This is a genomic window from Caproicibacterium argilliputei (assembly GCF_029211325.2).
Classification (GTDB): Bacteria; Bacillota; Clostridia; order Oscillospirales; family Acutalibacteraceae; genus Caproicibacterium; species Caproicibacterium argilliputei.
The window spans coordinates 1,318,024-1,373,898 of record NZ_CP135996.1 but is presented as its reverse complement, the minus strand read 5'-3'; the positions used below and the strand labels follow the sequence as shown (position 1 = coordinate 1,373,898).

Genomic DNA, 55,875 nt, shown 5'->3' with positions numbered 1-55,875 from the left:
ATCCGAGTTTCAAAAGCTTTTCCAAACCTTTTTCCAGCAGTTCCGGATACAAGCACGCAGTCGAAATGCCAACCTTCATCAGAGATTCCTCCTATGGTTGTTGCTTATGGCAGTGTTATACGTCCTGCAGCAGTCTAACCCCACAGGATGTCATGGTTGATTGTTGTGTAAAACAGTTTTCGTACGCGCTGCGGCTCATGCGTCTGTGCCAAAGCCCACATCAATTTGGTGACGGTGGATTCCAATGTCATATCATAGGTTTCCAGCAGACCGAAGCGCTCTTTTGCCCGATGCCCCACCTGATAAACAGCCATGTCGCTTCCTTCATGCGGCACTTGTGTGGCTACAACAATCGTTTTGCCCGCTTCAGAAAGCTGCGCAAGCGCCTCTCCGTACAGGTCAGGAACACCGCCAACCCCGTAGCTTTCAATAATGAATCCATCGCAGAGCTGCCCCACTGCGGAGAAAGCCGCCGCCGGCAAACCGGGCGTCAGCTTCAAGGCGGAAACACGTGTGTCAAGCGAATCTGAAAATTCCGGTTTGCCTTCCGCAGGGAAATGCATATACTTCACAATGCGCCCATCGCGGATAACTGCCAGCTCCGGAAAGTTAATGCTGGAAAACGCATTGTAGCTTTTCGAGCGGATTTTGCGCGCCCGGGTACCGGCAATTACACGTCCGCCAAACACAATGCATACGCCCGGCTCCCCTGCGCTGGCCCAGCGCAGACTGTCTTCCAGATTGGTTTTGGCATCGGTGACGTCCATATCAATCGGTTTCTGCGAGCCGGTGACCACAATCGGCTTGGCGGAACCGCGAATCAGATAGGAAAGCGCTGCAGCTGTGTACGCCATGGTGTCGGTTCCATGGCAGATGACAAAACCATCATAAGTGTCATAACACGTACGCACCGTATCCGCAATCAAAAGCCAGTGCTGCGGCTGAATATTCGTACTATCCAAGTTGAGCACCTGCCGGGTATCTATTTGGCAAAACGCCTGGGCTTCCGGTACATAAGAAAGCAGTTCTTCCGGTGACAGCTGCGGAACCAGACCGTCGTTCGTTTTTCGCGACGCGATGGTTCCCCCTGTCGCAATTAGCAAAATTCGTTTCATAAAGACCCTTTCGTCTGATATTCGTACCTGAAAATTTTTCAATTCCATTTTATTATAACACAGAAAAAGAAAGCCTGCACGGTTATCCGTCTGCCTGACAGGGCACACTAAGCGCAAAGGGGGATGTGCGATGCACGGCGAAAATACGGAAATTTTAACAGAAGTCTATAAAGCAAGCGAAATGGGCCTTGCGGCGACGGAAATCCTGCTGCCAAAGGTGCAGGATGCCAAAATGCGCAGGCAGATTCAAAGTCAGCGGCAAACCTATGTGTCCACTGCCGGAAAAGCCGCGCGGATGCTGCAAAAGAAAGGCGCGGCACCGGATGCCGGAAAGCGGCCGGTGCAAAAGGCCATGCTTTGGGGCAGCATTCAGATGAACACTCTGGCAGACAGTTCTTCCCAGCATATTGCGGAAATGATGATTCAAGGCACCACCATGGGCATTGTTGACCTGCAGAAGCGGCTCAACGAACTGCCAAAAGCTGACAGTGACTCCCGCCGGATTGCAGAGAATTTTTTAAAAGACCAGCAGCAAACCATCGATGAACTCAAGCATTTGCTGTAAACTTGCTTTTGCCGCTGGGTTTCAGTATAATAAAAAGACAGGTCCGCAGGGTCCTCCCTAAATTCAGAAAATCTGGCGGCAGATTTACATATTGGAGACGAAACGAATGGCATTACTCAGCACCAGCAACTTGGAAAAAAGCTTCGGCACGGATGTGATTTTTCACGGTGTGTCCTTTGAAGTGCAGCAAAACGATCGGATTGGTCTGGTCGGCGTCAACGGTTCCGGTAAAACCACGCTTTTTAAAACACTGACCGGTGAGTACACGCCGGATGCCGGAAATCTTTATCAGGCTAAAAACACCGTTTTGGGATATATGGAACAGCACGTTTGCCGGGACTTAGACCGCACCGCCTATGCGGAGGTTCTCACGGTTTTCACCGATCTGCTCAACATGGAAAAAGAACTGAACGAACTTAACAATGCTGTCACCGCCCAGCCTACCGACGCTTTGATTGAGCGGCAAACCCTGCTGAATGAGCAGTTTGTACAGAGCGGCGGGCTGACGTTTCGTTCCCGTGCGCGTAGTGCGCTGCTCGGCCTTGGCTTCACAGACGAACAGATGGGACAGGTTGTCGGCGTGCTCAGCGGTGGGCAAAAGGCGAAGCTGCAGCTTGCAAAGATGCTGCTTTCCGGCGCCAATCTGCTGCTGCTGGACGAACCAACCAACCACCTGGACATTCAAAGCGTGGAATGGCTTGAGGACTTTCTGCGCGGTTGGAGCGGTGCATTTCTGGTCATTTCCCATGACCGTTACTTTCTGGACCGGCTCTGCAGCCGAATCTTTGAACTGGAAAATGGGCATCTGACAACCTACAAAGGCAGCTATACCGCATTTCAGGAGCAGAAAGAGCTGAACGAACTTTCCGTACAAAGGCAGTATGACAACACCCAGCGCGAAATTAAGCGCATGGAGGATATGGTTACACAGTTTCGCCGCTGGAACCGCGAAAAAAGTATTCGTAAGGCTGAAAGCAAAGAAAAAGCCATTGCCAAGTTGGAAAGCACGTTGGTCACGCCGGAAGCAAAGCAGGCTTCCCTTTCCTTTCAATTTCCAGTGGCGCAGCGCAGCGGCAACGATGTGCTGCAGGCAGAGGGGCTTTCACTTGCGTTTGAAGGACGCACCCTGTTTCACAATGTAGAGATTTCCCTGCACCGCAGTGAGCGCGTTTTCCTACTGGGTCCGAACGGCTGCGGAAAAACCTCACTGTTTAAAACACTACTCGAACAGTACCAGCCTGCTGCGGGAAAAGTACGCTTTGGCGCCAATGTCGACATCGGCTATTACGACCAGCTGCAGACCGGCCTGCATATGGAAAAGCGTGTGATTGATGAAATTTGGGACACATACCCCAAAATGACGGAAACCGAGGTGCGCTCTGCCCTTGCTATTTTTCTGTTCCGCGGGGATGATGTCTTTAAACCGGTTTCAGCGCTTTCCGGCGGAGAGCGTGCCCGTGTGCTGCTGCTCCGTCTGATGCTCAGTCAGGCAAACTTCCTGCTTTTGGACGAGCCGACCAACCATCTGGACATTGCCTCTAGCGAAGCACTGGAAAATGCCCTGCAGAACTATGAGGGAACCCTGTTTATCGTTTCGCATGACCGCTATCTTATCAATAAGCTGGCCGACCGCATTTACTGGCTGACGCCAAACGGCGCGGTTCCTTATGTGGGCAGTTACGATGCATTTCTGGAGCAGCGAAAAGCACAGCAGGCTCTGGCCGAAGCACAAAAGCAGGCAGCAGCGCCAAAAGAAAATGCCTATCAGCAGCGGAAAGCACAGCAGGCTGCTCTGCGAAAACAAAAAGCGCGCCTGCGCCATGTGGAAGACCGGATTGAAGAGCTGGAACAGCAGGCAGAAACCTTGAACACGCAGCTTTCTGACACAGCGGTCGCCAGTGACTATGAAAAAGCATTGGAACTGACACAGCAGCTGGACGATGTACGCCAAGAAAGCGACGCCCTGATGGAAGAGTGGGAAACGCTTTCGCAGCAAACAGTGGAAAATGCCTAGTTGTAAGGAAGCGGGCATCAAAAAAGAGCCTTGCGGCTCTTTCCTTCTTGCTTATTCCTCAGTTTTCGGCTGGAACGCCTTGAGCTTTTCCAGGAAAGCCCCCGCTTTGTCCGCTTCCACCTCAACGGTGACCGGCTGACTCAAATCCAAGCTGAAAACTCCCATAATGGACTTTGCGTCAATCTTGTACTTCGAATTTGTCAGGTTGACTTCAAAATCACATTGGTTGGTCAGGTTGACAAAGTTGCGAACGTCTTCAATGCTTGACAGCATAATTTGAGTAGTATACATTTCCTTTCCCTCCAGATAAATTACTTTTGTTCCGCAAGTTTTCCGCAAAAATGCACTGATTGCGAATGAACGAGAATATCATACAGCAGTTTGACAATGTTTTCAAGTGTCCATTTATGAATAATTTACAAACTTCATCCTGTTTCTTCACATTTGCCAAAGAAAGAAGGATCCCCCATGAAAGTTTCAGCCATAACGCTCGGCTGTAAGGTCAATCAATACGAAACACAAGCCATGCTCAGCCAACTGGAGCACACCGGCTTCACAGTATGCGATGGACCTGCTGATGTGGTTCTCATCAATTCCTGCACGGTTACCGCGCAGAGTGACCACAAAGTCCGCCAGACGCTGCACCGCGCTCGCCGCGATAACCCAACCGCGGTTCTGGTACTGACCGGCTGTATGCCGCAGGCGTTTCCGGAGCAAGCCGCGGCGCTTGCGGACGCAGACATTGTGCTGGGCAACTCCAACCGTGCCGCTTTGACAGAACAGATCCTCCACTATCTTTCCACGCATCAGCGTATTATAGACATTGAACCGCACAGTCAAAAATTTGAATCCATGCAGGTAACAAATTTTCACGAACGTACACGTGCTTTTGTGAAAATTGAGGACGGCTGCAACCGCTTTTGCTCCTACTGCATTATTCCCTACGCACGGGGGCGTGTTCGCTCAAAACCCTTGGCAGACGTGCGCACAGAACTGCAGGCGCTAGGGAAAAACGGGTATCGGGAAATTGTGTTAACCGGCATTAACCTGCCAGCCTATGGGCAGGATCTTGGCTTGACCCTCTGTGACGCCGTGGAGGTCGCCTGCAAAATTCCGGAAATTGCCCGTGTGCGGCTTGGCTCTCTGGAGCCGGAGCAGCTTTCTCCGCCGGTCATTGCCCGCCTTGCGGCTCAAAAAAAACTATGCCCACAGTTTCATCTATCCCTGCAAAGCGGCTGCACCGCCACGCTCAAGCGCATGAACCGTCACTACACGGCAGATGAATACCGCATGATTATTCAGAACTTGTGCGCCGCATTTGACAATGCCGCCATGACAACGGATATTATGGTCGGCTTCGCAGGGGAAACCGAACAGGAGTTTCAGGAAAGCCTGCAGTTTGCCAGAGAGATTGCCTTTGCAAAAGTCCATGTCTTCCCCTATTCCCGCCGCCCCGGAACTCGTGCCGCAGAACTGCCCGGTCAAGTTTCTAAAGCCGAAAAAGAACGCCGCAGCCATTTGATGACTGCGGCAGTAGAAGAAACGCGCGCCCGCTTCCTGCAGCAACAGGTCGGGCGAACGGAACCGGTTCTGTTTGAACGCCGCCGTACATCCGGCGGATTTGAGGGGTATACGCCCAATTATACGCCGGTGCTGACAGAATCCGCAGAAGATCTGTCCGGTCAAATTCTTCCGGTCAAAATCACCGAGGCATCTGCTGATTTCTGCAAAGGCGTTCTTGCAAATTTCTAGTTACTGGAACAATTTCATTACGTTCTGTACTTCCTCCTTTCGATTCTGCGAAATCAAATCATCATAGGCATAAAACATAAAGCCATCGCATTTCTGGGCACGTCCGGTTTGAATCTGCCTGGAAATGATATCGACACTGTTTTTCCAGGAGCCGCTGTCCACATCAGTATCTGTCTTGTAAAGCCCAAGGCCAAAGTACAGCTTGACATTCTTTGCGGTCACAAGGTTTTTCCAAGTCTGCACAGCAGTTTCATAGGGCAGAATGGGGTTGTCATAATTATAATAAAGCTGGGGGCACACATAGTCCACGTATCCCTGTGCCTGGCACCATGCCGCCGCATCCGCGCCGATTTTTCGGTCGTTGCTCAAATTTCCCTGCGGCGAAACCCCGAAAACCGCTTTCGGGCGGTTTTCTTTTACAGCACGGTAGGTGCGCGAGATTAAATCATTGATATTGGCGCAACGCCAGTCTGCAAGGGAAAGCGCTTCCCCTTCTTTTTTGCCGGTGCAGTACGCTTGATAAGAGGCTTTGTCAAACGCTTCCCCTTCGTCCGGATAAAAGTAATCATCAAACTGCACGCCGTCCACTGCGTAATTTTTAACGATTTCCGCAACACCGTCCACAATGTACTGCCGCACGCCCTCCCAGCCAGGGTCTAAATATTTTCCGTCCTTATAGGAAACCGCCCAGTCCTTTTTCGCGGTATCGCTGTGAAAAAGATTCCAGGGATTTTTCTGTGCAAGAATGGACGGCACGCCATTTAGTTGAATCCGCAGGGGATTGACCCATGCATGAAACTGCAGCCCTGCCTTGTGCGTAATTTCCACCATATCTTTCAGCGGATCGTAACCGGGATTGACTCCCTGCGTGTTACCCGTCAGACTGGACCACGGAAAGTATTTGGACGGATACATCGCATCGCCGAATGCACGCACATGCACAATCAGGGCATTCATTCCCTTAGCCTTTGCATTCTGCACGATTTGCGTGTATTTTTTGATAAATGCCGCTTCACTTTTATCTGTTTCTCCGCGCATATCCAGTGTGAGGTACGGCACCCAGACCGCGCGCATCTCATTGGCTGACGCAGTAGTGGGCACGGTCTGTGACGCCGCAGTCTTTGCTGCTGCAGATGTGGATGCAGACGCGTCGGCTGTACCGGAAACCTGGCTGGAAATCGCAGCAGCCGGTTTTTCACCGCTGTCCAGCCGATTCACCGCCATGGTAAGCAATACGACGGCAGCCAGCATCAGCACTGCAAAACTCTGTCGGTGTCTGTGGAAAAATGTAATGACCATGTTTTCATCCCCTGTCCATTGTCTTCCTGTATTTTTAGCTCTACGTTCATTATAGAAAACAAGGAAGGAGAAAAAGCGCAAAATGTCATTTTTCTGGAAAATTTCAGTGTGCTATTTTGCCGGAATCAGCCTGCTTTCGGTTTGGCTAACGGTACATGACAAACGCGCGGCTGTCTGCAGGCGGCGACGAACACCCGAACGCACCCTGCTTCTGTTTGCGGCACTCGGTGGCAGTGTGGCCATGTACCTCACCATGCGGTGCATTCGTCACAAAACCAAGCACGCCAAGTTCATGGTGGGGATTCCCGCTCTTATATTTTTACAGATTTTACTTGCCGCGGCTGTTTGGTACTTGAGAAACAGCACATAAAAAGAACCGGTTCCCTAGCAGAAGCAGAGAACCAGTTCTTTTTTAGTTTCATCCCTTCACGACCAGATTGACTAGTTTTCCGGGAACGTAAATTTCTTTTACAAGAGTTTTGTCTGCGATTTCCGCAGCAATTTTTTCATTCGCCTTCGCAGCAGAAAGCACTACCGCCTTCTCACTCTGCGCAGGCAGCGAAATACGCGCACGGACCTTTCCATTTACCTGCACCACAATCTGCGCCGTCGCATCGACACACTTTGCTTCCTCATAAGCAGGCCATGTTTGCTGACACGCCATGCCGCTGCCAAACTGCTGCAGCGCCCATACCTCTTCTGTCACGTGCGGAGCAAATGGGTTCAGCAGCAGCGTAAAGATCCGCAGTTCCTCTTTTGTGACAGCACCGGTGGCGGCAACCTCGTTGAGCAGGGACATCAAGGCGGCAATCGCTGTATTAAACTTCAGATTTTCAATATCCTCGCTGACTTTTTTAATGGTTTTATGGAACGCACTTTCCAGCTCCGGGCGAATCTGCTCTTTTGCTGTCAGAATATCCTGCAGGGCAAAGTAACGCTCAATAAAGCGACGGCAGCCGCGCATACTGGACGTATTCCACGGAGCAGCTTTCTCAAAGTCGCCGATAAACATTTCATACAGACGAAGCGTGTCGGCGCCGTACTCCCGAACCACATCATCCGGATTCACCACATTGCCGCGAGATTTGCTCATTTTTTCGCCGTTTTCGCCAAGAATCATACCATGGCTTGTCCGCTTGGCGTAAGGTTCCGGTGTCGGCACCTCACCGATATCGTACAGGAATTTGTGCCAGAAACGGCTGTACAGCAAATGCAGGGTCGTATGCTCCATGCCGCCGTTGTACCAATCCACCGGCAGCCAGTAGTCCAGTGCTTCTTTGCTTGCAAATGCCTTGTCGTTGTGCGGATCGGTGTAGCGCAGGAAGTACCAGGAGGAGCCTGCCCACTGCGGCATGGTGTCTGTTTCCCGTTTCGCAGGGCCGCCGCAGTGCGGGCAGATGGTATTTACCCAGTCTGTCATTTTTGCAAGCGGAGACTCGCCGTCGTCTGTAGGCTCATAGCTTTTTACTTCAGGCAGGCGCAGCGGCAGCTGGTCCTCCGGCAGCGGCACATAGCCGCATTTTTCACAGTGCACGATTGGAATCGGTTCGCCCCAGTAACGCTGGCGGGCAAAGACCCAGTCACGCAGTTTATAGTTTATTTTTTTATGACCAAAGTCTTTCTCCTCTATATATGCTTTGATTTTCACCTTGGCTTCTTCCACGGTCAAGCCGTCTAAAAAGCCGGAGTTCACCATCACACCGGACGCGCAGTCGGTAAAGGCTTCTTTTTCCACATTGCCGCCCTTGACGACTTCAATCACCGGCAATTGGAATTTGTGTGCAAACTCCCAGTCGCGTGTGTCGTGTGCCGGTACTGCCATAATGGCGCCGGTACCGTACGTCATCAGCACATAGTCAGAAATAAAAATCGGAATCTGTTTGCCATTTACCGGATTTACCGCACAGACACCGTCCAGACGGACACCGGTTTTTTCCTTGGCAACTTCGGCACGCTCAAATTCGCTTTTGCGCGCGGCCTTTGCCTGATAATCGCGAACTTCCGCCAAATTGGAAAGCTGGTCTGCCCAGCGCTCAATGTAAGGATGCTCCGGGGCGATTACCATATAGGTAGCGCCAAAAAGGGTGTCGGGGCGCGTGGTGTAAACGGTCAGCGCATCCCCCGCCGTTGTCTGAAAGTCCACCTCAGCGCCCTCACTGCGTCCAATCCAGTTTTTCTGCTGTGCTTTTACTCGTTCGGGATAGTCGACTTCATCCAAACCGTCAATCAGCTTCTGTGCATAGTCCGTAATCTTCAGCATCCACTGGCTTTTCTCTTTGTGAATGACCGGGCTGCCGCAGCGCTCGCAGACACCCTCCACCACTTCTTCATTTGCCAGCACGCATTTGCAGCCGGTGCACCAGTTAACGTTCATTTCCTTTTTGTAGGCAAGGCCTTTTTTGAAAAGCTGCAGAAAAATCCACTGTGTCCATTTGTAGTAATCCGGATCAGTGGTGTTGATTTCGCGGCTCCAGTCAAAGGAAATTCCCAAGCTCTGAATCTGCTCTTTAAAATGTGCGATGTTTTTCTTTGTCACCTGTGCCGGGTGCACGTGGTTCTTAATAGCATAGTTTTCCGTTGGCAGACCAAAGGCATCCCAACCGATTGGGTACAGAACATTATACCCCTGCAGGCGGCGTTTGCGAGCCACAATATCCAGCGCAGTATACGGGCGCGGATGGCCCACATGCAGCCCCTGACCCGATGGATACGGAAACTCCACCAAAGCAAAGTACTTCGGTTTTTTACTGTTGTTTTCCGCGTGAAAGACGCCGGCCTTTTCCCAGGCATTCTGCCACTTTTTTTCGATTGCATTATGGTCGTATTTCATGCTCTAACCCTCTATTCCTAAAAACTTCCCGAATATTTATTCCTCTGTCAGCAGCGCAGAGATATCTATGGCTTCCCCATCCTGCCACATACGGTCTAAATCGTAAAATTCGCGTGCCTCTTTGGTAAAGACATGAACAATCACGGTGCCGTAGTCCAGCAGAATCCAGGAATTGCTGCGGTAGCCCTCCGTATGGTTCGGGGCGGTACCTGCTTCTTTCAGCTGAAATTCCACCTCATCTGCCAGCGCCTTCACATGGGTGCTGCTGGTGCCGGTGGCCAGGACGAAATAATCCGCCAAACTGGAAACCTGCGTGATGCCAATTAACTTCAGAGCCTTTGCTTTTTTTTGATCAAGAATTTTCACGGCCTTTACAGCCAGTTCTTTCGGTTCCATGCAATCAGCCTTTCTTCGTTGTAATCATTTCCAGGGAACATTCATTGTATGCCGCCAGAGTATCCGGATGAATCGGCACACCATCTTTCGCCAGACTTTCAATGGTATAGGCAAGCTCTGCGTGCATGACTTTTTCCAAGCTTTCCTTTGCCATTTTGCGGAACTGCTTTACGCCGCTGTATGTGCGGTCTGCCGAAATGAAGTCAGCGGTAAAAATAATTTTATCCATCAGCGTCATGTGCGCACGCCCGGTTGTGTGGTACCGAACCGCATCCAGCACCTCAGGGTCGCTGATTCCCAGCACGCGGTGCAGATAAGCCGCACCCAGCATGGCGTGCCATAACTTTGGCGCGTGCAGTTCCACTTCTGTGAGCGTCACGCCATATTCACGCATCCGGCCAAGCTGCTCATCATGCGGAATATCTTTCATGATATCATGCAGGATGCCCGCAAGCTGCGCTTTGTCTTCATCCGCACCATACTGCCGGGCCAACTCACAGGCAGCTTCACTCACACATACGGAATGGTGAAAACGGTAATCCCCCAGTAAAGGGCGAATAATTCTTCTGTACTCTGTAATATCCATCAATCAGGCTCCCCATACAAAGAATGCTGTGCGATGTAAGACTCCACCGCAGGCGGTACCAGTGTGTGCACCGTCTGCTTTTCCCGCACTGCCCGGCGCACCTGTGTGGAAGACACCGGCAGGTAGGAAACATCCCGCACCAATGCTTCTCCGCCTGCCTGCCGGATTTTCACAGCATAAGCAAGCATCTGCGCAAGACCGGATGTGCTGCGCGGCGCGGCACAGATGGTCGCCGAACGCAAAATGCGGATGGGGTCATACCATGACAAAAGCGTCATAAACATATCCTCGCCCGTCAAAAAGTAAAGCCTTGCCTTCGGGTAAAGCGCTGACAGCTGTTCCAGTGTGTCTGCAGTGTAGCTGGGAGACTCTCGGCGTATTTCTAAATCACTGACACGCCAGCCAAACGGTTTGACCGCCAGCCGGCACATTGCAAGCCTGTCCTCTTCGCAGGCAAGCTCTTTTGCCTGCTTATGCGGGGGAACGCGAGTGGGAACCAACAGAACACGCTGCGCCCCGGTGATTTTTTCAAAAGAGGCAGCCAAATGCAGGTGTCCGTTGTGAATCGGATTGAACGTACCGCCATACACCAATATTTTATCCATTGCGTCCCTCCCGTTTCCCGAAATTTTAAGACAAACTGCTATACAAATTCTATTGTATTACTTTTTTGACGCTTTGGGAAGAGTGATTTTCGGTTCTTTTTGGTTTTTTCTGTATAAAACAAAGCGGGAACCAATGACCTGCACCACTTCAGAACAAGTTTCTTGCGCCAAAGTTTCAGCCGCTTCGCGGGAGGAAACCGGGCAGGTCTCCGGCAGAACACGGCCTTTTATCAGCTCCCGCTTTTCTAAAGCGGTGTCTGCCTGATGTGCGATGTCAGAAGAAAGGCCACCCTTGCCCACCATCAAAATGGTATCCAGAGAGTTGGAAAGGCTGCGCAGATAAGCGCGCTGTTTGCTTGTAAGCATAAAAATCTCCTTCTTTTCTGTATTCTTTGTTTTTAGGGCTGCAGCAGCACCTCAAAGTCAGCTTCCGTAAGGACGGGAACCCCCAGCTTCTGTGCCTTGTCCAGTTTACTGCCAGCTGCCTCGCCGGCAAGCACATAGCTAGTCTTCTTGCTGACGCTGCCGGTCACTTTGCCGCCAAACTGTTCAATCAGAGCCGTAGCTTCTGTGCGTGTTCGGTGTGAAAGTGTTCCGGTCAGCACAAATGTTTTTCCGGCAAAGCGGCTGTCCGTCACCTGCAGGCTGCTTTCCATATTGACACCGGCATCACGTAGTTGTGCCACCAGTTCTGCGGTTGCTGTCAAGCTGAAAAATTCCTGCACGCTTTCCGCCATAATGCTTCCGTAACCGTCGATCGCGGCAATATCCGCAGCAGTGGCTTCAAAAATATTTGTCATGTTCCCGAAGCGTGCCGCCAGCAGTTTGGCTGCCTTTTGCCCGATATGGGGAATTCCCATGGCAAAAAGCAAGCGCGAAAGGTCATTCTGCCTGCTGCGCGCAATGCCGTCCAGCAGGTTCTGCGCCGACTTTTCACCCATGCGCTCCATCCGGGTCAACTGCGGCAGGGTCAAATGATACAGGTCAGCCGGAGAATGCACCAACCCCTGCGCAATAAGCTGTTCCAAAACAGCCGGCCCGCAGTTGTCGATGTCCATGGCATCGCGGCTGACAAAATGAATCAGATGGCGGGCAAGCTGTGCCGGACACGCCGCGTTGGTACAGCGCACGGCGGACTCGCCCTCTTCCCGTATGACCGGGCCGCCGCAGGACGGGCACGTTTCCGGCAAACGGTACGGCTCCGCATGGTCTGCGTGCGAAACCACGCAAACTACTTCGGGAATAATCTCGCCGGCTTTTCGCAACTTCACCACGTCACCGACGCGAATATCTTTTTCCGAAATGAAGTCCTGATTGTGCAGAGTCGCGCGGCTGACCGTTGTGCCCGCCAGAGTGACCGGTTCAAAAACGCCGGTCGGTGTCAAGACACCGGTCCTGCCGACATTCACCTCAATGCGCAGCAGCTTTGTTTCCTTTTCTTCCGGCGGATATTTAAACGCTTCCGCCCATTTAGGGAATTTTGCGGTGCTGCCCAATTCCTGCCGCTGCGAAAAGCGATTCACCTTGATGACTGCACCGTCGATAGAATACCCCAGACTACCGCGCATTTCACCAATGCGCTCCACTTCCCGAATTGCTTCATCGATTGTGCGGCAAGCGGTATAAAACGGCGAAACCGTGAAGCCCAGGCGCTTCAGATAGTCCAGCGCTTCTTCATGGCTGCTTAGGACGTCGCCGCTAATCTGCTGCACATTAAAAACAAAAATATCCAGGACGCGGGAAGCTGTAACGCGACTGTCCTTTTGCCGCAGGGAGCCTGCAGCGGCATTCCGCGGATTCTTAAATGGCTTCTCTCCTGCCAGCTCCTGTTGCGCACACAGCTTAAAAAAGCTTTCATGTGACATATATACTTCGCCGCGCACTTCCAAAAACGGAACCGGCTCTTTCAGCTTTTTGGGAATGGTGCGAATGGTGCGCAGGTTTTCTGTAACATCCTCCCCGACGGTACCGTCACCGCGGGTGGAGCCGCGTGTAAAGACACCGTCACGATACTCCAGAGAAACCGACAGACCATCAAACTTCGGTTCTACCACATAGGTGACATCCCCGACCGCTTCCCGTACACGCCGGTCAAATTCCCGCAGTTCCTCATGGGAAAAGGAATCGTGCAGGCTTTCCATCACAACCTCATGCCGTACCTTGCTGAACTGCGCCAGAGGTGCGCCGCCAACTTTCTGGGTTGGCGAATTCGGCACCACAAACTGCGGAAATGCCGCCTCCAGATTCTGCAGTTCGCGGTACAGCATATCATACTCGAAATCATCGATTTCCGGCGCGTCTTCCACATAGTATTTTTGGTTATGATACTGAATTTGTTTGCGCAGCTCCAAAATGCGCTTTTTTGCTTCTTCCTGCTGCATATCGTTCCTCTCGTTCCGTACTTTTCAAGTACCGAATTTTTCTAATCAGCTGGTGGTCTGACCGGTATACTTGGACAGCGCAATGCTGGGAACCTCCCCGACAATCACCGTTTCCGCCACCGGGACTTCCACCGCCACCTGTTGGCTCACATCTTTCCCGATCATATACGTATACAGGGAAACCGTCACCTGCAAAAACAAGCGATGCCGGGTTTGGTTGACGCCGGCACTATCAAAGGTACTTTTCAGCTGTGTCTGCACCGCACCGGACAGTGTAATTTTCAGGGGTAGGCCGGGTCCGCGCCCGTGCAGGAGCGAACTGCCGGTCAGCGTGCCGGCAGGAATCCACACAGTTGTATGCGACTGACTGCGAATTGCTTTTTGCACCGTCTGCGTCAGCTGCGTCTGCAGGGTATTCTGCGCTTCCACATCGCTGCTGATCGACTGCACAGCACCGTCGCTGCTGCGAGTGATGTTTACCAGATGTTCGTAGCTTACGCTTTTTGCAGCGAGTTCATTCTGCACAGCTGCATACACAGTCTGTACCGCATAATTTTTCGCTTCGTAAGCCGCAACGGTATTCATGTAGGGCTTGATGGAAATGTCCAAGCCCAAAAATCCCAATAACAGCGCCGCAACCAGCACAAGCGGTCCCCACGCAACCGGACGGCCGCGGTAGTGTCTGCGCATACGTTCACCCCATTTTCCTCTGAAGAGATTCACTGCCTGACACCAGTATAGCAGAAAATGAGAAAATGGTTCCCAAAAGGCATCATAGAAAAGCGCGCAAAGAAACCGAGGGTCTCTTTGCGCGCTTGAATGTTCTCAAAATTATTCAGCAGACTCGTCGGCTGTTTCGGACAGTTCGCCGCTTTCCAGCAGCTGACGGATTGACAGGCTGACACGGTGACGGTCAAAGTCGATATCCGTAATGACTGCTTTCACAGTCTGCCCCATCTGCAGCTCATCCTGCGGCTTTTCAATGCGGTGATCCGCAATCTGTGAAATATGGATCAAGCCGTCGATACCGGGAATAATGCGTGCAAATGCGCCAAAAGTGGTCATACCCACAACGGTTGCTTCCACAACTGTGCCAACCGGATAGTCCCGCTTCAGAACTTCCCACGGGCTGTCTTCCGGACGCTTGTAGCCCAAGGAGATTTTGCCCTTTTCGTGATCCAAACCCTTAATGTACACATGCACCTTGTCCCCGACATTCACGATTTCACTCGGATGCTTAATGCGCGTCCAGGAAAGCTCACTGATATGGATCATGCCGTCAATACCGCCCAAATCAACAAATGCGCCGTAAGAAGTCAGAGACTTGACAACACCGTCGTACTCCTTGCCTTCTTCCGCAGTTTCCCAGAATTTTTCAGCCAGTTTCTTCTGCTCGTCCTTCAGTACGGAACGGATGGAGCCTACTGCGCGCCGACGGCCGCGGTTCACTTCGATAATGCGGAACTTGACTTCTTTTTTCAGCAAAGCATCCAGAGGATCGCTGCGGGAAGCAGTTGCCTGAGAAGCCGGGATGAAAACGCGGACGCCCTTGGTAACCGCAATGACGCCACCCTTTACGACTTCGACAACTGTGCCGGTGAGAATCTCCTGATTTTCTTCGGCCGCAACGACCTCATCCCAGCCCTTGGCTGCATCCAGACGGCGCTTGGAAAGCATAATGGTGCCTTCCTGATCGTTTGTGCGCATGATGAGCAAATCCATCTCATCGCCGATTTTCACCAAATCCTCTGTCTTGGCACCGGGGTCTGCGGTCAACTCGGAAAGCGGGACGAAGCCGGACTGCTTACGGCCGACATCCACCAGAACTTCGGTCGGGGTGATGCCAACAACAACGCCGTGAACCTTTTCGTCTGTATTTAAACTTTTCAGAGATTCCTCGAGCATCTCTGCAAAGTTGTCACCGCTGTCTGCGGTCTCCGGGCTGCGCACGCCCTCATTGATTTCTGCCATGGTAACTAGTACCTCCTTTATTATGCTTGCCGGTGTGGAGGCACCGGCAGTAATACCTAAATGATGCACACCCGCGACATCTTCGCGGGAAATTTCGGCCGCAGACTGTGCAAAAATGGTCCGCGTGTGCCTACTGCACACTTCATAAAGCTTGGCCGTATTGGAACTCTGCCGACCGCCGAGAACAACCATGGCATCACAAGCCAAAGCTAGAGACTCTGCCTCTGATTGTCGACTCGCAGTCGCATTACATATTGTATCAAAAATTTTGACGTTTGTATATACCCTTTTCAGGATTTGTAGACAATTTCGCCATTCTGCAACACTAAATGTGGTTTGTGCAACAACGGATATAGCAGTTTTCTGTGGAAAATTCCACATGGCAATCGAATTTTGCAGTTCCTCTGCCGAAGAAAACACATAGGCTGGCCCTGCGCAGTGCCCCAAAATTCCCTGTACCTCCGGATGCGCTGGATTTCCGGCAATCAGAATCGTGCTGCCTGTCTGCCCTTCTTGTGCAACAATCCGATGGATTTTTTCCACGAACGGGCAGGTGGCATCCGCGCACACCACAGGCAGACGGCGGATGCGGTCTTCCACACTGCGGGAAACCCCGTGGCTGCGGATCACCAGTGTGCTACCCGCAGGGGCCTGCTCCGGCTGTTCTACCACCTGTGCGCCGAGCGCTTCCAAGTGCGCGAGCGTCTGCGGATTGTGAATAATCGGGCCGAGGGTGCAAACCTGCTTTCCGTCTTTCAGCAGATTTTTAACCAGAGTAACCGCACGGTTAACACCAAAGCAGAATCCAGCGGACTTTGCGACTTTAATTTTCAAGATGCGTGCCCCTTTTCCAGTTGGTGATTGATTTGGTCCGCCAGCAATGCGGCACAACGGCGCAATAAACGACGATCCTTGTCCGCCCCCGAAAAAGTCTTGGCAGGCAGCAGTGACCCTATGCGCACCGTGACCCGTTTGCCAAATTTCCATGGACCCTCGCACCAAATGGAAACCGGCAGAATCGGCATCCCTGTACGGGCAGCAAGCAAAACCGCCCCCGACTTCGGGCGAAACGGCGTGTTGTCAAACACAACCCGACCCTGCGGAAAGATGCCAAGCGAATCTCCGCGCTTCAAAATCGCCTCTGCCGTATGCAGGCTCTGCAAATCCGCGCTGTCCCGATGCACAGGAAACGCCCCAACCGCTCGCAGCAGCGCTGCTGCCACTGAGCCGTGGTTCGTAAAAAGTTCGCTTTTCGCCATATAGTACAAATGCTGCGGGATTCCCATGGCGATGGTAAACGGATCCAGAACGCAGCGATGATTGCTGCACAGAATATATGGCCCCTTTTTCGGAACATTTGCAAGGCCGCGGAAACGAACACGCAAAAGCAGCAGCCCAATTGGCGTAGCCAGACGCAGTACAAACTGATACAGAAATCGCAGCAGGGCGCAAGGTCGTTTCATGAGTGGAACTCCTGCAGATCTGCTTCCCGGATTTCCTTGATTTTATCCATAATCAGTCGGCTCGCACTGCGGAATTCACTGCTTTTGCCGCTTTGCAGCCCCAAATCTGCCGGTGAAATCGGCTTGCCGTAGGTTATGCGGCACTTTTCAAACACTTTGGGAAGTCTGCCGTCTTTTGCTGTGATGCAGCACGGAATCACCGGTACCTGGTAGCGCCACGCCAGCATCGCCGCACCGGCTTTTGGCTGACCGAAGCTGCCATCTTTACTGCGTGTTCCCTCGATGAAAACGCCGAGCAAGTCCCCCTGCTCCAAATGCTGCCCTGCAACACTGATGGCGCCGACATCCCCGTGACCGCGCTGCACCGGAATGACGCCGACATTCCGCAGCACCCATCCCAAAAACGGATTCTCAAACAGTTCCGACTTGCCCAGAAAGAAAATCTGACGGTGGCAGGAAAAAAACATTCGGACAGCGTCTGAGTTCCGCATATGGTTAACGCAAATAATCGCCGCGCTGCGTTTCGGAAGGTTTTCTCGCCCCTCTACATGATTCGGCAGAATCGGCCGCACAAACCATTGCGGCACAACTTTTGCCAGCCGATACATGGGTGTCATTTTCATAAAAGCTTTCGTCCTTTCTCCGCTGTTTACAGACCGAGCTTTTCACGGATAATCCCGCGCAGAAGCGCAATGCTCTGTTCCAGCGTATTGCCGGACGTGTCCACTTTCACGGCATCCTCCGCCTGTTTGAGGGGCGCGGTTTTTCGGCGAATATCTTGCTCGTCTCGGCGGCGGATATCCGCAAGCACCTGTGCATAATCTGCTTTCTGACCCTTTGCACACAGTTCTTCAAAGCGACGGTGCGCGCGATCCTCAGCGGAAGCGGTCAGAAAAAGCTTAAGCTGCGCGTCTGGCAGCACCACTGTGCCGATATCGCGTCCATCCATAATCACGTTGTTTTCCTGCGCAATTTTCTGCTGCAAACCAAACAAAAACTCCCTGACCGCAGGGATTGCAGAAACGCCGGATGCCGCCATGCTGACCTCCGGCGTGCGGATTGCCTCCGAAACATCCTCCCCATTCAGACAAACTTTCTGCACCCCATTTTGGAACCGCAGGGAAAGTTCGATCTGCGGCAGCAATGCAGTCACCGCTGGTGCATCCTCCGGACGAACACCGGCACACAGCACATATCGCGCAACTGCGCGGTACAGCGCGCCGGTGTCCACGTAAATAAAGCCAATCTGCGCCGCGATTCGGCGTGCGATGGTGCTCTTTCCGGCCCCGGCCGGACCGTCAATCGCAATGTGGATCATGAACAAGCCTCCGATACAACGAATTGCGTGCGCCTTTTTCACAGAAGCCGGCACGCCGCATATACAATTTAGTATACTACAACCGCGCAAAAAAAGAAATGGTTTTTGCAGGTTTCACTGCGCTTTTCGCCGTATCATTCCAAAGGCTGCACACTTTCTCCTGCCAGTCTGCCGGTAGAAAACGCAATCTGCAGGTTATAACCGCCTGTATAGGCATCTACATCCAGCAATTCTCCAGCAAAATACAGCCCCGACACCTTTTTGGACTGCATAGTTTTGGGATCCACCTCTTTTACAGAAACACCGCCGCTTGTTACAATTGCCTCTTCCAAAGGGCGGAAGCCTGTTATAGAAAAGGAAAAGTTTTTCAGCAGTTCTCCGAAAGCGCGGCGCTGCACGCGCGTAATCTCGCTGCACTTGGTCTGCGGAACGATGCCGGATCGCCGCACGGCAACTGGAATCAGCTTGTGCGGCAGCAGCGCCGTCAGGGAATTGGAAAAGGAGCGGCTGGCACGTTCACTCCAGTCGCGAACCAGACGTGCATCCAGCTTTTCAGGACTCAACGCCGGTTTCAGGTCGATTTCCATGCGGTACCGCCCCTGCTTCATTCCGCGCAGGTGGGCACTCGCACTGAGAATAATCGGCCCGGAAACGCCAAAATGTGTAAACAGCATTTCCCCGAATTCCTCATGCACATATTTCTTCTTTTCACAATCATAAAATCTGCAGGCAACATTGCGCAGGGAAAGCCCCATCAGTTCCCGACACGTGTCCCCCTCACAAGTTAGTGGCACCAAAGACGGATAGAGCGGCGTCACGGTGTGACCCACTTCTGCTGCCAGCTTGTAACCTGCTCCGGTGGAACCGGTTGCCGGATAAGACGCACCGCCGCAGCAAAGAATTACCTGACCGGCTTCAACTTCTCTGCCGTCCGAAAGGCGAACGCCTGCAGCCTTTCCTGCACGCAGCAGCAGCTTGGCGGCACTGCCGCGCAGAACGCTAACGCCTCCGTTTTGCACCCAGCCGGTCAGCGCCTGCACAATGTCATCTGCCTTATCAGACTGCGGAAACACCCTGCGGCCACGTTCGGTTTTGAGCGGAACACCCAGACTTTCAAAAAACGCCATGGTGTCTTCCGGCGAAAACCGGCTGAGCGCGCCATATAAAAAGCGTGGATTGGTTGGCACATTTTCCAAAAACGTCTGTATTGAGCAGGCATTGGTCACATTGCAGCGCCCTTTACCGGTAATCTCCAGTTTCTTGCCTGCCTGTGCATTTTTTTCGATGAGCCAGACACTTAGCCCGCGGTGAGCCGCCGTACCGGCTGCCAGCAGCCCCGCTGCGCCGGCACCAACCACGATTACGTCAGGTTTCTGCATAGGCTATATCATCCTCTGCTTTCGCGTCTACTTTTTCGTAAACATGATATTCATCCCAAATCTGCTCAAGACGGTCAAAGGTCTGATCCATGCTTGCCTGCTTTTTAAGTGAAAGCGTCACAATGAGCGCGTCAATCAGGCTCAGCGGCGCCACAAGTGAATCGACAATGGCGGCAATATCACTGCGGGCAAGCAACGCATAGTCCGCATACTGTGCGAGCGGCGAAACCGATGTATCGGTAATCGCCACCACCTTTGCACCACAGTCGTGTGCAAACTGCATGGCTTTTGCCGCTTTTCGGGAATACCGCGGAAAGCTGATGCCAATCACTACGTCCTGTGCGTTGAGATGAATCAGCTGCTGAAAAATCTCCGCTTCGCTGGTTGCCTGCAGCAGCATCACGTCTTCCAGCAGCAGCCCGCAGTAATATGCCAGAAAGGAAGCCAGCGCCTGGCAGCTGCGCGCTCCCAAAATGTAAACTTTGCGAGAGGAAAGAATGGCATCCACCGCCATGTAAAAGTCCTTATGAGAGGTATACTCCATGGTGCGGCGAATGATGTCGCTGTCCTGCCCCAGCACAGCATCCAAAATATCGCTGGAGCCGATGCGCTCGCGCGTAACTTCCATGCGCTGCACAATGGTCAACTTACTGCGAATCATTTCCTGCATGGCGCGCTGCAGTTCCGGATAACCGGCATAACCGATTTCAGTAGCGAAGCGCACCACTGTCGACTCGCTGACACCAACCGTAGTGCCCAGGCGCGACGCTGTCATAAACGCCACTTTGTCGTAATGCTCCATAATATAATTGGCTATCAGACGCTGTCCTTTTGAGAAAGAACCCATTTTTTCCTGAATCCGCGTCGTTAGAAAATCATTCATTGTATCAACTCCCGCTAACCAGTTTAAGGCTTCAATGCCCAAAAAGCAAGCAAAAACTGCGAATCCTGCATTTTACTTTGAAAAGGCCGTTTCTAAAAAAAAATTTCAGGAAATATGCCCGATTTTCTCTATTTGTTTTTCCCGCTTATGCAGGAATCAAAGCAGGCTTTTACCTGCAAAATCAGCGTTTTTCTTTATTTTTTTACGGCATCAATGGAATGCATTAAAGGGAAGAAGCAAAAGCAGGAGCCGCCGCAAAACGATAAAAATGGCTTGCGGCAGCTCCTGTTATGCAAAAAATCCGTTTTTCAGTTTTTAGAACCCGGAAAATAACCATTTGTGAATCAACCCGTGCAAGCGGTGAAAATAGAATAGCACCACACCGTTTACTGCGTAATCATAAACCAGAAAAACAACGTTGCCAAGCAACAGCAAAACTCCCGGCAGCGAAACCCCCGCAATTGAAAAAGCCGTCAGTGGAACCGCCAAGAGATATACACTGACGGCAAAGGCAGCTGCCATCGCCGCATTGAACAAAAGCAGCTTTACCAGAAGCTGCACGCTGCGGCGGTGCAGATGCCGCTCAATCACAGCCTTGACAATCGGGTAATAACCGAAAAACAAAATATAAATTGCCGCCGCGTCTTTATCCGGGCCCAGCAGCGCCCCCAACAGCGCAGAAGCTGCAAAAACTGGCCAAGCCCAGGAAACCCCCAGTTCCGCAACCACCGGAATCAGCATGACCCCTGCCAGCGCAGGCATGGCATACGTCATCACCGGTATCAGACCGCCAAGGCAGATAAACAGCAATGCCAGCGCGGTAGTGATGCCGCAAAAAGCAAGTTTTAAGGTATGATTCTGCTTCAATCCGTTCCCTCCTCGCTGTCAGCGGCAGCCGATACAGGGAATTAGGTTGCCACCGAAGCACTCGCAGCAGGCATCCGCGCAAATTAGATTGCCGCAACAGTCGCAAGCCTGGTTCATGCTGTCGTTGCCGTTTCGCATCATGGGATCATAGCCGCCGTAGTAGCCGCTGCGCTGGCTGCCTATCTGGTTAAACGCCGCGCGGTACTCCATGTTGCCAGGCTCCATTTGACAAGCTCTGCCGAGGTAAGAGGCTGCCTGCTCCAAACGTCCCTGCCGATACAGAATTGTTCCTTTCAGGAAGTACCACTCCCCATTGCGGCTTTCCCCCGGAACGCCGTCCAGAATCTGTTCCGCATCGGCAATCCGACCGTTTAAAATATAGGAACGCACGTCAGCAAAGCCGGATGCCGCATTGCGCTGCGGGCCAGCGTAACCGCCCTGATATGGATTGCCTGTAAACGGGTTGCCGCCAAAGGGATTTCCCTGTGTGCGGTTTTTCCGCTGGCTCATAATAGTGTCATAAGCCTCGTTGACTTCCTTCATTTTCTCGCCAGCCAAATCCGCCAATGGACTGTCCGCGTAATTATCGGGATGATACTTCTTTGCGAGGTTGCGATAGGCTGTTTTGACTTCATCATCGGTTGCATTCGGGGATACACCCAAAACCTGATACGGATCTGCCATTTATTTTGTCTCCTTCTTAAAAAGCAGCTGTTTTTGTATGTCTGGAAGCCCCTGTTCTACGATGTTGCGCAGAACTGGAGCAAAGTTTTTCATCTCCAATAATTCAAAGGCGGCACCCAAGCGCGACATAGTCAGGTTTAAACAACCATTTGCTTTGCCGCGTGCCTCGGAAAGCGCTTCCTCTGTGCTGTCCGCCGTAACGCCGTACTGCCGGACAAACCAGTTGAAGTCCCCGCTTGCGGCGTCCTTCTGCAGGTCATCCGCCGCATCTATCAGGTAAATCCAGCGTCCGAGAAAATATCCCGTTTCCCACAGGATTCTGTGCTGTGCGGAGTCTTCCCCTGCTTCGTGCGCAAAAATTTTTGCAAGCATTTCCGCGCTGGGTGCCGCGCAGGTGTCCAAATCCGACTCCGGTGTTTCCGCCTTAGCCTGTGCTGCTATACACGCACCGGCCTCTTGCGCCATCCAGGGGTAGTCTGCCGCCGCCTTGCGGTAGGCACGGTGCGTAAGCGGAAGCAGCAGCCGCGCCCGCAAACGGGACCACCGCCCCTTGTCCTGGCGGTCATCACGAAGCTTTTGCACAGTGAGCAACACGCACAATGCCGCCGCCTGCTGCAGATCTGGCTCCACACCCACGCAGAATGTACACTTTTTCAGCGGATTTGCCACACAGCGCTTTCGCTGAAAATTCGGACAGACATCGTGCAAGGAAAGCAGCAGCATCGCGTAAAAGGTGCTGTCATAGCTCAATGCCAGCCGGGAAACCACGCCATAGCGCCTGCCCAGCGTTTTGCAGACACCGCAGTAAACGCTTCGGTAAGCTTCATATTCGCGTACCAGCAGTTCCGGCTTTTTCGGCCTGATGTACCCAAACAACTAAATCCGTCCTTTTTGTACCTATATTTTGACCTTTTCATTTTACTATATTTCCTGTATTGATTTAATTAACAATTCATGAATATTGGGTTGCTATTCTTAAAACGTTGGAAAGCGAAAGCCCTCTCCATCAAAATTCTGGTTTCAAATTCTATATTTTCCCGATTCACTTCCACACATGGCTGTACGCGAAAGAGGAAAAAAATCAAAAAGCCTTTTCGCCACAGAAAAAATTCTGCAGTCGAAAAGGCTTTTTTGCTGAGTAACATCTAAAACGGGTTTCTCTGCTTACGAATGCTTTTTGCGCCGTCTGAGCAGAAGAACCACCACCGCCTCTGCGGAAACAAAGACGGCCAAAGCAGCTGCAATCGGTGCATCATCGCCGGTTTTAAAAAAGGTCTGAAGCGGATTGTTTCCACCGCTGCCCGGCGTGTTATCTGAACCGCCTGTGTGCGAACCGGTCGGCAAACTGCCGCTCGGCGAAGAGCCTGCCGACTGGTCGGATGAAACGCCGCCTCCGTTTCCATGGCTGGTGTCAACGCTGGACTCCGGCTCCGGACCATCAGGAGAAGCAGGTGTGGAACCGCTCCCCGACGAACCCGAAGACGTATCCGAAGTGGTGCCGGGAGAACCGCCGGGAACGCTGCCGGTGCCATTACTTGCCGGTGTGGAGGGAGCTGGGGTTGGCGACGAATCCGGCCGCGATGGGTTCGAAGAAGTTTTAGACGAATCGTTCGCTTCCGCATAAAAGACCCAGCGAATGCTGCCTGTCGTATTCTGATAGCGATTGTCCAGCGAGCCGGGCAGGCGAAACCGCGCTTTCAGCGTATGCGAACTGCCGCGAATTATCGTGCCTAAATTTAAATACGTACCTGCCTGCACAGCGCCCTGCGGGCGCAGCATAGTTCGGCCTCGGCTGTCCTTGGCACCGTCTGCCGTACCGTTGTAAACTTCTTTTCCGTCCAAGGTCAGTGTCAGCGTCATGCGATGGATTAGATCCTGCGCCTGCGCACCGCTTCCGGAGGGGGATTCCGCGTACAGATACAACTGATACGCATCGTGACTGGAAGTGTTCTGAATTTTGTAAACGCCCTGAATCGTATCGCCGGGCACCAGTTTGTTCTGGCTGGCAAAGCAGCCGGGCTTTTCGTCCGTAATGATCAAACCGGTCACGTCGCTGTTGGCGTCAATAATCTGCGGCTGAATGGGCGAAAAGTAGCTTTCTGCAAATACCGCAGAAGTACTGCCCAACAGAACCGCGCAGGAAACAAGTCCTGCCATCAGTTTTTTCCAGATTATTCTCCCCTCCTTTCCTGCGAGATGCTATCGAAATGACAAACAACCGTGTTTATTTGTCAGTAGTTGCTTTTACAGATTCGGTATTTGTTTGCTGCGCATTGTTGTTATCTGCAGCTGCATTTTTGTCTGCAGCTGCTGTATCTTGCGCATCCTGTACCGCTGCGGATTGATCGTTCTTGTCTTCTGCTTTTGTATCCGTTTGCGCGGAAGCGTCTGCATTCTGATTGTCAGCAACCTGATTGGTATTTTCCTGTGTCGGTGCTACAGCTTGATTGGCAGCCTTATCTTCATTGGCAGTTGCTTGTGCGTAAGTAACTGTGCCGTCGGTATTAAAGGTCGGTGCAACTTTGAAAATATCCTTTACAGCTTCTTCGTTTGCCTGGGTGACTTCCAGTGTCGGGGTCAGCGTATATGTAGCGCCTTCAAATGCATTGCCGAGATCATTATCGAACTTCACTTCAGAAAGCAAATTGGGCGTTCTCTGACCAGGTGTCAATACTTTGTTATAGTAGAAATAGCCGTCTTGATAAGTCCAGTCATCGGTGTCAAGGGCCAAATTGACATGACTGTCAATATTCGTGATCTTCTTGGTCGCACTGTCATAGGAAACCGTTGTCGGAGCAGCTGCTGTGTTTTGTGTATAGAATTCATAGGTTACTTGAGCGTCTTGCCCATCTTCTTTGGCGGGCGTATAATCAACGACCTGCTTGCCGTCCTTGGTTTCGTTGTATGCAAGATAGCCTGTACCGATGTTTTTTCCATCTTTATTCGTGATTTCCTGCGTAAAAACGTGCAGGGTGTCTTTACTAAGCGCTGTTGCTTCTGTATAACCTTCCGCAAGCGATTTCCAAGCTGATTCACTGTAGTAAACCGGAACCTGATTCGCACCGGCAGTTGCGGAAGCAGACTTCGTAATCGTCGGGCCGTTTGTGTCGTCACCAACAAGCGTCTGTAGCTTTTCGGTCAGTTTAATGCGCACAACCACCTTGCTCTGTCCGTTGTTGACAGCGCCCACCTGCTTGCTGATTTCTGCGCCGGGTGTCACCGGAACCGGATTGTAGATATCCACCAGGCTGGTGTTAAACGTATCGGTTGAAAAAACGTTATCCTTGGATTCGGTCTTGCTGAACCAGGCAAACGTACCGCCCAGCAGACCCAGTGCGCAAAGGATGGCCGCAGCCCCCAGGACTTTCTTCTTAGCAGATTTTTTGCGCACAACCTGTGTCGCTGTCTGCTGCTCATTGGTGTTGATTTCGTTCATTGTGTTTCTCCTTTCAATTTTCAAAGACTTGTTCTTAAATTTTTTGCATGCAAATTTATTTATTCAGCTCTGCGGCTGAGACTGTCTGCCGAAAATCAGGCGTAGCCCGGCAATCAGCAGCAGTACCGCAGCTGTGAATATCAAAACAACCAAAAAATGCTCCTTGATGAACGTTAAAATGCCACCCAAAAAGCGCAGCTTTCCAACAGCAACGCCGACAATCTGACTCGCCTGAACCGGCTGATCCGGCGTCGGATTGGCATCTCCTTTTGTGGTAAAAACGGGTTGTTTGCCCTTTGCTTTTTGAATGGCGGTCACACGGTGCGTTACCACTGTCTGTCCGCTTGAGTCACTTGCGGCGGCATACGTTACGATGTCCCCCACACGGACATCCTGCGGCGCTGTCATTTTCACAAAGACCATATCGCCTTTATAGATGGTCGGCGTCATACTGCCGGACAAAACGTTGTAAAAGCGGTACCCAAATACGGATTTATTAGGATTGCTATTCATAGAGAATAGCAGCACACTTCCTACAGCGAGTATCACTGCCGCATAAAAGACAATGTTCCATATAATTTTCAATGCTTTCTTCATGCTCTCATCCATTCTTTGAAGCAGTCTGAGCTGGGCTCCAAGTGAGGCTGCCCGTCGAATCCACTGTCGGCTGCATTTGCCAGACTTCCTTTGCCGCCTCCGGCAGCGCCTGCACATTTTCCACGGTAAATTTCAGCTGATACTGCGCATCTGCATAAGCTTTCACATCCGGCAGATCGGTTGCAAGGGTAACAGAATCCATAATGATTTCTGTTTTTTCACCGGCTTTCAGTATCTTACAGTAATAAAAATAATCGCCGCTTTTCACCCACTGCTGATTCCATGCATTTGTAAAGTGCTTTTGCGCTACATCATGCGTTTTCTTATCTGCACCGAGATACTGGCTGCTTAAATAACTGCCGTCCGCGGCTGTCCAGGTTTCTGCAGGAGCCGGCACGCGAATGTATACATCCACTTGACCGTCATTTGTAAAGGAAACTTTTTTCGTAACCGGTTCGTCTGGTTTCCAGTCCTTGGGCGGATTGAACACTTCCGTAACAGATACATGACTCGCCGCAACGTGAAATGTATTTGCTTGCTGCGCATTTTTTGAAAACCACGCAAAAGAAGAACCCACTGCTGCAGCAGAAACAGCCACTGCCGCACAAAGTGCCGCGACAATTTTTAGGTGCCTTTTTATCTGCATTGTCATGAACTTGGTGTTCACCCACCTTTCCCGCACAAATTGCAGTTGCTGTGCGCTTTATGAAGCCTGCGTAAGGGAACTGTCCGTTTGGAACAGATTGCTCACGGAATCGCTGCCGTGGTAGTAGGACGGCGGCTGATACTGATTGGTAATCGTCACCGTGTGTTCCAGACTTTTCGCAGAAATTGTTACCTGATAGGTATCGGCGGAGCCTTGAACCGCGTCGGCTCCCTGTGCACTGACAAACCGGTAATCCTGCGGAACCACTTCATGAATGGTATAAGTACCGGGCTGCAGATGAGACAGCTGCAAGCCGCCTATTGTTCCTGCCGTCAGCGGCAAATCCACTGCGTATCCATTTTCAGCGCAGCGAACTTGCACGGTAAACGCTTTCTGCAGACTTCCTTTTCCCTCTTTTAATGTTTTTTGAATGGTGATGCTGCCGGTGCACGGAACCATAATTTTTAGCGGCACCGTCTGATCAAAGTCTTTTTCCACCACACAGCTCTTTGCGTTTTTATAAAGGTTTTTGTTATAAACGCGTAAATAATAGGTTGTTGTTTCTGTCGGGGAAACTTGGACTTGCTTTCCCTTTTTATTTTTCCACTTTTTCCCGTTTTCTGATGTTGCCAAAACCGTTTTTTTATCCGTGTCCAAAATTTCCCATGTAAAGCCTGTCAGGGTACCGGGTGTCGTTGTAAAGCCCGCCACATCTCCCGTACCATAAACCGCTTTGTTGGAATTTTTGAATGCCGACAGGCTCGTTAAATCCACTTTTTCGCCGCGTGCAATCGTCTGCTCCCCGCCGGTAAGCGCAGCCGTTCCGGAAATTGTGACCTGTGGAGAATCGGTTGTTTTCGTTTGTACGTTCTTCGTAACCGGATCCGTATAAGTCAGCGATGCGGACACATTGGTCGGCACAGTCTGCCCGTCCGGACTTGCAAAATAATCACTCTTGGCAGTTGCTTCAAATGTAATGTCTTGCGAAGCTTGGCTGAGGGATAAGTTTTTCCATGTAATGGTGGTCTGGCCCTTAGAATCCACTTGAACTGTGCCGCCCTGCTGCTCGATGGCTTTCTGTTGGGCATCTGTCAGCATGAGATAATTCGGCAGCGTATCGGTCACCGTGGTACTGTTATCAAAAGCATAAGACAGTACACCCTCTTCTAGCTTTTGAAAAACATTGTTTAAACCGTCTTCATCCTGAACCAGCAAGTAATTTTCCGGTTGACTGGCCAATGCTTTCATAGTCGCTTCGCCTTCCTCACTGCTGCCGATAAAGGCGCTGTAAATGGAAGTATCACTGCGGTCAGAAAGCCCTTTTTCTTTCATGCGCTGCGCCGCGGCACTTGCATTTTTCACATTCGGTCCATTGGGTTCCCCGTCAGAAATAAAAATCACAAACTTTCGCTTACCGTCATTAGCGTGCGCTTGTACCGTTTCTGCCACCAAATCAATCGCTGCGTCCAGGCAGGTATATGGGGCGGGATAAATTTTGGAAACCTGCGCTGCGGCACTTACAGGAGTTGTAAAGGCGTTCAAAAAAGTCCCCTGAAACGCTGTTCCTTTCGGTGTGTATTTAGCATAGTCCTTATTCCTCGTACCATCCGAATTATGAATGAGATTATAATCCGCTGTATTCATCGGGTCATCTTTGTAATAATTAGAATCCCCATTAATAGCATCTTTGCTCCAACAAAAAGTGCCAACTGACACCGGTATTTGTTTATTTTGTGATAGCTTGGAATTGCACTCTGTCAGTTTTGTTAAGAAGTTTTGTGTCGCGCCCTGAAGCAGTGCCAGCCTCGAATCCTTCGCAAATATTTTGTAATCCGGATTTCCCACATCATCCAGTAAATTTGTATCGTTGGCGTGCTTTTTTCCATCCACCGAAAGTTTCATACTGGTGGAACGATCCATCATCATGATAACTTCGGCATCTCGCTGTGACGTGTAGTTCTGAATCCGGCCGGAACGGCTTAGCGTAATTTGGGCTGTCCGACCATCTGAAAGCATTTTCGCTGTTTTGTTGAACGTGACCTGCACGGTTGGATCCGGCACAGTCACCGCGGCTTCCGCTGTGCTTCCGGCCTGAAATGTCGCACATTTTAAACCGCCGCCGCATTGGACTGTGACGGTGTTGGCATACACCGCACCGGTAACAGCGCAATCCTGAAGGGTGATTTTTGCCTCGGGTGCAAGGAGTGTTCCCAACACGCCGGCCTGCGGAGATGATAAAATCTGCAAATTTCCAGAAAGGCTTCCCGAATCCGTACAGAAATTCCACAAGATTCGTCGGGCAATGGCGTTGTATCCGGAACCCGCATTGATGCCGCCGATGGTTACCTGCGGCAGTTCAACGGAACTGCAGCCCGCAGGCAGGTGGAGATTGATTACTAAATACTGGGAGTTTTCGAGAGAAACACCATCATTTGCGAGGTCGTTCCAGTTAGAGTAATTAAGCACTTCATTAAAATCCTGATGGACTTGCTCCGCAGAAACAGTTTCGGAACCATCCCACCGCCATGAAGATTCCGGCGTTATATTCAGCACCTTTACTGCCGCATCCTTTGAGGAATCCGACACCTTGCTTAGTTTTTGCGACAGGCTATTTAATTGGTCGAAAGTTTTTTTTGCAAATGAACCGTTTTCTGTACCAAGTTCAACGGGAAACTTTTCATTTGTCACAGCTGAAAGCTGGTCGATTGCTAGAAAGCACTTGCTCTTCTTGTCAACTGCAGAGCCTTTGTTTCCACCCGGATTGTCGGGACCGTTCAACTGCACTTGACTGCCGAAATACACTTTGCCGGGTAAAGATTGAGAAATATCTTTCACTTTTAGAGTTGTGCCATTTGTGACGTCAAAGTCTTCTATGTAGTTTATATTTGCATACTTTTCCGAATCCGAGCCAGCCGCAACCTGAAACTTTGTGCCGACCTTTGTATTCGCTGTTCCATTCTGCAGCAAATACACATAATACGTTTGTCCCGGCTTCAGCCCTGTAATCGTTTTCTGCACGGTCTCTTTTTGAGTGGATTCCACCCAGAATGGCTGCCCGACCGCTGTTTTTGCTGCTTCATCCTGATAAACACAAAATTCGTAATTCCCTTTCGGTACTGTAAGGTTTAAAACGGCGGAGCCTGCCGAAGAACCGGTGTCCTGACTCCAGTTATGCGTGTTGCCGACTTCCCCATAGCTGCCGGTAAAATTTTGTACCGCCAAGTTTGCTTCTACATTCAAGTTATTTGGATTTGAAAGGGTGTTGGCGACAATGCCGAAATAGCGCGCATTGCCCAGTCCCTCGGCAATCGAAAGCGGTGTCAGCTCTGATTCGGAATCGGCTGCATGGGCGGAAGTGCCCGCGAAAGCAACGGACACGGTACAGAACAGGACAGAAAGGCTCAGCGTCATGCAAAGGAAGCGCTTCAGCCTGCCGCCCATTCTTTTGATTTTGCACAGATTCATACGCCGCCCACCCCCTATTCCAGTTGAAAATAAGCAAGAAAAAAGCCAAAACATGAAAACGACAAAAAATCGTTTCTGTTTTGGCAACTGGCTGCCGCCTCTTGGTGAGGGGCCCTATAGCTTTGCGTCACCGATTCTCATCGGCTTTGCTTTTACAAATTTGCTGTACAGGTTCTGCACTTCTGGCAGATGTTGTATCTTGGTGACAAAGATATCGTACCACAAATTTGCTAATTTGTATGTAACAAAGTTACGCAAATGGCTGTTTCCCTTTCGATTTGTGGGAAGTGGTGATTCATTTTTCCGAAATGCAAAAAATAAATTAGATTTTCCTTTTTTGTGCGCGCAATATGCACAGCTTGTAATCCGTCTTTGTGAAGTCTTCTCCGCCAAATGAGAGTTTATAGGATTTCCTGCAATTTTTTGATATCTGTTAACTGTATGGAACCGCGGTGAAGCGCTAAAGCACCGCTTTTCTGCAAATCTTTCAGCACGCGGGTAATGACTTCGCGTGCGCTGCCTAAATGGCGAGCAATCATTTCATGGGTAATCTTGAGGTGCGCAGTCCCCTGCAGACGGCTTTCTTCCAAAAGGAACGACGCCACGCGGCTTTCCAGCCGGCGGGAAAGCATTTCATTCAGCAGTGCGATCACCCGCGAAAAGCACCTGCGCTGCAGGTGCATCTGGCATTTCAAGTAGGGCACCGAGGCATTCATCAGGCAGCGGTGCAGGTGTGCCGGAATACAGAAAAGCGCTGTGTTTGGCTCTGCCTGGCACAAGACTTCATACTGTGGAGCTTCCACGCTGAAAGTTTCCGGTATGTACTCGCAAAACGACCCTTGTGTCATCCGGCAAAGCGTAATTTCTTTGCCATCTTCTGCCAGCAAATAAACCCGCACACACCCCTGCGCAACCGCAAGAATATGGTATTTTTTTGCAACCTTTGATACATTCAGCGAACCGGCCTGCACCGGAATCACCGCTGCGTTCCTTTGAATCTGCTCACGCTCCAGCGTGGGGATGTCCTCAAATGACAAAAGATTTTCCGCATTCATAACAGGCTCCTCCCAAACCAGTTCCAACGCCGCCCCAGCGGGGCTGCATTGGAACATCATTTTGCTTTTTCGGCGGTCTGTCAGACCTTGTGTGAAAAATCCTTCTTGTTTCGATTTGCTCCGATTTTTCGGATAACTGTTTTGACAGACTGCCGCAGAGATGCGTTTACAAATAATGCTTGATTTCCACAGCTAACTGCTCTGCCGCTGCTTTGTGACACGCATAGCCCGGATGCTCGCGGGAGCCCATAGTGGCAGTATCCGCAACCGGCAGCATAAACAGGGAGGTGTGCTTGTCTGCTGTCTCTGCCACATAAGTTTCGACCGCTTCGCGCAGGATGCTGTCAATCTCTGTCTTTAGCAACCCGCAGACCCATAGAATGTGCGCTTGCGGATTGCAGCGTCGAATCTTTCTGCCAAATGCCGTAATGGCGCTTTCTAAACGAGCGCGGGACGCAGCCTCCGGCGTGCCGTCTGCATTTTGTTTCTGCGCAAAAAGCCGCCCGGCCTTTTCGTCCCGATAAACCGCGGGCTTGCCAAACGCAGAGGCATCGTTCGCACCCAAACAGATAGAAACCACATCCGGCTGCCAGCCGGCAAAATCATAAGGAGCAAAAGCACCTAAAGCGGCATTATGCGTTCCCTGCAGGACTCCGCAAACCTGCTCATAATACTGTGGAATGTTGCACGCCGGATTGCCGTCCCAGCTGGAAAGAAAACCCCAGCCGCTTTGGGAAACAATGCGGAAGTCAGCGTGAAGTCGGTTCGCTGTTTGAAACGCATAATCAAACACCGAACTGAACACCATAGAATTCCACTGCATTTCCTTCTGTGCGCCGACAGTACCCTCCCCAGAGGTCAGGCTGTCCCCAATGAATTCAATCTTCCCCTGTTTCGGCGGCAGAGGGAGAAACGAACCGTCGGTTCGCACCGCGTGAATCTGCAAATAACTCGCTGGGTCGTCGTGCATGGCCTGCACCTCACGCAGAATTTTGACATTGTGCGGTATTTCTGCATCCATGCTTCGCAGTATAGGCAGCCAATACCGCCCTTTGGGCAGCATCTGTCGGCTGACAAGGGCGTCATCCACCAAAACGGCGATCCACGGCTCCAATGGGCCGTAGTCTGTCTCTACTTCGAGCCAGACTTCCCCAGCTTTCAGATTCATTTCGATTCCGCTGCCGGACCAAAACAAAGTGAGCGGATAGGCACAACCATTGGTTCTCCCAAAAATATGCAGGCTTTCAATCGCATCCAGACGAAAATCTTTCAAGGTGTTTCTCCTCCAGTCCTTTTCTATTTCCAGTATAATAATGTGGAAAATAAAAATCAAGACGCACACCGCACAGCCACAGCGGGAAAAAACCGCCAAAACTGTGCAGGATGCGTCCTGAAAGAAGAATTGCCTTATCCTTTTAAACTGTCGTAAATTTTTGTTAAGTTATCCTGCAAGCGCGTCAAATAGTCTTGATTGTCTTCGGCACTCTCCATCGTATAAATGGTTTCCACCTTTGCGCCGACTTCATCCGCAAGGGTTTGGGAGACCTCTGGACTTGCCATTTCTTCTGCAAAAATCGTAGTGACCTGATTTTTTTTGCAGTAGGAAACCAACTGTGCCAACTGCTGTGTACTCGGCTCTCCCTCCGCAAAAACATCCTCAACGCTGTTTTGTGTCAAACCGAAGTCGCGGCACAGATAGCCAAACGCCGCGTGGCCGGTCACGAAACTTTTCTTCGGAACAGATTTAAATTTTTTACTATACGTCTGATAAAGGCTGTCTAGCTTTGTAAGGTATGCATCGCGGTTTTTCTCAAAATACGCGGCATCTTCAGCATCTGCCTTTACAAGGGCCGTGCAAATGTTGCGCACTTCTGTTTCGGCGCCTTTGATGCTGAGCCACAGATGCGGGTCGTACTGACCATGTTCCTCTTTTTCCCCTGCATCTGTGTTTTGAATCGGCTTAGCACCTTTCGAAGCTTCCACGACAACCAGTTTGGAATTTTCTGCAGATTTTACGGCAGCGTCTGCCCAGCTTTCCATGCCAAACCCATTGTAAACGAAAATATCCGCCTTGCTTAAACTGACCAAATCCTGCGCTTTCGGCTCAAAGTCATGCGGCTCCGTACCATCCGGAATGATGACGGAAACATCCACTTTTTCTTTGCCAACTGCTTTGGTAAACTCCTTCATGGCATCAAACGTAACAGAAACGTGCAGAACCTTATCGGCAGCCGATGCTGCAGAACCGCTGGAAGCCGCCTGCCCTGCCTGAGAGGAAGCGCCGCCACCGCAACCGGTCAAAGCAGCAGCAGCAACCGCGGCGCTGAGCAGAACCGCAGCATATTTTTTTAACATAACCTGTCAACTCCTAAACTTTTACTTGCAAATGCGCATTGTTTGCATCTATAATAATAGGCGCACCATTAAGATTTGTCAAGCGCAAATGCAAATCATTTGCATTTGCGCAAAGGAGGAAGCAATTTGATCGAAGCAGAAGACTTAACCTTTTCCTATACAGGCACTGCCCCTTTTATCCTGCACCATCTGCAGCTGGATATGAAAGACGGCGCGTATATTTCCGTTGTCGGTGAAAACGGCTGCGGCAAAAGCACCCTTATGCGCCTGATTCTCGGCTTTTTGAAGCCCACCGCCGGAAGCATTCACTGCAGTGCCAAACGAATTGGCTACGTGCCGCAGAAAACAAGCTTTGTGAATGATGACTTTCCCATTACGGTTTATGAAGTCATGGAGTCCTATCGCAGACTGCTCAAGCAGAAAGATAAAAAAGAAGTGAATGCGTGCCTGCAAAAGGTCGGTATGCTCGAAAAAATCCGCGAGCCGATGTCTTCCCTTTCGGGCGGACAGGGACAGAAAGTCCGCATTGCACGTGCGCTGATGGGCAGCCCAAAGCTTTTGATTCTGGACGAACCCTCCACCGGCGTAGATGTGCAGAGCCAACAGGAAATTTATGGCCTTCTGAAAAAGCTCAATATGGAGGACGGTATTTCCGTTTTATCCGTGGAGCACAACCTGACCGCTGCCATTGAAAACTCGACCGCAATTTACCACATGAACAATGGTCAGGGGCACCTGTGTACGCCGCAGCACTACGCAGATGAGATGCTGACCGTCAACAAAGGAGGAAACTAAAATGCTGCAGTATGGTTTTATGCAGAATGCATTGATTGCTTCGCTGTTTATTGCAATTCTCTGCCCGTGTATCGGAATTTTTCTGGTTGTGCGCCGATACTCTATGATTGGGGACACGCTGGCGCACGCTTCCCTCGCTGGCATTACGGCCGGTCTGCTGTGCGGGCAGAACCCTGTGCTTGGTGCGTTCGTTTTTACTTCTGCCTGCGGCGCGCTGATTGAATTTCTGCGCAGCTATTTTAAAAAATACACCGACCTGATTCTGAGCATCGTGCTGGCGCTGAGCGTCGGCACCGCGATTTCCATCATTAGTTCCGGAAAACTGCACGCAAACGCAGATTCCTTTATGTTCGGAAGTATTCTGACGGTTACAAAAGCAGACATGATTATGATCAGCGTACTGAGCCTGATTGCCGTCTGCACGCTGATTTTCTTGTACCATCCTCTGCTTTACATTTCCTATGACGAGGAAGCCGCCAAAATTGCCGGCGTGCGGGTCAAACTGATTAACTACGCGTTTTCTATTCTGACCGCCGCAGCTGTTTCTGTTTCCATCCGCATAGTCGGTGTACTAGTGCTCAGCTCCATGATTGCGCTGCCAGTTGCCACAGCCATGCAGCTCGGAAAAGGGTTTCGTCAGACGCTGCTGCTTTCCATTCTTTTCAGTCTGATTGACATTCTGCTCGGTCTGTTTTCCTCTTACTACCTGAATGTTGCACCGGGTGGCTTCACTGCACTGGTTTCTGTGGCAGTTCTGATGGCAGTCCTTGCCGCCAAAAGGATTCAGACTGTTTTCCGTGCGGCACACAGCCGAAAGTCTATCCAATAAAGAAAGAGTACCAATTGAAATAAGCGGAGGATACAAGATGACAGATTTATATCTCATTTCCGGATTTCTGGGCGCAGGCAAGACCACCCTGATTGCGCAGCTGCTGCGGGAAGCCTTTCCGACCGGCAAAACCGTGCTGATTGAAAATGATTTTGGCGAAGTCAGCATTGATGCTGCCCTGCTGCGCACCGGAAAAGTCAGCGTGCGGGAACTGAATGCGGGCTGCATCTGCTGCAGCCTGTCCGGGGACTTTGTTTCTGCCCTGGAGGATGTGCTGCGCAGACAAAAGCCAGACCGGATTCTCATTGAACCTTCCGGTGTTGGGATGCTGTCCGACATTGAGGAGGGATGCCGGCACCCGCGCATTGCGTCGCTGGCTGCCGTACGCCGGAAAATCACTGCCGTTGATGTAAAGCGCTGCCGGTCGTATCAAGAAAATTTTGGCGCGTTTTTTGAGGATCAAATTCGCTGCGCAGATGTCATCTTACTGACACGCACCGAACAATTTCCGGACAAAATTGACACGGCTGTACAGCTGGTGCAAAGTCTGAACCCAGAAGCCACCGTTCTGCAGGCGCCGCTGCACGCGGACACCCTGCAAGCCATGCTTTCTTCTGCCCCATGCAGCGACTCTGGAGCGCTGCATGAAGCGTGCGGCGCTCCTCATGTGCACGCACATGAGGCTTTCCAAACCGTGACCATTCATACCACGCGTGTCTTTACGCCAGAAGCACTGCGGCAGTGCCTGCAGAAAGCGGAACAACTGCCGGGGCAAATTCTGCGTGCCAAAGGCATTGTGCCCTGTGCGCAAGGCTTTTTGCAGTTGCAGTATGTACCCGGAAGCTTAGAAATCATCCCCTGTGAAGTTGGCGGCAGCTCTGTCTGTGTCATCGGCACGCAGCTTCAGGAATCTGGCCTACAGCAGGCATTTGCGGAGGCATGAAAGCACATATGGAAAAAATTCCTGTGTATGTGGTCACCGGTTTCCTCAGCTCCGGAAAAACGGCTTTTTTGAATCATTTATTGAACCTTCCCGATTGGCGCAGGGTCAACCTGCAGGTTTTTCAGTTTGAAACCGGTGAGCAGGACTTTTCCTGTGTACATACGCACTGCCGAACCATGTCCTTCTCTAAACGGATGCTGGAGCAGCAGTTTAACGAAGTGGCTGCTCAGGTCACCGCCTCGCTGCAAAGCCAAACGCCGGATGAAATCTGGGTGGAATGGAACGGCACTGCGCCGCTTTCCCAGCTTCGGGCGCTTCTGCAGCAGCCGGAACTGCAGGCAAAGTGCCGCCTACAGAAGATTCTGTTCCTTGCCTCTGCCAAAACCATTGAAACACTGTTGGGACGCACCGGAACGATTCTGCCCGAACAGCTGGCAGAGGCAGACCTTGCTGTACTGAACGATGCTTCTTCCACAGAGCAGTACCGCCGTATCCGCAGGTTGCTGCGCGGTGTGAATCCCTGGCTTCCGGTCTGCCGCATCACTTCCTACGATGCTTTTTATCGCGAATGGTTTGACCGGGAAGAACGTCCGATGGATTTGACGTTTGCTTTCGCCGCAGCAGGGGTTATACTTTACCTGGCGGCACGACCGGTATTCCTAAAATATCAGCTGCCGTTTGACGCGGTCATTAACGCCTACTTGGGTATTCTCATGCAGGCTGTGCCTTTTTTGCTGATTGGCGTTCTGCTTTCCGCTGCCGTACAGGTGTTTCTTCCGCCGGCCGTGGTGGAACGGTGGCTTTCTAAATCTACGGGAGTCAGTATGCTGACGGCACTGGCGGCAGGTTTCTGTTTTCCGGTTTGCGACTGCGCCTCCGTACCGTTCTTTAAAGGATTGCTGCAAAAAGGAGTGCCTCTGCCCGCCGCAGTCACCTTTCTGCTTGCCGCTCCTATCATCAACCCTGCTGCGATTTTGTCCACTTATTTTGCGTTTGGCGGAAATCCGCAGATGGTCATTTCCCGCATTTGCTGCGGTATTTTGATTGCCCTGCTGGTTGGTCTGTCGTTCGCTCTGCGGACACCGCAGGAGCAGGTATTGAAACAAAACGCAGCCATGCTGCTCACCTGCGGTGCCTACACAAATGACGCCCAAGGCAGCAGAACCCTGCAAAAAGTCCGTCTGCTGCTGGAACACGCAAGCCGCGATTTTTTTAGCGTAGGAAAATTCCTTCTTATCGGTGCTTTCCTTTCCGCAGTATTCCAAAGTGCCGGCACCGGTGCGCTGACCCTTCTTGGCAGCCAAAGCGGCCTTGTCGGCTCCATTCTTCTCATGATGCTGACGGCATTCTGCCTATCGCTGTGCTCCTCCTCTGACGCAGTGGTGGCCCGTAGCTTTTCCAACGGTCTGCCCGGCAGCGCTGTACTGGCTTTTTTGGTGTTCGGCCCAATGCTGGACGTAAAGAACCTACTGATGCTTTCCTCTGTCTGTTCAAAACGTTTTCTTGTTCGACTGTCTCTCACAGTGGCTGTGCTGTGCTTCTGCCTGACCTTTCTGCTCGGCACCTTGAAAGGAGGCATCTTATGAAACTGAGAATTGGAAGCCGTCAGGCGCTGACCGAGTGTATCTGTGAATTCGGCGCGGGCACTCTGCTGCTCTTCTACGCCGCAAGCGGAAAGTACCTTTCTTACGTTGCGCCGCGTATTCGCCCATTTCTCTTTCTTGGCGCCGCCATTCTAATCGGATTCGGCATTTTCCGTCTGCCAACGATTCGTTTTCGGCAGCATCGAAACCACTCCGCGCACTGCCTGCTTTTAATCATTCCGGTTTTGCTCTTGCTGCTTCCGCATGAATCCACGCAGACCGTTGCCGCCGGACTGACTGCCACGCCAAAAATAGAAACCCGCCAATCCTCTTCGGAAAAACAGCAGGATACAGATACAACGCTTTCCGGTCTTGACACCTCCCACAAGCACATCACGGTTTCCAATCAGGACTTCTATCCATGGATGGAGGAAATCAATGAACATCTGAACAAATACATTGGCTACTCCATTACCATGACTGGATTCGTGCTGAAAAATTCAGTCAATATTCACGCCGGTGAATTTGTTCCCGCCAGACTGGCGATGACCTGCTGTACTGCTGACCTAACGCCCATGGGGCTTCTCTGCAAATACGATAAAGCCGCCTCTTTGAAAGAAAACGCTTGGGTCACTGTGGAGGGAACCCTCTTAAAAGGAACTTTTCAGGGTAGTCCCGACCCGCAGATTCAGGTTAGCAAAGTCACATCCGCACAGCCGGTAAGCGATTACATTTATCCTTATCAGTAAACGCTGGTATAAAGCTCCCCTGCCGTGGAATCCTATTGCTTGTAATCATGCAAAAGGAGCTGTGAAAAATATGGGAGTCGTAACAACCAACACGGATAAAATGCAATCCTGCATTGACGTGTGCAGCCGGTGCGCGCAAGCCTGCCAGGAATGCATTCGTCTTTGTCTGGAGGAACCGGATGTTGCCGCACGAAAAGAGCACATTAAAAACATGATGGGCTGCGCCGCCATCTGTAAGGAAGCGGCGTGCTTTATGGAAATGGAATCCACACATATTAAGGAAATTTGTCAGCTTTGTGCTTTTCTCTGTGAGGAATGTGCCTCCGGCTGTGCGCAGTTTCAAGACGAGCATTGTCAGAAATGTGCGGCAGAGTGCCGAAAATGTGCACAGGAATGCCGTTCCATGTGATTCGTACTTTTCTATGTGCCCTAGATCATACAAAAACCGCTGCGGAAGCGTAAATGCTGCCGCAGCGGTTCTTTTTCGCATTTATTCGGTACTGCTAAGCGTAAGGCTGCCGGATTCTTTGCCGGAAACAGCGAAGAAAAAGAATGTTTCTTTGCTGACAGCCGCAAAATAACCGGTACGACGAAATACCGCCGCGTAATACTGTTCGATCTGTTCCAGTGTTTCACGCAGCTGCAGCATCGCCGCAAATGCGGCGGTATGGTCCTGCTGTTCTAAAGCAGACGAATCGAGAGCGGATTGAGTGTCCAAATTTGTACCCTACCGACAAAAGTCCACATTGATTCAAGTAATCAATGAAGTGCTTTCTGAAATTCTTTCTTGCTTTGTTCTTCAAAATACTTTTGTTCCAACGTTGCAAGCAGACGATCCTTAGCCATCCCATCGAATATCATTTCATCCCTACCATATGGCTTAGCCGACGATTTTTTTCTAATAGATAACGCCATATTTCTGTGCCTTCTTTAAAGAAACAACAAAAATGTGTAAACCCCAAAGCGCATTTTTCTGAAAATAAAAAATCCTTGAAACCCGCATGAGCACTGGGCTTCAAGGACTCTATTATGGTCGAGGTGACTGGATTTGAACCAGCGACTTCTACGTCCCGAACGCGCACAGAATGTTCTATTTCCTCTAGTGCTTATGCGGCTTTTATTGAATCCATGTGCCACATATATGCCACATCAGCTTTCCCTCGCTATTCGTCACGCACTTTGCTCTGCTGTGCTCTTGTGCCGGTCGTCTTAATCTTGTTCGGTACATAAACCATGATATCCGACAGTTCGCAATTCAGCACTTCGCAAATCTTACTTAGGTGGTCCAAGTTCACCCGGTCTATGACCTCATTGTACATTGCGTTAATGGTCGCTGCACGAATGCCGGTCGCCCGTGCAAGATCTGCCTGCGTCCAGCGAAGCTCGCCCAGCTTGCGGGACAGTAAAATTTTTATCATATGCTCTTACCCCTTGTGTAAGAGCATAACCGATTATCGTTCGTTTAATCCATAATTTGTTATATTATTACTATATCAGTAATTTAGCAAATTAAGAATTTAATAAACGGGTGAATTGTAGCGTGAGAGTCCCATTTGCAAAACAAGAATCCCAATTTGAAAATGAAAGCTGACAATTTGTAATCGAAAAGCCCGATTTGTAAATAAAAATCCCTTTTTGAAAACGAAACTCCCGAATTCGGATACATTTTTCGTAAAAAGGCGTATACTGGTTTCAGTTGATCCGAAAAAAGCATAAAACAAACAAAGGCACAAATCCTGCTCAGTTTTTTTGCAACTGGATTCTATCCTTGCGGGATGATATGGATTCTCGCTTTACAATTCAGCTGAATTGTAAAGTCAAGTGCGCCAGTTCGTGTAGAAAAACTTGAATAGAGGATTTCCAGCCAAGGCATTTACGAGGTCTGGAATTGATGAGAAACAGGCTGTGAGTTAATTCTGCTTGCGGCACCAAGGCGAGATTTGTTTTTTTCGGGTAGAACTCTCGAAGTAAACCGTTGGAATTTTCGTTGCTTCCACGTTGCCACGAAGAATAGGCATCAGCAAAATACAAAGTTAATCCCAGTTGTTTCTGGATAGCTGTACAGCAAGCAAACTCTTTTCCACGGTCTGTTGTCCCTGTTTGGATATTCCCGATGCGGTTCCGACGTTCATTGTCATCTCTCTGTGATGTTTCCGTCGGAGCCAAATGGCTCACGATTCAGCTAGATAAGGCCATATGAATATGCAAGATTCGGCATAGCAAGCTGATTTTTTACTACGCTGGTCCTTTTTATGTGATATAATAAATTCAATGTTGATGTAAAGGGGCATATAAAATGAGTAAAAGGGAAAGTGCTCTTGGAGAACTTGCAAAGCAAGTCCCAATAAAAGAATTGTATATCGATTTACTTCATCCTGCTTTAAGTGAAGCGGGAAAGGGGCTTCAAGGAGTAGTCCATCTCGCATTAGCACCCATCTCTGGCATGGTGTGGTGCTATGACCAAATTTCTGATTACCTGAATGTTGCTATTCCTGAATATTTTGCTAAAAAGAAAATTCCAAATGAGAAAATTCAAGAGCCTGATGCCGCCATAGCCGTCCCTACAATAGAAGCTTTACGCTACACAGCGAACGAAGAAGTAATAAGAGAGTTTTTTGTAAATTTGTTGGGTGCATCAATGAACTCCGATACAACATCCTTAGTACATCCTGCATTTGTTGAAATTGTAAAGCAGTTATCTGTTTCAGATGCAAAATGTTTAATTTACCTGAAAAGCTATCGTAAAGCTCTGATAGACTTTGAGGTGCGAATAGATAACAGATATACATATGTTGGCAGCAATGCAATTGATGTTCCAAAAGAATTCAAAAGTAATATAACCTCTCACATCAATAACTTCATAAGATTGGGAATATTTGAAAAAGTAAAAACTACTCGTTTGTCATGTCCTTCTGAATTTAAAGTTGTCGAAGAAGAGATAAAAACCAATGCTGTTCTAACTTACAGTGAAGATGCCGAAAGTGTAGAAGTCAAGAATATAGATTTGAGCGCAGAATACTATTGGCTTTCTTTAACTAATTTTGGAGAAGATTTTGTATCAATTTGTTGTTAATTTTGATGGTCAGTTGCCTTCTCTTTTCTTGTATATAAGGTAATCGCTCGCTATTGTTGTTGCAATTGCTTTGATTTTCAGTCTTGGCCAGTGATATTTCGAAGTATTATAAACCAGATAAGATTTTTACAAGCAAGAATAACGGAAAAGAGTTTATTATTATGGAAAGTTCTTCAACAGGAGATCGCAAAGTCCACATTGGAGAATTAATGCAGTTTCTTACTTTCGTTTCATTAGAATATGCAAATATAAAAAATATTTCTTTTATACTATTTTTATGTGGAAGCGGTAAGAATCCGCCAACTGTTAATACTGAATATACGAGATTAAAATATTTTTTTGACAATTACCATATAAAACCAGAAGCACTAAAAAAGATCAAAGGAATTTATATTACTGATACAACAAATTATGTATTAGACATAAAAACAATAAGTACTATGAAAAACATCATGCAATAAAAATATCCTTTAGCATTTGTCCTAACAGACAAATCTTCTTTCGTCAATAGACAAAGTATCTCCCTTATGCCCCACTTCAAATTACGTTTTCGTAAGGCACCTTGATATCTAAAAACTGCCATTTACGAGTCTCTATTACCTTTTAGGGCCTACAACAAGCGGCAGAAAAATTTGCAAGTTTATGGTAGTACGGATTACAGCATTGTACGTGTTGTATGAATCCTCTGTTTACTGCTGCTTCCTTCGCGCCATTACAAGAGTATACACTCATCTCTAAACCATATTTTACACAATGAATTAAATCAACAACTTCATTCTTGTCCCCAAAATCATTTATACAGTGATCATTAAATGCACTATGAGACAAGGTATTGATTTAAGGCAACACCGCACAATGGCATAAAAAATCCACGCCATCTGCCAAAGGCGGCAAACAGCGAGGAACTCTCCCAATTATATCTGCGAAGGCAAACGCAATCAGACTGACAGGCCGGGCCTGTCAGCCAGAATCAGATTCGCCAACGCAAACATCATATTCAGTTTGGCGGTCTGCTTTTGCAGACCTCGGTATCGCGTCTTTCGGTACCGTAACAGACCTTTCACAACGGCAAAAACATGTTCTACTTTGGCACGAACCGATGACTTTTCGTGCTCTCTGCGCTTGAGTTGGGCTTGCGACCTGTTGGAACCCTTTTTGATTTGCGATGGGCGACGATTGAACTTGTAACGGATACGCTTGCCAGCATTGTTCTTTATAATGGCATCCTCGCGCTTTTCCGCTCCCAAATATCCGCTGTCTCCGTATACAACGCTTTCCTCTCCGGTCAGCAGTTTGGAGGTCATGGCGACATCATGGACATTGGCGGCCGTTACCTCAACCGTGTGAACAAGCCCGCTATCCTTATCCACCCCAACATGTGCCTTGTAGCCAAAGTGCCACGCATTGCCCTTCTTCACCTGATGTGCATCCGGGTCTCGCTGCTTCTCCTGATTTTTCGTGGAGGACGGAGCGGCTATGATGGTGGAATCCACAATGGTACCCTTTTTCAGAAGCAGTCCCTTTTGTTGCAGCAAATTTGCCACCTGCGCAAACAACTGCTCCTGCAAACCGTTTTGTATGAGAATATTACGAAATCTTCCCAGCGTATCCCCGTCCGGCACCTGATTGCTTGATTCCACGCCGCAGAAATCCGAAAAGGCACGACTGTCGATCGTTTCAGCCACCGTTGCTTCGTCGGATAGATTATATAGGTTTTGCAGCAGATACAGCCGCAGCATCAGTTCCAAATCATAGGGCTTGTTTCCGTGCTCTCCTTTGTAGTAGCACGGCTTGATCATGGCCACCCATTTCCCCCATGGAACGATGCGCTCAATCTGCTCGAGAAATTCTTTTTTCTTCGTACGCGCCTGTGCCAGTTCATCGCACAGAGCTGACATACTCATCTGCTTATCCATATACCTATTTTATCATATCTCGCTTCTTACCGCAGCTTTTTTTCTGTGCGGTGTTGCCTTAAAATAATATCATCATATTCTTCTTTCCATTCGGGAATTCTATTGGCCATATTAACACCTCTAACCATGAAACGTAATGACGTACACCGTTGCCTTTCAAAATTTATGAAGTAGAAATATTTGCTTGAACTATACGGACATTTACAAGATGATTGGAACTGTAAACCAACATCCATTTATTGGTGAAAATGAACGTTTAAAATTTTCTTTCATTGGCGTAGTTGTGGTATGTAATTATATACCCTATTACACTCTATTACTTTTCCATTATAAAATTCACCATTGAAATCGTTAAAATAAAAGCTAAATTCTTGATGATATTCATTGCCAACTATATCTTCAAAAATCAATCCAAACTGAACTTTATCAGTATTTGTATTTGAAAAAATCATTTTCTCTCTTTGTATAATTTGGACTTGGCATGTTTCATTAATCGGTGCACAATTCGATTCATAATCAATGGGTAAATGACAATCATATTGTATTATCTTGTCCCCATATTTATGAGAATACATACATTCTATTTTCTCTTTCTCAGGGTAAACTTCAACAATATTGATTGCAACCCCATTTCCAACATTTTTAAAAGCTATTATAAATACAAGAAAATTATTTTCATATACTGCACTAATTGACTTGATGCAAAGAAATGGGCGCACTTGTTCTCTTATGGATTCCGTATGTTGCGTCCGTTGCAATTCCAACTGTGCTTCAAATTGCTCCTGCTGTTTTTTTAGTTGCGCATAAAATTCATTTGTCTGAATTTTTTGACCCCTCTCAATTATGTGATTCGAGACTAAGGCTATTGCACAAGATACAACAGCTGCTATTATAGCAGCAATTATCGTTTCCATCCCATTCTCCTTCTAAAACAATCAACAATTATATACATGGCCTCCCACCATTAAGTGTGAGGTGCGGTTACAAACAATAAATCATAGTATAGGTGATTTAAACCGGTCCTTGATGGTTTTGGCAAGGATGAATATGATCCATCCTTGCCAAGTGCATGAAACTGTCAAAAGCACTCAAACCAGCGCTATATTCATTCTCTTGCTACCGCAGCAACAGTCAATAGACTGAATGCGGAGCAGTATTGCACTGTGCTCTTTTCTCAGCTTCCTCAAAAGGATTCTCTTGCCCTGACCATGATTCCTTATACGCTATCCTGCTTTGCCGCCTTCGGGCAGCTTTTTCTTTGCATTACGCGGGGATATTGGGCAATTACCTTCATTTTACAACCTATCATATAATAAGTCGAAAAGAACCAAAGCCATGCAACGTAAAATCTTTGTATGGCTTTGTTCCCTTTTTGACTTATTAAATTGAAATCCCGCTTTTTAACATTCTCTTTTGGATTGAGGATAAAATAGAAAAGTCAATCAAATTATGTTGAAAAAGCAAATTCCTTGATATATTACGAACATACGCATCTTTTGGAACGGTATAAAATGAAATTGAATTCCTAACTACTTTCCCATTCTTCACATCTAAGGTAATAAATCTATCTTTACTATTACCAGAATGTAGTATTTGGTCAATTATAATGTGCCCATATTCCATAGATGACACGGCTTTTTCAATTTCATCAATTGGAGTCAACGGAGCATCTGAATTTGTCAAAAGTAATAGCGCAATAAAATCATTGAAATTTTCCAGTTTTGACACGTAAAACTTATCCATCTGCTCCGCCCCCTTAATTTCCATTTTATAATGTAAAGTAGTCATCAATTAGTTTAAGCGTTTCAAGTATTAGCGTATGGGCCTCGTTTGGTGTATTTAGCAATCGTGTTGTATCGACTGCATCGGTAGGATCATCCCAATGAAAAAGTGTATGCCGATACTGATGAAAATATGTATAAAGTTTTGACAGATAATCCAAGAACTCCTGCGAATACTCGGGTTTGATATAGGCGGGTTTTATTTTGTAAATATCTGTGCCTTTTACTTTCTTGAACACGAAGAAAGTATCATATTGATCTTTTTTATCTTTTCTCAAAGGCAAACCATGCTCGCCTAATGCCAGTTTTAAGATAGGCTCCAGCACTCTTATTGCTGGTTCAGCAATAAATGTAGCGTCATAGGGCGCTTCATCTATATTTAAGTTATATATAGCCTGATGAAGTGTCCGGCTTATTTTATCGGAAACATGCTGCGAGGCGTGTGGCAACTTTTCACAATATTTTGTCTCCACAACATCCTCGTCGACATGTAACTGGTAAACAGAGTTTAAAAAGCGAGGAACCTCATCTGTTTCAAGCAACTCAACAATATATAAGGAAAGCTGATTAAACAATTCCTCCTTTTTCCCTTGAAGCCACAGTTTATTCTTGCCATCAAAATGTACAATTTTCAGTTTCTGCTTATGAGGAATATCTGACATAAGCAAATATCCCTGACCATATGGCTGAGCACTCTTTTCAAAGCGCAAATCAGGGATATCTTCCTTGAGCAACTCTAATATTGCCTCAAAATCTTCTCTTTTTATATTGTTTGCCGTCATGCTATTTATGCCTTGTGTAATATCCGGCTGCTTTTCAAGGCCTAAAGCGCTTTTTGCAAGTTGGTCGGCAAGATCATTAAATTTATCGCCAGAATGGCCTTTTACCTTTATAAAATTGACATTTATCTTTGATTTTATACTCTCATAGAAGACTTTGTAATCTTTTGTGCCTACGAGATTAGCTTTCCATTCTCCAGTACACCATTTTGCAATGCCTTCGTAATCATGATATATGTCGACACTTTTTATGTTATGATCTATACAAAATTGTATCGCCTTTTCTGCTGCCTTAATTTCTCCAGCAACATTCCGCATTCCAATCAATTCTGGATTATTCATTCTTGCGGAAAAGTGCTCTTCGATTCCATCATAGAAGATAACCACTCCATAGGCAAATGCTTTTACATTGTCATCATAGCTCCCATCCACATAGGCAACGGCTTCAGCTGAAGGCGTTACCTTGGAGGACTCAACTGCTTTAGTTTCATGTGTGATTGGCATTCCCAAAAAACTCAGAGCATCTTCTTGTGATGCAAATGCTTTATAAGATGCTCCTGAAAATCCATCTACTTGCCTTTTACAATCGTCCCATGTTTTATAAATTCCGGGATTATAACCTTTTTTAACAGCATAATATTTTTTGGGCAAATTTTCCAGTTCCCCTTTGCGCAGTTGATTATATTATCACTTTATTTTATCTTTGTCAACAACTATTTGAATTTTAGTGTACCACAAAATTAGTGTTATTTAAATAGTAAAAAGCACATTTTATAAATTGCAACATGTAATTTCGACTCTTTAGTTCCGGAAACAACAAAAACGCCCCTGGCCTCCCACTTTGTAAGTGAGAAGTCAGGGGCGTTGCTTTATACATTCAAATTCTCCATTATGTGGTCTGTGTTGTCTCTATTGTATTGGCGGCCTTTTTCGTGCCAGTTGCCGGCAGAGCCTTAACCGCTGCCTCAATCGCCGAGTCGCCAAGACTTGCCACGTCACCTTCGTAGGCGATACCGTCAATACCGAGAGCCGTTTTAAGCACCTTTTCAGCTTCGGCCTTGCGCTGGTCAGCAGTAATGCTGCCGTTGCAGTACAACTGCTCTGCGCTGTTCACGCCGACTTTCGCAGCGTCCACAATCTTTTGCAGTGCGGATGTTACCGGGCTGGGTACGATTGCAGCCGCAGCGTCTGTCACAGTATCGGCAACGTCCAGCACTCGTTGCGCGGTATTCACGCCTCCCTGGACGTTGACCCCCTTAGACCGCAGCAGCGTCACCATCCAACCGCAGGCGGTAATTGCAAAGCCTACGCCAAACACGATAATCACCATAGTCAAATCCATAATATGTACCTCCAATTATTTAAATAGCAGCGACAGGATTGCCGCTGCAACGCCTGTCCCTATTGCTCCAATGATTCCGGCAATGAGTTTATCCCACCATTGCACCGGACGAGCCGATATACTTTTTACATCCGTTTTGATTTCCCGCACGTCCGATTCCAGCCCATCCACTTTTGTATTCACGGTTGCCATCGCAGCAGTCAATCCGCGAATATCCTTAACTTCCGCTTCCAATTCATCAATCCTGTGGTGGGCGGATTTCGAGCTTTCCCATGCCTGCACAGCAATATCATCATGATCCACAATTACACCACCTTGAACTCGAATCGTTTCACCGGACTTCCCTCTTCTTTAATTTCCGTATAGATTCCAGTGACACCCGACCGAACTGCCACAATCGGACACAGCCACTTGCCGTTGCCATTGGGGTACACACCTGCAATCGTTACAATACCACCGGTGCCAGCCGTGACGGTTGGCTTTGTGGAGCAGGTAAGCCCGACCGTGTAGCACTCCCCCACCTTGCGGGACAGGTTAACAGTCGTATCGCTGCTGCAGGCGGTAACAATTCGCACCACCATAGTAGATGGCTTGTGACCGTTAATGTAGATGCCGGTTTCCGTGCCTACCTTGCCGATCGCGGTCAGCTTGTAGTAATAGCTGCTGCCGTTGCAACTCTGGTAAGTAATGTCTACCGTGCCGCCGGTGCCGGCAGCCAGCGAAGGCCGACCGACCGGACAGGTTACTTTGACCGTGTAGGATTGCCCGTGTTTTAGCGATACGGTGGTAGTGGTGTCACTGACAAATGCTGCCCCGGTCGGTGCAAGTGCTGGCAGCGTCCGGACAGCGGGTGTGCCATTGCTGTTTACACCATAATTGGTATAGCACACGTTCGTGTCGCAACCCTTGCCCGGGATATTTGCTCCCGGCCATTTACCGGAGTCCTCACCAAACTCCGATTGCCAAATATCACAATACTTGTCCGGTGCAGACACACCCGGCCGTGCATACCAAAATTCATACGCTGACAGTTGCGCCGCGTCAATGCGGTTGTCGTACCAATCCTTATTGACGTAATATCCTGCCTTGTACCCGGCCTGCTGCAGACCGCTGCACACAGCTTTGATGATTGCTGTATTGGTTGCTCTGTCTGGGATGCCGCCGTGCTTTGCCTTGTATCCGTCTGCGTCCTCCATGTCGATAAACACCGGGTACTGCGGATGGTGTCCGCGCAGCAGCCGTAGCATATGCTGCAGCTCGCTCTGCGCTCCTGCCACCGTTTGTGCGTAACTATATAAATAAGCGCCCCAGGGAATCCCAAGGCGCTCACACTCACTTACATTACGCGCAAACTGCGCATCATCCTGTGATGCGCAGTCGCTGCCATACCCCAGTTGGAGGATAGCAAACTGCAGGCCGGCAGATTTAGCTTTCAGCCAGTCCACCTTACCATTGCAGTAACTGACATCAATGCCTTTATAACTCATATTCTCACCCCTCCCTTACTTAGACAGCGATACACTGTACAGCAGCCCGCAGGCGCGCACTGTTGCCGTAATGCTGAGGACAGATTTGTAAGCACCACCAACAAAGATTTTATTTGTGCACTCCTTGTCAGCAAAAATGTTGACATCCGCAAGACCAGCAGCTGTGATTTCTGCTACCAATTCATTAACCTTGTTTTCAATGCTGTCAGTGTCGATTTGAATAAGCAGTACCTCCATTTTTCTTCCACTGCTGTCCTGCTGCATACTTTCAGACACCTGAGTCGCCTCGATAACTGTTGCATCTGCAAACTTCACATACTTGATTTCCGCCATAATAATCAGTTCTCCTTTGCAAGTATATTGAGCATATCAAGCTCATTTTTATCGATAATCCGCAGCGCCCATGTTTCAGGTACGTTGTTGCGAAATACCTTGTTTTCTTTGTGCTTTTGATATTTTTTGTTCCAGAAGTACACATTTGCCAGCACACGGGCTTTGTGCATCTCGCAAATGTACGTTGCCCTGTGGTTTGCTGTACCGAACTCCTGATAATTGTAAGCACTGCACCATGCGCACCCCTGCCCGATTGGGCAATTAAAACAATCTTCTGTACTCTGGCTGCGGCGGGTAATGCACCGCAAACAATTTACACAGTCCTTCTGCTTTTGCGTTGCCATGATGCCATCCTGAACAGTCCCAATAACCATTGGCGGTTGTGCATTGCCCAAGCTACTCTCCATGTAGCGTAAACATGGAAAAATATCGCCCTTATAGTCTGCCGCAATCATACAGCCAGTGCCACCGCACCAGTTGTCGTTGTCAGTTTCAGCCATTTTGTGTCCTAAGTTCTCTTCGAAAATTGACAGGTAAATATCATTTTCAAGATTATTGCCCAATAAAAAATCAGCAAGCTTTTTTAGTTGCTGATATAGGATTTTGGCGTGTTCTGCTGTCCAGCCTTTTTCAAAAACGCAATTCAAAAAGATTTGAGAATAACCTAAATTGACAAGATTTTCGGCGGCCATCGCTGTGTACTTGATATTTGCGGGGGCAAGTGTCATTTTGCTGCCCATCTCTCCGTGAAAATGAGAGCGAAAATGATTTACAGCTTTGATTGCCATATCATAGCTACCTGAACCATCCGGAAATACCCGACAGGCATCATGCAGTTCCTTACATCCATCAACAGAAATCGAAAAAGAGAGATGATTAAGGTGCTTCTTTATGTATCCCTGAACACGTGGGTCAAAATATAGCGTACCGTTTGAGCAAATCGAAAACATAAATTTAGTTGCCCACGGATGATGTTGCTTTACCACTTGTTCAATAAAGTAGTCTGAAATTTTTGAAATCAGGTCAATAGCAAGAAACGGTTCGCCGCCAATAAATTCGATGATAATGCCAGGAGAATTCTTGGTGTTGATGTATGCGTACCGGTCGGAAAGCAACATATCAATGAATTCTTTTGCCGTATTAAAATCCATCACATGGTGCTGCTTGTGCGTTTGATAACAGTAGGTACAGCACAAGTTACAGGCATCAGTTACCTGTAAAGTAACCGTCCGCGACAGCACCCTGCCATTACCTGACTTGATTTTCGCAGTTGGTGGAAATAGTCGTGCGATATAGTCTTGATACTGCTCAATTCTGTGGTACATTTACTACCACTTCCTTATTATAAAAATCGACTTCCCACTGAAAAGGCTTTCCTTTAATTTCTGGCAAGAGCTTAGGGATGACTTCTTTTGTCATTGTTTCTTTTGCGTGAGAATATTCAATGTATGCTTTTTGATTGTCTTTTTCCCACTGTTTGAAGGAATCAGATGTGGTATCAAAATTGTTGCCAAGCATATAAGCCACAATTTCTTTTGTTCTGCCGCACTCATACATGAGCGCTTCAAGATAGTTTAACAGGCTTTCTTCAACTTTCAACTTATATTGCATATTGGTTTTCCTTTCCAATTTAGGCCATTCCACCGCCATAACATCCGCCAGAACAACTTGTACAGCCTCGGGCACATCCCATACTGCATCCTGAATTGCAACCTGTGCCGCATGCACCGCATCCATTACCACAGCCAGAACAGCCAGAACAGCCGCCACAGGCACCTCCGCACGATCCCATACAAGTTGCACATTGATCGTTGCAGCTGCTAGAACATCCGGAACAGCTAGTGCAGTTTGTACAACCATTGCAAGTCCCAGTGCAACCATTACAACCATTACAAGTCCCAGAGCAAGACGAACACCCGCTGCACCCAGAACACGTTGTGCTGCACTGCGTGTGGCACAGGCCGGAACAGGATGCTGCACAGCCGGGACTAGTGGTTGTGGTCGTCATATTGGACAGGGCATTGACTACTTTCGTGAGCTTGTCATTGTCAAAGGTCGCCGGTACAACCTCCCCAGCGGCTGCGGACGGAAGCCCGCTAATAGGATTGACCGCATTGAGCGGCTGAATCACGGCATTGCCCTGTTGTGCCTTAACGGTATCCCCCGCAACCGGCGTTGTCTGGAACGCGTAGCTGCTACCGGCATAGGCAGTCATGCTGCCATAATAGCACCGGCGTTTCATTTCCTTGTCCACGCTGGCTTTCAGCGTGACAAGCTGACTCGCTGTTATCATAAAATCACCCCCATGTCGCAGGCACCGGCACCCACGAACTGCCATTGTAATATTTCATTTTGTTACTGTTTCCGGAGTCAATCCACAGCAGGCTACTGTCGCTCGGCGATGAGGACTGCCGCACATAGCCGCCCACAGTCGGCAGCTGCGCCTTGGGAATCTTCCCGGCGCTGTCCAGTGTCGGCACACCGTTCGCCGCACCTTTCTGCGTCAGTGGGATTGCCTTTCCCGCTGTCTGCCCGGCACTGTCCGCACTGCTTTTTGCCGCTTGCGCCAGCTGATGGTTGGCTTTCTGATTGTTCAGAATTTTTGTAATCAGCGGATTCACTACTTTATCCGCGCTTACATCATCATCATTCTGAATTGCAGGAATTTCTTCCGTATATACCGGATTATCCTCTAATGTATAGTTGGGTCTATCAGCCAATGCGGTTTCGCCTCCTTAAAACACATCGTCCATTGTAATCGTCAGTTGCTCCCCAGCAGATTTGCCCTTTTTCATAGTGTTACGAATGGCACACAACTTGCCGGCTTCGTCTACCAACGCAAATTCACTTAAATACTGCCCGTCGATATCCGCGTCTGTTTCATGAATATCGACAGTGTACCTTGCCGTGGTATCTACTGGAAACGTTGGCGTACCAACGTCGAAGCGCTTCAACTCATTCTCTAAATCCGTCTGGGATGCCGGCGGCACTTTAGGTGTACCGTCCGAATTTAACCCACCTGTACCTACAGCAATGTACTTGACTTTTGGAATTGCAGTAATGGTTCCACTTGTAATCTGTGCAAGCAGTTTCCGCCGGTACTGTGTAATGGTATTTGTTTCATCCGCCATCAGAATTCCTCCTTTGTAACTCCAGAATTGAATTTTTGTTTTCCATTGAATTTGATTTTTCCATTAAACTTCCATGGACGGTTGTAGGTCATCGTGCCATCTGTCCTTTGTCGATTTTGAAGTGAAAAGCTGACGCAGGAAGCCGGCAGACTGGTAAACTCTCTGTTCCGAAAAAAGAACAAGTCCGAAGGGTGCCATTCCACTTGCTCCAATTCCAAAAAACGCACAGGAATTAGAAATTGAGAAAAGACGTTGTTAACTTCTGCAACAGTAAAATGCACAGTCCACCAACGCAACCGCAAGGCATTCCGAAAATCGAAGTGGAAAAGCGCTTGATAATCTGCCGCTAGAGTGTTCTTTTCCCGAAATATAATGGGAATCGTCTGCGCTATCAAATAAATTAGGTGTGCCGGCTTTATCTCTTCCAGTTTATCTCTGACCCGACCTTTGACCGCATTTTCGAGGACATTCCCGAAGATCACCTCAAATCGATTCTTGCTGATGTTTTCGGTAATCTGCACGCTTGTCCCGGTCAACGTCTGCAGCACCGTTTTAATCCACTGCGGATTCATCGGTGCCCGTGTGCGTATTCTACTGAGTACTTCACGCCGCCGTTCTTCCATAGGCAGATTATCGTTCCTTGCTATGCCGTAGTCCTCTTCCCAAAATGGAATGCCCCATGTAGCCGTCTGCGGCAGCGCCTGCAGCGGCAGTTCCTGCGTGTGCAAATCCATATTATCAATTTCCTGCCCAATGGCATTAAACAGCCACAGTGCTACATAGGCGTCCCCATAGACCGGAGAGAGTTGAGGAACAATTCGGCGGGCAGCCGGACTGGTAAGGATTTCGTCCATTTTTTCGGTCCACATTTACACATCCCCTCCATCAAAATCAATCTCTTTCAGCACAGGCGTTGCCATGGCCGTAACCGGTATGTTTTCTGCCTTGCCGTTAATGGAAAGGCTTTTGAAATCATGTACCCCTGGGGTGTCTGACAACAAAGAGGCAATTTTTGTGTACCGGATTTCTCCGTCATTAGGAACCTCGCCAAAATAAGGCAACAGTACGGATTCAAAATGTTCCTTGACCGTATCAAGATTCCCGCTTTCAAGCTCAACGGTCGCGGCAATGGTTACTTGCACTTCCTCCGGCGGCACAACGGAAATATTCGCGTTAATGGGTGCCAGTCTTGACGCCGGATCGTCCGGATGCATGATATAGTTGTAAACTGAGGTGCAGAGTTCCTCTGTCGCTGGTGCCCCATTGCTGTCCGTCAGAACGATTTTGACAAGACCGGTATCATCCTGCGCCGAAATAATAGTGGCCGAACCTGTACCCGGCACTGTTAACGCCCACCGTTTGTAATCTGATACGCTGCCGACATACGACAGTCCTTGCGTTCTGTCAATGTATAAGATTCGCGCACGTAGGCTTTCATCATCTTCTATTTCTGTGCCGCCGGTAAAAGCAGCCTCATTGGTAACTGCGGTAACACCGGACAAACTGCTATCTTTTAAGACGACGGTGCCGGCTTGTACATTTCCGCTTAAACCGGTCTGCGTACACTTCACCGCCGCTTCCGCAGTCCCTGTTTCCGGTATTGTTACATCCTGTGTCACTGCAAAATCGACTGAGAGGGAATCTCCCACACTAGTAGTAGAAAAAAGAGAACCGGCGGCCACTACGGTTCCCGGTTTTCCTGTAATCGTTACTTTCCCCGTTGACGGCTGTGCCGCTTTCCTTTCAATTCCCCGATTCTCCGCGTGGTAGTCCAGCCACTGTTCCGATGCAAACTGCGGGAAAACAATTTGCAAAGCATTGACAAGGTCAAAGTTCATGAACCGCGATTCTTCCACCGCGGTCGGCCGGAGCAAATCCCAAACAAAGCCGCCAGCGGACGTGTCAATATCCGCTGGGAACCTTTCCCGCATACGTTCCATTATGGTATCTTGATCCTCCGTCAAAAAAGACGGGGCTGTAAAATCAGACATATGTATTCCTCCCCACTGTTGTGGAAACAGAAATGGAACTTCCATCGATGCCGGTCAGTTGCAGGGACACCTGGAGCGCGTTCCCACGGTTCCATGCAAACTGCACGCTGGTTACACTGCTCAAGCGGTGGTAAGGGTCAGCCTCCAAGGCCTCTTTGATTTCGCGCGACAGGATGTTCTCTGTGTAGCTGCGATCCGGTTTGTCAAAAGCCGCTTGCAGGTCAATGCCAAAGTTTTCCGGATAATACGGGCTTGCTCCTTTTTGTGTAACCAAGCATTTTTGGCACCACTGTTTCCATGCATCCACGCCGGAGGCTTCGACAATCTGATGGGTGCCGTCGCGCTGAAAATCATTGTCTGCAAAATAAGCACTCGGCAAATAACCTGTAAAATTTTCATCCATTCCGCTTGTAGTTTCGCTGCCCTCGTCAACGTTTTCAAACACGGAATCTGGCATCAAGCTATCCACATCTCATCATCTCCTAACTTTCCACAACGTCCACTACAATGTAGTCGGACGGATTGCCGGCACCGTTTGACGGCATGACTACCAAAACGCGGTCGCCGACTGCCAGCGGCTTCAACTTGTCCGGCAGTTTCACCCAACCGGAATTATCCACCGGGAGAACTTCCGTCCATTGGCTTTCTGACTGACACAGAGTCCGGCAGACGTAATAGTTACCCACTGGTATAGAAAAAGGGAAGCCGTCAATCTGCAACGACTTCCCCGCGGTGATGGTACCGAGTGCTACTTGATTCATACTATAAAACTTGCCTGTTTCGTGTGCCTGCTGCCGGAGCGTCCGGCACATCTTTTCAACCTGTTTCATAATTCCAACTCCAATGCCATCGTGCGGCCCAGCAGATTGTGTGAGACACTCGATACACTGATTTTCTTGTATCCGCCATTCGCGCCGGATAAGAAATTCACCAAGTCACCTTTGCGCAAAAACGGATAGTCAACCGACTCTCCTGTAAAGGTAAGTGTTGGCTGGCGGTTCTCCCATAAATCTTTGGTTGCATCTGATTTTGCATCTGCGAGGGATTGCTTCTCTTTCATCTCCTGAACGTTCTGCAGGACACCGTAACGATTCTGGTACGTTCCCTTGACTGTGGCCTTGATTGGTATCTGCCCGCTGTCCTTTGCACTGCCGGTGATGATAATCTGCGTCACTACATTCTCCATTGACCGCTTACTGGATGCCTTGGTCAGATTCGTACTGTCCGAAAACGAGTACACGATTTTATTGATACCGCGGTTTGCTACAAGCAAATACCCTGCCTGCCACTTCATCATGTACGATACTTTTGATTTCTTCTTCGCATCTTTGAGCAGTTCCAACATCATATCGGAAACTTTATTATTCGTCCAACTTTTCTTTTCGTGCTTGATCCCGCCGGTATACTTATACTGCAAAGGGATTTTCCACTTGCTACAAATTGACTGAAAAATCTGCTGCGTGGTACGCCCGACCGGAAAG

The 55,875-nt window shown here is 49.1% G+C and carries 61 protein-coding genes and 1 riboswitch (2 of these 62 cut by a window edge); of the genes, 12 read left to right on the top strand and 49 right to left on the bottom strand.

Features of this window, described 5'->3' with window-relative positions:
- A protein-coding gene (locus tag PXC00_RS06655) for a sugar phosphate isomerase/epimerase family protein (protein WP_275846044.1) crosses the window boundary here: on the bottom strand, positions 1-79 show its start. 770 nt of this gene lie to the left of the window's left edge; only the first 79 of its 849 coding nucleotides appear in the window; its start codon is at positions 77-79; the stop codon falls past the left edge of the window.
- Between the two features lie 55 nt (positions 80-134).
- Positions 135-1,115 carry an asparaginase gene (locus PXC00_RS06650; protein ID WP_275846045.1) on the bottom strand — a complete coding sequence of 327 codons (981 nt, stop codon included), beginning with the start codon at positions 1,113-1,115 and terminating at the stop codon, positions 135-137.
- Between the two features lie 130 nt (positions 1,116-1,245).
- Here PXC00_RS06650 and PXC00_RS06645 point away from each other — a divergent pair, with 130 nt between their 5' ends.
- On the top strand, positions 1,246-1,680 hold the full coding sequence (locus PXC00_RS06645; RefSeq protein WP_275846046.1) for a hypothetical protein: 435 nt from the start codon (positions 1,246-1,248) through the stop codon (positions 1,678-1,680).
- A gap of 106 nt (positions 1,681-1,786) precedes the next feature.
- Positions 1,787-3,694, top strand: coding sequence for an ATP-binding cassette domain-containing protein (locus PXC00_RS06640; RefSeq protein ID WP_275846047.1), 1,908 nt, complete (start codon positions 1,787-1,789; stop codon positions 3,692-3,694).
- 51 nt (positions 3,695-3,745) lie between these two features.
- Here PXC00_RS06640 and PXC00_RS06635 read toward each other — a convergent pair whose 3' ends face one another.
- On the bottom strand, positions 3,746-3,985 hold the full coding sequence (locus PXC00_RS06635) for an HPr family phosphocarrier protein (protein ID WP_275846048.1): 240 nt from the start codon (positions 3,983-3,985) through the stop codon (positions 3,746-3,748).
- A gap of 177 nt (positions 3,986-4,162) precedes the next feature.
- On the opposite strand from PXC00_RS06635, the gene mtaB reads away from it, so the two are divergent.
- Entirely contained in the window at positions 4,163-5,446 is a 1,284-nt protein-coding gene (gene mtaB / locus PXC00_RS06630) for a tRNA (N(6)-L-threonylcarbamoyladenosine(37)-C(2))-methylthiotransferase MtaB (RefSeq protein WP_275846049.1), read from the top strand.
- Here the strand turns inward: mtaB and PXC00_RS06625 are convergent, their stop codons facing one another.
- Complete coding sequence (locus PXC00_RS06625) at positions 5,447-6,745, bottom strand: glycoside hydrolase family 10 protein (protein WP_275846050.1); 1,299 nt, start codon at positions 6,743-6,745, stop codon at positions 5,447-5,449. It abuts the gene before it with no gap.
- 82 nt (positions 6,746-6,827) lie between these two features.
- Between PXC00_RS06625 and PXC00_RS06620 the strand changes: the two genes are divergently transcribed.
- The gene (locus tag PXC00_RS06620; protein ID WP_275846051.1) at positions 6,828-7,115 is read left to right on the top strand and encodes a DUF1294 domain-containing protein; all 288 of its coding nucleotides are present in this window, start codon (positions 6,828-6,830) and stop codon (positions 7,113-7,115) included.
- Between the two features lie 48 nt (positions 7,116-7,163).
- On the opposite strand, the gene leuS is transcribed toward PXC00_RS06620, so the two are convergent.
- From leuS to PXC00_RS06500, 24 genes are all read right to left on the bottom strand, one after another.
- Positions 7,164-9,575, bottom strand: coding sequence for a leucine--tRNA ligase (gene leuS, locus PXC00_RS06615; RefSeq protein WP_275846052.1), 2,412 nt, complete (start codon positions 9,573-9,575; stop codon positions 7,164-7,166).
- 36 nt (positions 9,576-9,611) lie between these two features.
- Positions 9,612-9,971: a ribosome silencing factor gene (rsfS, locus tag PXC00_RS06610; protein ID WP_275846053.1), complete on the bottom strand. Its 360-nt coding sequence runs from the start codon at positions 9,969-9,971 to the stop codon at positions 9,612-9,614.
- A gap of 4 nt (positions 9,972-9,975) precedes the next feature.
- Positions 9,976-10,557: a bis(5'-nucleosyl)-tetraphosphatase (symmetrical) YqeK gene (gene yqeK / locus PXC00_RS06605; protein ID WP_275846054.1), complete on the bottom strand. Its 582-nt coding sequence runs from the start codon at positions 10,555-10,557 to the stop codon at positions 9,976-9,978.
- Positions 10,557-11,162, bottom strand: a complete 606-nt coding sequence (gene nadD / locus PXC00_RS06600; RefSeq protein ID WP_275846055.1) for a nicotinate (nicotinamide) nucleotide adenylyltransferase — start codon at positions 11,160-11,162, stop codon at positions 10,557-10,559. The genes yqeK and nadD overlap by 1 nt, the downstream gene beginning before the upstream one ends.
- 57 nt (positions 11,163-11,219) lie before the next feature.
- Positions 11,220-11,528, bottom strand: coding sequence for a YhbY family RNA-binding protein (locus PXC00_RS06595; protein ID WP_275846056.1), 309 nt, complete (start codon positions 11,526-11,528; stop codon positions 11,220-11,222).
- A 32-nt stretch (positions 11,529-11,560) separates the two neighbouring features.
- The gene (gene ligA, locus PXC00_RS06590; RefSeq protein ID WP_275846057.1) at positions 11,561-13,543 is read right to left on the bottom strand and encodes an NAD-dependent DNA ligase LigA; all 1,983 of its coding nucleotides are present in this window, start codon (positions 13,541-13,543) and stop codon (positions 11,561-11,563) included.
- A gap of 45 nt (positions 13,544-13,588) precedes the next feature.
- The gene (gene yunB / locus PXC00_RS06585; RefSeq protein ID WP_275846058.1) at positions 13,589-14,233 is read right to left on the bottom strand and encodes a sporulation protein YunB; all 645 of its coding nucleotides are present in this window, start codon (positions 14,231-14,233) and stop codon (positions 13,589-13,591) included.
- A gap of 141 nt (positions 14,234-14,374) precedes the next feature.
- Positions 14,375-16,348: a bifunctional 4-hydroxy-3-methylbut-2-enyl diphosphate reductase/30S ribosomal protein S1 gene (locus tag PXC00_RS06580; RefSeq protein ID WP_316935175.1), complete on the bottom strand. Its 1,974-nt coding sequence runs from the start codon at positions 16,346-16,348 to the stop codon at positions 14,375-14,377.
- The gene (locus PXC00_RS06575) at positions 16,345-16,977 is read right to left on the bottom strand and encodes a lysophospholipid acyltransferase family protein (protein ID WP_275846060.1); all 633 of its coding nucleotides are present in this window, start codon (positions 16,975-16,977) and stop codon (positions 16,345-16,347) included. The genes PXC00_RS06580 and PXC00_RS06575 overlap by 4 nt, the downstream gene beginning before the upstream one ends.
- Positions 16,974-17,600 (bottom strand): lysophospholipid acyltransferase family protein, encoded by a 627-nt coding sequence (locus PXC00_RS06570; RefSeq protein ID WP_275846061.1) that lies wholly within the window; start codon positions 17,598-17,600, stop codon positions 16,974-16,976. Before PXC00_RS06570 ends, PXC00_RS06575 begins: the two co-directional genes overlap by 4 nt.
- Before the next feature lie 26 nt (positions 17,601-17,626).
- Positions 17,627-18,295 carry a (d)CMP kinase gene (gene cmk / locus PXC00_RS06565; RefSeq protein ID WP_275846062.1) on the bottom strand — a complete coding sequence of 223 codons (669 nt, stop codon included), beginning with the start codon at positions 18,293-18,295 and terminating at the stop codon, positions 17,627-17,629.
- Positions 18,296-18,429: 134 nt separating this feature from the next.
- Positions 18,430-19,674 carry a BaiN/RdsA family NAD(P)/FAD-dependent oxidoreductase gene (locus PXC00_RS06560; RefSeq protein ID WP_275846063.1) on the bottom strand — a complete coding sequence of 415 codons (1,245 nt, stop codon included), beginning with the start codon at positions 19,672-19,674 and terminating at the stop codon, positions 18,430-18,432.
- On the bottom strand, positions 19,661-20,557 hold the full coding sequence (locus PXC00_RS06555) for a MurR/RpiR family transcriptional regulator (RefSeq protein ID WP_275846064.1): 897 nt from the start codon (positions 20,555-20,557) through the stop codon (positions 19,661-19,663). Before PXC00_RS06555 ends, PXC00_RS06560 begins: the two co-directional genes overlap by 14 nt.
- Before the next feature lie 315 nt (positions 20,558-20,872).
- Positions 20,873-21,424: a hypothetical protein gene (locus tag PXC00_RS06550; protein WP_275846065.1), complete on the bottom strand. Its 552-nt coding sequence runs from the start codon at positions 21,422-21,424 to the stop codon at positions 20,873-20,875.
- Between the two features lie 18 nt (positions 21,425-21,442).
- A complete protein-coding gene (locus tag PXC00_RS06545; protein ID WP_275846066.1) occupies positions 21,443-22,108 on the bottom strand; it encodes a J domain-containing protein in 666 nt (221 codons plus the stop codon).
- Positions 22,109-22,984, bottom strand: a complete 876-nt coding sequence (locus PXC00_RS06540; RefSeq protein WP_275846067.1) for a DUF5685 family protein — start codon at positions 22,982-22,984, stop codon at positions 22,109-22,111.
- A 288-nt stretch (positions 22,985-23,272) separates the two neighbouring features.
- A complete protein-coding gene (locus tag PXC00_RS06535) occupies positions 23,273-24,265 on the bottom strand; it encodes a hypothetical protein (RefSeq protein ID WP_275846068.1) in 993 nt (330 codons plus the stop codon).
- Between the two features lie 67 nt (positions 24,266-24,332).
- Positions 24,333-25,544, bottom strand: coding sequence for a BsaA family SipW-dependent biofilm matrix protein (locus PXC00_RS06530; protein ID WP_275846069.1), 1,212 nt, complete (start codon positions 25,542-25,544; stop codon positions 24,333-24,335).
- 63 nt (positions 25,545-25,607) lie between these two features.
- A complete protein-coding gene (locus PXC00_RS06525; RefSeq protein WP_275846070.1) occupies positions 25,608-26,141 on the bottom strand; it encodes a signal peptidase I in 534 nt (177 codons plus the stop codon).
- A 4-nt stretch (positions 26,142-26,145) separates the two neighbouring features.
- Positions 26,146-26,793, bottom strand: a complete 648-nt coding sequence (locus PXC00_RS06520; RefSeq protein WP_316935173.1) for a BsaA family SipW-dependent biofilm matrix protein — start codon at positions 26,791-26,793, stop codon at positions 26,146-26,148.
- A 51-nt stretch (positions 26,794-26,844) separates the two neighbouring features.
- Positions 26,845-30,252 carry a VWA domain-containing protein gene (locus PXC00_RS06515; protein WP_316935172.1) on the bottom strand — a complete coding sequence of 1,136 codons (3,408 nt, stop codon included), beginning with the start codon at positions 30,250-30,252 and terminating at the stop codon, positions 26,845-26,847.
- 79 nt (positions 30,253-30,331) lie between these two features.
- Positions 30,332-30,413: riboswitch (cyclic di-GMP riboswitch) on the bottom strand.
- Between the two features lie 240 nt (positions 30,414-30,653).
- Positions 30,654-31,307 (bottom strand): Crp/Fnr family transcriptional regulator, encoded by a 654-nt coding sequence (locus PXC00_RS06510; protein WP_275846073.1) that lies wholly within the window; start codon positions 31,305-31,307, stop codon positions 30,654-30,656.
- Between the two features lie 166 nt (positions 31,308-31,473).
- Positions 31,474-32,580 carry an SGNH/GDSL hydrolase family protein gene (locus tag PXC00_RS06505; RefSeq protein ID WP_275846074.1) on the bottom strand — a complete coding sequence of 369 codons (1,107 nt, stop codon included), beginning with the start codon at positions 32,578-32,580 and terminating at the stop codon, positions 31,474-31,476.
- A gap of 134 nt (positions 32,581-32,714) precedes the next feature.
- Positions 32,715-33,662 carry a metal ABC transporter substrate-binding protein gene (locus PXC00_RS06500; RefSeq protein ID WP_275846075.1) on the bottom strand — a complete coding sequence of 316 codons (948 nt, stop codon included), beginning with the start codon at positions 33,660-33,662 and terminating at the stop codon, positions 32,715-32,717.
- A gap of 126 nt (positions 33,663-33,788) precedes the next feature.
- Here PXC00_RS06500 and PXC00_RS06495 point away from each other — a divergent pair, with 126 nt between their 5' ends.
- From PXC00_RS06495 to PXC00_RS06470, 6 genes are all read left to right on the top strand, one after another.
- Entirely contained in the window at positions 33,789-34,457 is a 669-nt protein-coding gene (locus PXC00_RS06495; RefSeq protein ID WP_275846076.1) for a metal ABC transporter ATP-binding protein, read from the top strand.
- A 1-nt stretch (position 34,458) separates the two neighbouring features.
- Entirely contained in the window at positions 34,459-35,286 is an 828-nt protein-coding gene (locus PXC00_RS06490; RefSeq protein ID WP_275846077.1) for a metal ABC transporter permease, read from the top strand.
- A 37-nt stretch (positions 35,287-35,323) separates the two neighbouring features.
- Positions 35,324-36,229 carry a CobW family GTP-binding protein gene (locus PXC00_RS06485; RefSeq protein WP_275846078.1) on the top strand — a complete coding sequence of 302 codons (906 nt, stop codon included), beginning with the start codon at positions 35,324-35,326 and terminating at the stop codon, positions 36,227-36,229.
- Positions 36,230-36,237: 8 nt separating this feature from the next.
- Positions 36,238-37,815 (top strand): permease, encoded by a 1,578-nt coding sequence (locus tag PXC00_RS06480; RefSeq protein WP_275846079.1) that lies wholly within the window; start codon positions 36,238-36,240, stop codon positions 37,813-37,815.
- Positions 37,812-38,561, top strand: coding sequence for a TIGR03943 family putative permease subunit (locus PXC00_RS06475; RefSeq protein ID WP_275846080.1), 750 nt, complete (start codon positions 37,812-37,814; stop codon positions 38,559-38,561). Before PXC00_RS06480 ends, PXC00_RS06475 begins: the two co-directional genes overlap by 4 nt.
- A gap of 70 nt (positions 38,562-38,631) precedes the next feature.
- On the top strand, positions 38,632-38,970 hold the full coding sequence (locus tag PXC00_RS06470) for a four-helix bundle copper-binding protein (RefSeq protein WP_275846081.1): 339 nt from the start codon (positions 38,632-38,634) through the stop codon (positions 38,968-38,970).
- 81 nt (positions 38,971-39,051) lie between these two features.
- Here PXC00_RS06470 and PXC00_RS06465 read toward each other — a convergent pair whose 3' ends face one another.
- The 4 genes from PXC00_RS06465 to PXC00_RS06450 all read right to left on the bottom strand — a co-directional run bounded on the left by PXC00_RS06465 (position 39,052) and on the right by PXC00_RS06450 (position 40,736).
- Positions 39,052-39,279, bottom strand: coding sequence for a hypothetical protein (locus PXC00_RS06465; RefSeq protein WP_316935171.1), 228 nt, complete (start codon positions 39,277-39,279; stop codon positions 39,052-39,054).
- 41 nt (positions 39,280-39,320) lie between these two features.
- Positions 39,321-39,476 carry a hypothetical protein gene (locus PXC00_RS06460; protein ID WP_275846083.1) on the bottom strand — a complete coding sequence of 52 codons (156 nt, stop codon included), beginning with the start codon at positions 39,474-39,476 and terminating at the stop codon, positions 39,321-39,323.
- Between the two features lie 248 nt (positions 39,477-39,724).
- Positions 39,725-39,979 carry a helix-turn-helix domain-containing protein gene (locus PXC00_RS06455; RefSeq protein ID WP_275846084.1) on the bottom strand — a complete coding sequence of 85 codons (255 nt, stop codon included), beginning with the start codon at positions 39,977-39,979 and terminating at the stop codon, positions 39,725-39,727.
- A gap of 382 nt (positions 39,980-40,361) precedes the next feature.
- On the bottom strand, positions 40,362-40,736 hold the full coding sequence (locus tag PXC00_RS06450; RefSeq protein WP_407654318.1) for an IS30 family transposase: 375 nt from the start codon (positions 40,734-40,736) through the stop codon (positions 40,362-40,364).
- 121 nt (positions 40,737-40,857) lie between these two features.
- On the opposite strand from PXC00_RS06450, the gene PXC00_RS06445 reads away from it, so the two are divergent.
- Positions 40,858-41,634, top strand: a complete 777-nt coding sequence (locus tag PXC00_RS06445) for a DUF4393 domain-containing protein (protein ID WP_275846085.1) — start codon at positions 40,858-40,860, stop codon at positions 41,632-41,634.
- Positions 41,635-41,795: 161 nt separating this feature from the next.
- Positions 41,796-42,095 (top strand): hypothetical protein, encoded by a 300-nt coding sequence (locus PXC00_RS06440; RefSeq protein WP_275846086.1) that lies wholly within the window; start codon positions 41,796-41,798, stop codon positions 42,093-42,095.
- Between the two features lie 477 nt (positions 42,096-42,572).
- On the opposite strand, the gene PXC00_RS06435 is transcribed toward PXC00_RS06440, so the two are convergent.
- From PXC00_RS06435 to PXC00_RS06355, 17 genes are all read right to left on the bottom strand, one after another.
- A complete protein-coding gene (locus tag PXC00_RS06435) occupies positions 42,573-43,538 on the bottom strand; it encodes an IS5 family transposase (protein ID WP_316935207.1) in 966 nt (321 codons plus the stop codon).
- A 281-nt stretch (positions 43,539-43,819) separates the two neighbouring features.
- The gene (locus tag PXC00_RS06430; protein WP_275847086.1) at positions 43,820-44,464 is read right to left on the bottom strand and encodes a hypothetical protein; all 645 of its coding nucleotides are present in this window, start codon (positions 44,462-44,464) and stop codon (positions 43,820-43,822) included.
- Positions 44,465-44,930: 466 nt separating this feature from the next.
- Positions 44,931-45,293 carry a type II toxin-antitoxin system RnlB family antitoxin gene (locus tag PXC00_RS06425; RefSeq protein WP_275847084.1) on the bottom strand — a complete coding sequence of 121 codons (363 nt, stop codon included), beginning with the start codon at positions 45,291-45,293 and terminating at the stop codon, positions 44,931-44,933.
- Positions 45,294-45,318: 25 nt separating this feature from the next.
- The gene (locus PXC00_RS06420; protein ID WP_316935168.1) at positions 45,319-46,761 is read right to left on the bottom strand and encodes a ribonuclease H1 domain-containing protein; all 1,443 of its coding nucleotides are present in this window, start codon (positions 46,759-46,761) and stop codon (positions 45,319-45,321) included.
- A 238-nt stretch (positions 46,762-46,999) separates the two neighbouring features.
- Entirely contained in the window at positions 47,000-47,452 is a 453-nt protein-coding gene (locus PXC00_RS06415) for a hypothetical protein (RefSeq protein ID WP_316935167.1), read from the bottom strand.
- A 15-nt stretch (positions 47,453-47,467) separates the two neighbouring features.
- A complete protein-coding gene (locus PXC00_RS06410) occupies positions 47,468-47,755 on the bottom strand; it encodes a hypothetical protein (RefSeq protein WP_275847164.1) in 288 nt (95 codons plus the stop codon).
- 2 nt (positions 47,756-47,757) lie between these two features.
- The gene (locus PXC00_RS06405; RefSeq protein WP_316935103.1) at positions 47,758-48,939 is read right to left on the bottom strand and encodes a glycoside hydrolase family 25 protein; all 1,182 of its coding nucleotides are present in this window, start codon (positions 48,937-48,939) and stop codon (positions 47,758-47,760) included.
- Between the two features lie 15 nt (positions 48,940-48,954).
- Entirely contained in the window at positions 48,955-49,272 is a 318-nt protein-coding gene (locus PXC00_RS06400; protein ID WP_275846598.1) for a hypothetical protein, read from the bottom strand.
- A gap of 5 nt (positions 49,273-49,277) precedes the next feature.
- Positions 49,278-50,597, bottom strand: coding sequence for a radical SAM peptide maturase, CXXX-repeat target family (locus PXC00_RS06395; RefSeq protein WP_275846596.1), 1,320 nt, complete (start codon positions 50,595-50,597; stop codon positions 49,278-49,280).
- The gene (locus PXC00_RS06390; protein WP_316935102.1) at positions 50,581-51,162 is read right to left on the bottom strand and encodes a hypothetical protein; all 582 of its coding nucleotides are present in this window, start codon (positions 51,160-51,162) and stop codon (positions 50,581-50,583) included. The genes PXC00_RS06395 and PXC00_RS06390 overlap by 17 nt, the downstream gene beginning before the upstream one ends.
- A gap of 407 nt (positions 51,163-51,569) precedes the next feature.
- Positions 51,570-51,992, bottom strand: a complete 423-nt coding sequence (locus PXC00_RS06385; protein ID WP_316935166.1) for a hypothetical protein — start codon at positions 51,990-51,992, stop codon at positions 51,570-51,572.
- Between the two features lie 15 nt (positions 51,993-52,007).
- Positions 52,008-52,403, bottom strand: coding sequence for a hypothetical protein (locus tag PXC00_RS06380; protein ID WP_275846589.1), 396 nt, complete (start codon positions 52,401-52,403; stop codon positions 52,008-52,010).
- Positions 52,403-53,257: a putative phage tail protein gene (locus tag PXC00_RS06375; protein WP_275846588.1), complete on the bottom strand. Its 855-nt coding sequence runs from the start codon at positions 53,255-53,257 to the stop codon at positions 52,403-52,405. Before PXC00_RS06375 ends, PXC00_RS06380 begins: the two co-directional genes overlap by 1 nt.
- A 15-nt stretch (positions 53,258-53,272) precedes the next feature.
- Positions 53,273-54,394 carry a baseplate J/gp47 family protein gene (locus PXC00_RS06370; protein WP_275846586.1) on the bottom strand — a complete coding sequence of 374 codons (1,122 nt, stop codon included), beginning with the start codon at positions 54,392-54,394 and terminating at the stop codon, positions 53,273-53,275.
- The gene (locus PXC00_RS06365) at positions 54,387-54,863 is read right to left on the bottom strand and encodes a DUF2634 domain-containing protein (protein ID WP_275846585.1); all 477 of its coding nucleotides are present in this window, start codon (positions 54,861-54,863) and stop codon (positions 54,387-54,389) included. The genes PXC00_RS06370 and PXC00_RS06365 overlap by 8 nt, the downstream gene beginning before the upstream one ends.
- Before the next feature lie 13 nt (positions 54,864-54,876).
- A complete protein-coding gene (locus tag PXC00_RS06360; protein WP_275846582.1) occupies positions 54,877-55,224 on the bottom strand; it encodes a hypothetical protein in 348 nt (115 codons plus the stop codon).
- Positions 55,221-55,875, bottom strand: the 3' portion of a protein-coding gene (locus PXC00_RS06355; RefSeq protein WP_275846581.1) for an XkdQ/YqbQ family protein. The gene runs 344 nt beyond the window's last position; 655 of the gene's 999 nt are visible here — the last part of the coding sequence; its start codon lies off the right edge, out of view — the gene reads right to left on this strand; its stop codon occupies positions 55,221-55,223. Before PXC00_RS06355 ends, PXC00_RS06360 begins: the two co-directional genes overlap by 4 nt.

Excerpts from the sequence above, each read along its gene's own strand:
- PXC00_RS06650 (WP_275846045.1), bottom strand. The coding sequence starts at position 1,115 with ATGAAACGAATTTTGCTAATTGCGACAGGGGGAACCATCGCGTCGCGA.
- PXC00_RS06645 (WP_275846046.1), top strand. The coding sequence starts at position 1,246 with ATGCACGGCGAAAATACGGAAATTTTAACAGAAGTCTATAAAGCAAGC.
- PXC00_RS06640 (WP_275846047.1), top strand. The coding sequence starts at position 1,787 with ATGGCATTACTCAGCACCAGCAACTTGGAAAAAAGCTTCGGCACGGAT.
- PXC00_RS06635 (WP_275846048.1), bottom strand. The coding sequence starts at position 3,985 with ATGTATACTACTCAAATTATGCTGTCAAGCATTGAAGACGTTCGCAAC.
- mtaB (WP_275846049.1), top strand. The coding sequence starts at position 4,163 with ATGAAAGTTTCAGCCATAACGCTCGGCTGTAAGGTCAATCAATACGAA.
- PXC00_RS06625 (WP_275846050.1), bottom strand. The coding sequence starts at position 6,745 with ATGGTCATTACATTTTTCCACAGACACCGACAGAGTTTTGCAGTGCTG.
- PXC00_RS06620 (WP_275846051.1), top strand. The coding sequence starts at position 6,828 with ATGTCATTTTTCTGGAAAATTTCAGTGTGCTATTTTGCCGGAATCAGC.
- leuS (WP_275846052.1), bottom strand. The coding sequence starts at position 9,575 with ATGAAATACGACCATAATGCAATCGAAAAAAAGTGGCAGAATGCCTGG.
- rsfS (WP_275846053.1), bottom strand. The coding sequence starts at position 9,971 with ATGGAACCGAAAGAACTGGCTGTAAAGGCCGTGAAAATTCTTGATCAA.
- yqeK (WP_275846054.1), bottom strand. The coding sequence starts at position 10,557 with ATGGATATTACAGAGTACAGAAGAATTATTCGCCCTTTACTGGGGGAT.
- nadD (WP_275846055.1), bottom strand. The coding sequence starts at position 11,162 with ATGGATAAAATATTGGTGTATGGCGGTACGTTCAATCCGATTCACAAC.
- PXC00_RS06595 (WP_275846056.1), bottom strand. The coding sequence starts at position 11,528 with ATGCTTACAAGCAAACAGCGCGCTTATCTGCGCAGCCTTTCCAACTCT.
- ligA (WP_275846057.1), bottom strand. The coding sequence starts at position 13,543 with ATGCAGCAGGAAGAAGCAAAAAAGCGCATTTTGGAGCTGCGCAAACAA.
- yunB (WP_275846058.1), bottom strand. The coding sequence starts at position 14,233 with ATGCGCAGACACTACCGCGGCCGTCCGGTTGCGTGGGGACCGCTTGTG.
- PXC00_RS06575 (WP_275846060.1), bottom strand. The coding sequence starts at position 16,977 with ATGAAACGACCTTGCGCCCTGCTGCGATTTCTGTATCAGTTTGTACTG.
- PXC00_RS06570 (WP_275846061.1), bottom strand. The coding sequence starts at position 17,600 with ATGAAAATGACACCCATGTATCGGCTGGCAAAAGTTGTGCCGCAATGG.
- cmk (WP_275846062.1), bottom strand. The coding sequence starts at position 18,295 with ATGATCCACATTGCGATTGACGGTCCGGCCGGGGCCGGAAAGAGCACC.
- PXC00_RS06560 (WP_275846063.1), bottom strand. The coding sequence starts at position 19,674 with ATGCAGAAACCTGACGTAATCGTGGTTGGTGCCGGCGCAGCGGGGCTG.
- PXC00_RS06555 (WP_275846064.1), bottom strand. The coding sequence starts at position 20,557 with ATGAATGATTTTCTAACGACGCGGATTCAGGAAAAAATGGGTTCTTTC.
- PXC00_RS06545 (WP_275846066.1), bottom strand. The coding sequence starts at position 22,108 with ATGGCAGATCCGTATCAGGTTTTGGGTGTATCCCCGAATGCAACCGAT.
- PXC00_RS06535 (WP_275846068.1), bottom strand. The coding sequence starts at position 24,265 with ATGGCAGGACTTGTTTCCTGCGCGGTTCTGTTGGGCAGTACTTCTGCG.
- PXC00_RS06530 (WP_275846069.1), bottom strand. The coding sequence starts at position 25,544 with ATGAACGAAATCAACACCAATGAGCAGCAGACAGCGACACAGGTTGTG.
- PXC00_RS06525 (WP_275846070.1), bottom strand. The coding sequence starts at position 26,141 with ATGAAGAAAGCATTGAAAATTATATGGAACATTGTCTTTTATGCGGCA.
- PXC00_RS06520 (WP_316935173.1), bottom strand. The coding sequence starts at position 26,793 with ATGACAATGCAGATAAAAAGGCACCTAAAAATTGTCGCGGCACTTTGT.
- PXC00_RS06515 (WP_316935172.1), bottom strand. The coding sequence starts at position 30,252 with ATGAATCTGTGCAAAATCAAAAGAATGGGCGGCAGGCTGAAGCGCTTC.
- PXC00_RS06510 (WP_275846073.1), bottom strand. The coding sequence starts at position 31,307 with ATGAATGCGGAAAATCTTTTGTCATTTGAGGACATCCCCACGCTGGAG.
- PXC00_RS06500 (WP_275846075.1), bottom strand. The coding sequence starts at position 33,662 with ATGTTAAAAAAATATGCTGCGGTTCTGCTCAGCGCCGCGGTTGCTGCT.
- PXC00_RS06490 (WP_275846077.1), top strand. The coding sequence starts at position 34,459 with ATGCTGCAGTATGGTTTTATGCAGAATGCATTGATTGCTTCGCTGTTT.
- PXC00_RS06485 (WP_275846078.1), top strand. The coding sequence starts at position 35,324 with ATGACAGATTTATATCTCATTTCCGGATTTCTGGGCGCAGGCAAGACC.
- PXC00_RS06480 (WP_275846079.1), top strand. The coding sequence starts at position 36,238 with ATGGAAAAAATTCCTGTGTATGTGGTCACCGGTTTCCTCAGCTCCGGA.
- PXC00_RS06475 (WP_275846080.1), top strand. The coding sequence starts at position 37,812 with ATGAAACTGAGAATTGGAAGCCGTCAGGCGCTGACCGAGTGTATCTGT.
- PXC00_RS06470 (WP_275846081.1), top strand. The coding sequence starts at position 38,632 with ATGGGAGTCGTAACAACCAACACGGATAAAATGCAATCCTGCATTGAC.
- PXC00_RS06460 (WP_275846083.1), bottom strand. The coding sequence starts at position 39,476 with ATGGCGTTATCTATTAGAAAAAAATCGTCGGCTAAGCCATATGGTAGG.
- PXC00_RS06455 (WP_275846084.1), bottom strand. The coding sequence starts at position 39,979 with ATGATAAAAATTTTACTGTCCCGCAAGCTGGGCGAGCTTCGCTGGACG.
- PXC00_RS06445 (WP_275846085.1), top strand. The coding sequence starts at position 40,858 with ATGAGTAAAAGGGAAAGTGCTCTTGGAGAACTTGCAAAGCAAGTCCCA.
- PXC00_RS06440 (WP_275846086.1), top strand. The coding sequence starts at position 41,796 with ATGGAAAGTTCTTCAACAGGAGATCGCAAAGTCCACATTGGAGAATTA.
- PXC00_RS06435 (WP_316935207.1), bottom strand. The coding sequence starts at position 43,538 with ATGAGTATGTCAGCTCTGTGCGATGAACTGGCACAGGCGCGTACGAAG.
- PXC00_RS06430 (WP_275847086.1), bottom strand. The coding sequence starts at position 44,464 with ATGGAAACGATAATTGCTGCTATAATAGCAGCTGTTGTATCTTGTGCA.
- PXC00_RS06425 (WP_275847084.1), bottom strand. The coding sequence starts at position 45,293 with ATGGATAAGTTTTACGTGTCAAAACTGGAAAATTTCAATGATTTTATT.
- PXC00_RS06415 (WP_316935167.1), bottom strand. The coding sequence starts at position 47,452 with ATGGATTTGACTATGGTGATTATCGTGTTTGGCGTAGGCTTTGCAATT.
- PXC00_RS06405 (WP_316935103.1), bottom strand. The coding sequence starts at position 48,939 with ATGAGTTATAAAGGCATTGATGTCAGTTACTGCAATGGTAAGGTGGAC.
- PXC00_RS06400 (WP_275846598.1), bottom strand. The coding sequence starts at position 49,272 with ATGGCGGAAATCAAGTATGTGAAGTTTGCAGATGCAACAGTTATCGAG.
- PXC00_RS06395 (WP_275846596.1), bottom strand. The coding sequence starts at position 50,597 with ATGTACCACAGAATTGAGCAGTATCAAGACTATATCGCACGACTATTT.
- PXC00_RS06390 (WP_316935102.1), bottom strand. The coding sequence starts at position 51,162 with ATGGTTGTAATGGTTGCACTGGGACTTGCAATGGTTGTACAAACTGCA.
- PXC00_RS06380 (WP_275846589.1), bottom strand. The coding sequence starts at position 52,403 with ATGGCGGATGAAACAAATACCATTACACAGTACCGGCGGAAACTGCTT.
- PXC00_RS06375 (WP_275846588.1), bottom strand. The coding sequence starts at position 53,257 with ATGGACGAAATCCTTACCAGTCCGGCTGCCCGCCGAATTGTTCCTCAA.
- PXC00_RS06370 (WP_275846586.1), bottom strand. The coding sequence starts at position 54,394 with ATGTCTGATTTTACAGCCCCGTCTTTTTTGACGGAGGATCAAGATACC.
- PXC00_RS06360 (WP_275846582.1), bottom strand. The coding sequence starts at position 55,224 with ATGAAACAGGTTGAAAAGATGTGCCGGACGCTCCGGCAGCAGGCACAC.